Raw genomic sequence first — 55,081 nt, forward strand, 5'->3', positions numbered from 1 at the left:
CGTCGGCCCTAGGGCGCGGACTCATATCTTCGCGATCCAGAAGCGGATTGCGGCGAGTTTGAGGGCGGCGAGGTAATTGTCGGCGCGCCGGTCGTATCGGGTGGCAAGACCGCGGAACTGTTTGATGCGGTTGAAGAAGCGCTCGACGAGGTTCCGCTGGCGATAGACCCACGGACTGAAGCTGAAAGCGTCCTTTCGGATCACGCGCGGCGGGATGTTGGCCCAAACGCCGCGGGCCGCCGCGCCGTCGCGGATCGGGTTTGTGTCGTAGGCGCGGTCGGCGATCAGGGTCGCGCCGGGATCGAGATCGGTGACGAACTCGGTTCCCACCGGCGCGTCGCCCGCCTGGCCGGGCGTCAGCTTCAAGCGGATGGGGCGGCCTTCCGCATCGACCAGGGCGTGGATCTTCGTGGTCAGCCCCCCGCGGGAATGTCCCATGCAGCCATGCCCGCCGTCGTCCTCGGCGGGACCCCCCTTTTTACCGCGGCCCCGTGCTGATGCACGCGGACGCAGGAGCTGTCGATCATCACGATGTCGCCGTCATAGGCCTCTGAGATCGCTTCCAGAATGCGGTCCCAGACCCCGGCCGCACGCCACCGCGTGAAGCGGTTGTAGAGCGTGGTGCGCGGGCCATAGCGCTCGGGCACGTCGCGCCAGGGCGTGCCTGCGCGGAACCTCCAGAGGATGCCGTTGATCACACGGCGGTCGTCCACCCGCGGCACGCCCCGCGACTTCTGCGGCAGCAGCGGCTGGATGATCGCCCATTCCCGGTCGGTCAGTTCGTGACGGCGCATCGAAACCTCCTTCTTTCGGAGGTTGAATCAAAGATGCGAGGTCATGGGAATCCCGTTTATGGGGACGCGCCCTAGGGCGAGGTCACGGCGAGCGGCGCGTCGCAACGACGGGTCAACGCCCGCCCGGCGCGCATGGTGTTGAGCGCGAGGCGATTGGCGAGGGCGTCGGTTTCAGCGGCCATGGGCCTGGCGTCGAGATCGGCCGGGGTCGGCGCCGGTTCAAGGACGCGCGCGGGGCTGGGCGCGTCCTCGGCGCCGTGTCGAGTGATGCGCGGGGCCGCCGAGGTTCGCGGGGCGCGAAAGAATCGCGCCGCAGGAGCGAGGCCGCGTCTGGCCGGACGGGAATCGAAAACGGCCGCGGCGTGCGCCGCGGCCGTTTCCTGTCCGTTGCGTCGGGCCCGCCGAGACGGGCGCGCCGATCAGCGGAGCTCTTCGTCCTCTTCGTCGCCGCGGGGATCGGAGAGAAGGCCTTCGCCCTCCTCTTCGTCCTCGAACAGCTCCTGGATGTCGAATTCGGCCGCCGCGTCCTCTTCGGCGCGGGCGTCCTGGATCGACTTGCCGGAGGCCTGAAGCTCGGCTTCCTCAGCGGACCGCGCGACGTTGATCGCGATGGTCGCCGAGACTTCGGGGTGCAGCACGACGCGGATGTCGTGGATGCCCAGCTCCTTCACCGGCTTGTCCAGCGACACCTGCCGCTTGTCCACCGAGAAGCCGCCCGCCGTCGAGGCTTCGGCCACGTCCCGCGGGGTCACGGAGCCGTAGAGGGCCCCCATGTCCGACGCGGAGCGGATGATCACGAAGCTCTGGCCGTCGAGCTTGTCGGCGACGGTCTGCGCCTCCGCCTTCAGCTCGAGGTTGCGGGCTTCGAGCTGAGCGCGCTCGGCTTCGAAGCGGGAGATGTTGACCTTCGTGGCCCGCAGGGCCTTGCCCTGGGGCAGAAGGAAATTGCGCGCGAAGCCGGGCTTGACGTTGACCACGTCGCCCATCTGGCCGAGCTTCTCGACGCGTTCCAGAAGAACCACTTCCATCTGTCAGTGCTCCTCAGCTGATCGCGTAGGGGAGCAGGGCGAGGAAACGGGCGCGCTTGATGGCGCGCGCGAGTTCGCGCTGCTTCTTGGAGGAAACCGCGGTGATGCGGGAGGGGACGATCTTGCCGCGCTCGGAGATGTAGCGCTGCAGGAGCTTGACGTCCTTGTAGTCGATCTTCGGCGCGTTCTCGCCGGAGAACGGGCAGGTCTTGCGACGGCGGAAGAAGGGCTTGCGAGCCATTGTGCGGTCCTTTCCCTATCAGTCGCGCGGACGGCGTTCGCCGCGATCGCGGTCGCCGAAACGCGGGCGATCGCCACGGTCACGGCCGCCACGGCCGCCGCGGTCATCGCGGGAAGCCTTGGCCTGGAGGACGGCGGAGGGGCCTTCCTCATGAGCTTCGACCTTCACGGTCATGACGCGCAGGACGTCGTCATGCAGGCGCATCAGACGCTCCATCTCCTGGACCGCGGCAGCCGGGCTGTCGGTCTTGAGATAGGCGTAGTGCCCCTTGCGGTTCTTGTTGATCTTGTAGGCCATCGTGCGGACGCCCCAGTACTCGGAGCCCTGGACGTCGCCGCCGTTGTCCTTGAGGATCTGGCCGAAATGCTCGATGAGCCCCTCGGCCTGCGCGTTGGAAAGATCCTGACGCGCGATGAAGACGTGCTCGTAAAGAGCCATCGGTTCACCTGCCATGTTCGGTGCGCTTCACCATGCGGAGGCGATCCCTTCCGAAGCCCGCATACGAGAGGCGCCCTGGTCATCCTTTTTCGGAAGGTCGCGGGCCTATGCCGCATATGCCGGCGGAAAGCAAGGGCGGAGGGGGTTCGGCGGTCGGGGTCCGGGCCGCGCGGAACCGGCCGCTGACCTCCGGGCAGGTTGCGGGGCCGGGGCGTGAAAGGTAAAGCGGGCCGAACCGACGCAGGGAGGGACAGTTCGTGCGCGCATTCCTATTTCCGGGCCAGGGCGCCCAGTCCGTGGGCATGGGCAAGGCCTTCGCCGACGCCTATCCGGCCGCGAAAGCGGTGTTCGAGGAGGTCGACGACGCGCTGGGCGAGAAGCTGAGCGCGCTGATCTGGGATGGCCCCGCCGAGGAGCTGACCCTGACCGCCAACACCCAGCCGGCGTTGATGGCGACCTCGCTGGCCGCGTTCCGGGCGCTGGAAGCCGAGGGGGTGAGCATCTCCGACGCCTCCTATGTGGCGGGGCATTCGCTGGGCGAGTATTCGGCGCTGTGCGCGGCGGGCTCGATCGGCGTGGGCGAGGCGGCGAAGCTGCTGCGCCTGCGCGGCCAGGCCATGCAGGCCGCCTGCGCGCCGGGCGTGGGCGCCATGGCCGCGCTGCTGGGGCTGGGGCTCGCCGATGCGCAGAAGGCCGCCGCGGAGGCCGCCCAGGGCGAGATCTGCGAGGCGGCCAACGACAACGAGCCGACGCAGGTGGTGATTTCCGGCCACAAGGCCGCGGTCGAGCGCTGCGGCGAGATCGCCAAGGCCATGGGCGCCAAGCGGGCGATGATGCTGCCGGTGAGCGCGCCGTTCCACTGCGCGCTGATGCAGCCCGCAGCGGATGCGATGGCCGAGGCGCTCGCGGGGGTGGAGATCAAGGCGCCGGCGGTCCCCGTCGTCTCCAACGTGAAATGCGAGGGGGTCACCGACCCCGAGGAGATCCGCAAGCTGCTGGTCGCCCAGGTCACGGGCGCGGTGCGCTGGCGCGAAGGCGTGCTGTGGATGGCCTCGCAGGGCGTGACCGAGCTGGTCGAGATCGGCGCGGGCAAGGTGCTGTGCGGGCTTGCGCGGCGCATCGACAAGAGCCTGGGCGCCAAGGCGGTGAACGGGCCCGACGACGCGAAGGCGGTCGCGGCCGCGATGGGAGAAGCGTGATGTTCGATCTTACCGGCAAGAGGGCGCTGATCACCGGCGCCTCGGGCGGCATCGGGGGCGAGATCGCCCGCGTCCTGCATGGGCAGGGGGCGACCGTGGCGCTCTCCGGCACGCGGGTCGAGCCGCTGGCGGAACTGGCCGACAGCCTGGGCGACCGGGCGCATGTGACGCCGTGCGACCTGGGCGACGCGGCCTCGGTCGAGGCGCTGCCCAAGACGGCGGCCGAGGCTATGGGCGGGATCGATATCCTGGTCAACAACGCCGGCGTGACCCGCGACCAGCTTTTCATGCGCATGTCCGACGAGGACTGGGACACCGTGCTCCGGGTCAACCTGACGGCGGCCTTCCGGCTGTCGCGCGGGGTGATGCGCGGCATGATGAAGGCGCGCTGGGGGCGGATCGTCTCGGTGACTTCGGTGGTCGGCGTGACCGGCAATCCGGGGCAGGGCAACTACGCCGCCTCCAAGGCCGGGCTGATCGGCATGTCCAAGAGCCTCGCGGCCGAAGTCGCCAGCCGCGGGATTACCGTGAATTGCGTGGCCCCGGGCTTCATCTCCACCGCCATGACCGACAAGCTGCCGGACGCGCAGAAGGAGAAGCTGCTGGGCGCGATCCCGGCCGGGCGGATGGGCGACGCGAACGAGATCGCGGCCTCGGTCGCCTTCCTGGCCTCGCCTGAAGCGAGCTACGTCACCGGCGCGACGTTGCACGTCAACGGCGGAATGGCCATGATCTGAACAGCGGCGACGGGGGGCGGTCGCGAGGATTTCGCGGTTGCCACCCTTCGCCCCTGTGATATAGGCCGGCTTCACGCGGCGGGCCGAAACCGCGTCGCGGCCGGGACTGGCCGACGGCCCCCGAGAACAAATAACGGCAAGCGGCCAGAGCGGCCTGCGAAGAGTGAGGAGCACTCGCATGAGCGACATTTCGGATCGTGTGAAGAAGATCGTCGTCGAGCACCTGTCCGTCGAAGAGGACAAGGTGACCGAGAGCGCGAGCTTTATCGACGACCTGGGCGCGGACTCGCTGGACACCGTCGAGCTTGTCATGGCGTTCGAGGAGGAGTTCGGGATCGAGATCCCCGACGACGCCGCCGAGACGATCCAGACCGTCGGCGACGCGGTGAAGTTCATCACCGAGAATTCCGAGGGCTGAGCCCCGCCCCCCCGCGTCTGCGCCGCGCCGCCCGAATGAACGGGCGCGCGCGGGCGTGATGGCGCTCGGGTTGCAGAGTTTGGGGGGCGCGGCTAGGGTCGCGCCCGTACAGGACACAAGAAACGGAGCGAGCGCGTGAGGCGGGTCGTCGTCACCGGCATGGGATTGCTGACTCCGCTGGCTTGCGGAGTCGAGGAAACCTGGTCGAGGCTGCTGGACGGGAAGTCCGGCGCCGGAAAGATCAAGCATTTCGATGCGTCGCATCTGCCCTGTCAGATCGCCTGCGAGATTCCGCTGGGCGACGGCACGGACGGAACCTTCAACCCCGATGACTGGGTGCCGGCCAAGGACCGCCGCAAGGTGGACCGGTTCATCACCTATGCTCTGACCGCCGCCGAGCAGGCGGTGAAGGATTCGGGCTGGGTTCCGGAGACCGACGAGGACGCCGAACGAACCGGCGTGCTGATCGGCTCAGGCATCGGCGGCGTGGAATCCATCGCCGAAGCCGCGATCACCCTGAAGGAGAAGGGACCGCGCCGCGTGTCGCCGTTCTTCATTCCGGGCGCGCTGATCAACCTGTGCTCCGGCCAGGTGTCGATCAAATACGGCTTCAAGGGCCCGAACCACGCGGTCGTGACCGCCTGTTCGACCGGCGCGCACGCCATTGGCGACGCGGCCCGGCTGATCATGCTGGGCGACGCCGACGTGATGGTCGCCGGCGGGGCGGAGAGCCCGGTCTGCGAAATCGGCGTGGTGGGCTTCTGCGCGTGCAAGGCGCTGTCCACCTCCTACAACGATGCGCCCGAGAAGGGCTCGCGTCCCTATGACAAGGACCGCGACGGGTTCGTCATGGGCGAAGGCGCCGGGATCGTGGTGCTCGAGGAATACGAGCACGCCAAGGCCCGCGGCGCGAAGATCTACGCCGAAGTGCTGGGCTACGGCCTGTCGGGCGACGCCTATCACATCACCTCGCCGGCGCCGGACGGGGACGGGGGCTTCCGCTCCATGTCCGCGGCGCTGCGCAACGCCGGGCTGACCGCCGACGATATCGATTACGTCAACGCTCACGGCACCTCGACCCCGCTGGGCGACGAGATCGAGCTGGGCGCGGTGACGCGTCTGCTGGGCGACCACGCCTCCAACGTGACCATGAGCTCGACCAAGTCGGCGATCGGTCACCTGCTGGGCGCGGCCGGTGCGGTGGAGGCGATTTTCTGCGCGCTGGCGATCCGCGATCAGGTCGCGCCGCCGACGCTGAACCTCGACAACCCTTCGGTCGAATCCGAGATCGACCTCGCCCCCGGCAAGGCCGTGAAGCGGGAGATCAAGGTGGCCCTTTCCAACTCGTTCGGGTTCGGGGGGACCAACGCCTCGCTGATCCTCGGCAAGGTGGATTGAGGGCGCATTCATGCGCCATCTGGCGGCCAACGCGCTGACGATCCTGATCGTTCTGGGCATCGCGCTTGCGGGCGTGATCGCCTGGGGCGTGAACCAGTACCGGGCCGAGGGCCCGCTGACCGAGCCCACCGAAATCTCCATCCCCCGCGGCACGAGCCTGCCGCGGGCGGCGGAGATTCTGGCGGAGGCCGGTGCGATTTCGGATCCGCGCATCTTCCGGCTCGGCGCCCGCTACAGCGAGATGCAGTCGAGAATCCAGGCCGGGGAGTTCGAGATCCCGGCCGGAAGCTCCATGGAATCTGTGCTGATCTGCCTGGTGAACCAGTCCACCTGCCGGCGCGTGGTGTACCAGATCACCGTGGTGGAGGGATCGACGTCCTGGCAGGTGGTCGAGCAGCTGAAGGCCATGGAAACGCTGACCGGCGAGATCGACGAGATCCCGCCGGAGGGTTCGCTGGCTCCCGAAACCTACCAGGCCAATCGCGGCGATACCCGCGCCGAGATGATCCAGCGCATGCGCGACGCGCAGGACGCGATCCTGGCGGAGGCCTGGGAGAACCGGGTCGAGGGCCTGCCGATCTCCTCGCCCGATGAGGCGCTGATTCTGGCCTCGATCATCGAGAAGGAGACCGCGGTCGCCGAGGAGCGGCGGCGCGTGGCCTCGGTCTTCATCAACAGGCTCAACCGGGGGATGCGGCTGCAGACCGACCCGACGGTGATTTATGGGATCACCGAGGGGAAGGGCGTTCTGGGCCGCGGGCTGACCCGCAGCGAGTTGAACAAGCGCACCGACTGGAACACCTATCAGATCGATGGCCTGCCGCCGACGCCGATCGCCAATCCCGGCAAGGCGGCGATCGAGGCGGCGGTGAACCCGTTGGAAACTCGGGATCTGTATTTTGTGGCGGATGGCACGGGTGGGCATGCGTTCGCGGAAACGCTTGTGCAGCACACGCGCAACGTGCAGCGTTGGCGCCGGATTGAGGCGGAGCGCAAGCAAAGTCAGTGACTTGCGGGATATCTCCCTTGAAGTTCGCTCAACCTTGAATTTAACTGTTGACCTCTGGGGCGCTCTAAGGTAGAACTCAGGCAAGCTGGGAAAAGCAGGTCGAAACGGCTCCGGATCACACGATCCGGGGCCGTTTTCGCTTCGGGCGACCCGGGCCTCGTAACGGGAGGGCCCCTGGGGATGACGCGTAGCGACGACTGGGAGGAGCTGACGACGGGTCAGCTGCTCCAGAAGGCCCGACGCACCTGCATGTCTGTGCAGATCACGCTCATGGCGAGGGTCGAGGCCCTCGGGTGGGCCAATGCGGATGCGGTGCAGGCGGACCTGGACGAGAGCGAGGCGGCGAAGGCCTCGGAGATCGCAGACAAGGATCGGGCGGCGCGGCAGGACGGACTCAAGCTGCTGCAAGCCGAGATCACATCGCTTCAGAAATCGTTGGACTCCATCATGGACTGCGAGAGGAAACTTGAGCGGATCATCTCTGAACGAGCGGGACGCCGGTCGGGGGACGTCGATCTCGACGCCGCCCGGCGGGAAGTCCTGGGCGAGCTGGCTAGGCTCGCTGAGCGCGGCTGAGCGGAAGGCCTTCGTCGAGGGCCTCGGCGACAACGCCGTGGCGGCCTTGCCCTGGCTTTTCGAAGTCTGGGGGATGCCGGGACACCAGGTTGCGCCGCCGGGAGACTGGCGGACATGGGTGGTGCTTGGCGGCCGCGGTGCGGGAAAGACGCGGGCGGGGACCGAATGGGTCCGCGCCCGGGTCGAGGGCGGCACGCCTCTGGGGAAGGGGGCGTGCCGCCGGATCGCCCTGGTGGGCGAGACGATCGACCAGGCTCGCGAGGTCATGGTCGAGGGGCCGTCGGGGTTGCGGGCGTGCTCGCCCCCCGACCGGCGCCCGGTCTACGAGGTCACCCGCAAACGTCTGGTCTGGGAGAACGGCGCCGAGGCGCGGTTGTTCTCGGCCCATGATCCGGAGGGGCTGCGGGGGCCTCAGTTCGACGGCGCCTGGAGCGACGAGCTGGCCAAGTGGCCCAAGGGGCGGGCGGCCTGGGACATGCTGCAGTTCGCGCTGCGGCTGGGCGACCGGCCCCGGCAGCTGGTGACGACGACGCCGCGGAGAAATCCGCTGCTGAAGGAGATCCTGGCGGCGCCGGATACGGTGATGACCTCGGCGCCGACTTCGGCCAACGCGGCCAACCTGGCCAGCGAGTTCCTCGACGCGGTGAACCGCCGCTATGCGGGCAGTGCGTTGGGGCGGCAGGAGCTGGAGGGCGAACTGCTCGACGATGTCGAGGGCGCGCTGTGGAACCGGGCGCTGATCGACGGCGGCCGGGTGGCGGTTGCGCCGGAGATGTCGCGGATCGTGGTGGCGGTGGACCCGCCGGCGACCTCCGGGCCCGACGCCGACGCCTGCGGGATCGTGGTGGCGGGGCTGGGCGGAGACGGGGTGGTCTACGTGCTGGCCGACCTGACCCTGCAGGGAGCGGCGCCGTCGGCCTGGGCGGCGCGGGCGGTGAAGGCGCTGGAGGAGTTCCAGGCCGACCGCATCGTCGCCGAAGTCAACCAGGGCGGCGAGCTGGTCGAGACGCTGATCCGCCAGGTCGATCCGCGCACCCCCTACAAGGCGGTGCGGGCGACGCGGGGCAAGGTCACGCGGGCCGAGCCCGTGGCCGCGCTCTACGAACAGGGTCGCGTCCGGCATGCGGGAAGCTTTCCGCTGCTGGAGGACCAGATGTGCGCCTGGACCGGCGAGACCGGGCAGGGCAGCCCCGACCGCATGGATGCGCTGGTCTGGGCGGTGACGGAACTGAGCCTGGGCGCGGGATCCTCGCCTCGGGTGCGGCGGCTCTAGTCCGCCGACCATGCCGCGCGGCGGCTTTTGCTGAAACCGATGAAGCAAGGGAGAAAGCCGATGGCTTTCAATTGGCTGCGTGCGGCTGCGACGGCGCCGGAGAGCCGCAAGACCTCGGCCGTCGGCGCGGCCATCGCCTATTCGGGACCGGGCCGGGCGGCCTGGTCGCCGCGGGATACCGTCTCGCTGACGCGCAACGGGTTCGGGCGCAACGTCATCGGCTTCCGCTGCGTTCGGATGGTGGCGGAGGCCGCGGCCTCCTTGCCGGTGATCCTGAGCGAGGACGGGCGGCGCATGGCGACGCATCCGCTGCTCAAGCTGCTGGGCCGGCCCAATCCGGGCCAGACGCGGGGCGCGTTCCTGGAGACGGTTTACGGGCATCTGCTGCTGTCGGGCGACGCCTATGTGGAGGCGGCCGGGGTCATGGCCTCGGGCACGCCGGCGGAGCTTTATGCGCTGCGCCCCGATCGCATGAAGGTCGTTCCGGGCGCGGATGGCTGGCCGGAGGCCTACGAGTATCAGGTGGGCGGCAGGAAAGTGCGCTTCGACATGACGGCAGAGGCGCAGCCGATCCTGCATATCAAGAGCTTCCATCCGCTCGATGACCATTACGGGATGTCGCCGCTGGAGGCTGCGGGGTCGTCGGTGGATATCCACAATGCGGCCGGCGGTTGGTCGAAGGCGTTGCTGGACAATGCCGCCCGCCCCTCCGGCGCCATCGTCTATCGCGGCGCCGAGGGCGGCACGATGAGCGAGGAGCAGTATCAGCGGCTGGTCGACGAGCTGGAGGAAAACCACCAGGGGGCGCGCAACGCCGGGCGGCCGATGCTGCTGGAGGGCGGGCTCGACTGGAAGCCGATGGGGTTCAGCCCGTCGGACATGGAGTTCCTGGAGACCAAGACCGCCGCGGCCCGCGACATCGCCATCGCCTTCGGCGTGCCGCCGATGCTGCTGGGTCTGCCGGGCGACGCCACCTATGCCAATTACCAGGAGGCCAACCGCGCCTTCTACCGCCAGACGGTGGTGCCGCTGGCGCAGAAGGTGCTGACCGGCATGGCGGGGTGGCTGTCCGCGCAGGTGGGGGAGGTGGTGGACCTCTCCCCCGATCTCGACGCGGCGCCGGCCCTGGCCGCGGAGCGCGAGGCGCTGTGGCGGCGGGTGGCCGGCGCCGACTTCCTGACCGAGGACGAGAAGCGGGCGATGCTCGGTTTCGGCCCGGCGGTCCGGTGATGCGCAACAGCCTGCGCACCCAGTCGGGCGGTTCGAAGTTCCTCTACGAGCCCTTCGACAGCGCGCATGCCCGGATCGAGGCGCTGGAACGCGTGCTCGATGAGCGATGGGCGGCGCTGGAGCGGTCGCTCGACCGGATCGACCATTCGGTCGAGCGCCTGGAGAAGCGGCTCTGGCTGGCGGTCTTCGCCGTCGCCACGGCGCTGGTGAGCCAGTTCGCGGCGATCCTGCTCGATGGCCGACTAAACCCCTGAGGATCAGCACATGACGGAATTTCAGACGTCCGGCCCGAGCGCTTACGGGCTGGAGACGAAGTTCGTCGCCTTCGACCAGGTGGCGACGGTGGCCGATGACGGGCGGATCGAGGGCTACGCCTCGCTTTTCGGGGTCTCGGACCAGTCGGGCGACGTGGTCGAGCCGGGGGCCTTCGCGGCCAGCCTGGCGGCGACCCGGTCCGCGCGGCGGTCGGTCAAGCTTCTGTGGCAGCACGATCCCGCGCAGCCGATCGGCGTGTGGGACCAGGTGCGCGAGGATGATCGGGGGCTGCTCGTGCGCGGGCGGCTGCTGACCGAAGTGCGGCGGGGCGCGGAAGCGTTGTCGCTGCTCAGGGCGGGGGCGGTCGATGGGCTTTCCATCGGCTACCGCGCTCTCAAGGCGGGGCGTGCGCCGGGCGGCGGACGTCTTCTGCAGGCGGTGGAGCTTTGGGAGGTGTCGCTGGTGACCTTTCCCATGCTCCCCGAGGCGCGCGCGTCGGCGGCCAAGTCGGATGACGACGCCATCGACGCCGGCGGCGAGGACGCCGACGACGCGGCGCTGGCGACGGCCCTGGCCGACGCGATCGCCGAGGCGCGGAGCCGCTTCGGCGGCTGACTTGTCGAACCTTCACAGCTTTCGGATGGACGAAGGAAAGTCTCACATGACCAATGCCAATCAGGGCCAGGGCCTCGAAACCAAGTCGGCGGTGGCCGGCTTCCTGCGCGAGTTCGGCGTCTTCCAGGACGAGATGAAGTCCCGCATGAAGGCGCAGGACGATCGCCTGGAAGCCATCGACCGCAAGTCGGCCGGCATGGCGGGCCGCCCGGCGCTGAGCCGCTCGGCCGATCTCGACCTGCCGCATCGCAAGGCCCTGTCGGCCTATCTGCGGTCCGGCGACGACGACGCGCTGCGCGGCGTGACGGTGGAGCGCAAGGGCCTGTCGACCTCGGTCAACGCCGAGGGCGGCTATCTGGTGGACCCGCAGACCTCGGACCGCATCCAGTCGGTGCTGACCGGGGCCGGTTCGGTCCGCGCCATCGCCAATGTGGTGCAGGTGGAAGCCAACGCCTTCGACGTGCTGGTCGACCATGCGGATTTCGGCCATGGCTGGTCGTCCGAGACGGGGTCGGTGTCCGAGACCTCGACCCCGCAGATCGAGCGCGTGTCGATCTCGCTGCATGAGCTGTCGGCGCTGCCCAAGGCCTCGCAGCGGCTGCTGGACGACGCGGCCTTCGACATCGAGGGCTGGCTGGCCGACCGGATCGCGGACAAGTTCGCCCGCGCCGAAAGCGACGCTTTCATCAACGGTGACGGGTCCGATCAGCCCACCGGCTTCCTCGACTACCCGGTGGCGCATGTGAATTCGGGCGAGACCTGGGGCACGCTGAACTACGTGCCGACGGGCGTGTCGGGCGATTTTTCGTCCACCGATCCGGCGGATGCCATCGTGGACCTGGTCTACGCGCTGGGCGCCCGCTACCGCGCCAAGGCGACCTTCGTGATGAACTCGAAGACCGCCGGCGCGGTGCGCAAGATGAAGGACGCAGACGGGCGGTTCCTGTGGTCGGACGGGCTGGCCGCCGGCGAGCCGGCCCGGCTGATGGGCTACCCGGTGCTGATCTGCGAGGACATGCCCGACATCGCCGCCGGGGCCAAGGCGATCGCCTTCGGCGATTTCGGCGCGGGCTACACCATCGCCGAGCGTCCGGACCTGCGCGTCCTGCGCGACCCGTTCTCCGCGAAGCCCCATGTCCTGTTCTACGCCACCAAGCGCGTGGGCGGCGACGTGACGGACTTCTCGGCGATCAAGCTGCTGCAGTTCTCGGCCTCCTGATCGAGGCCCTGGTGATCCGCGGCGCGGCCTGAGCCGCGCCGCGGGGCTCGACCCGGGAGGGTCGGCCGGGGCGCTTCCGCGCGGGATGCTCGCATCCTGCTTCCCCATGTCGTGACCGGGCCCGTGCGGAGGCGCCCGCTTCTTGTCGAAAATTCCCCTGCGGCGCCCTGGGAACGGGGCGCCGCCGGGATATTCGGGAGGGCGTGGCGATGGGCGACTACCTGACCAAGCGTAGCGACGAAACCCGGCCGGTGGCGCTGGCCTGGCAAGGGCTCGCGCCCGGCGAGACGGTCCGTGAGGACCTCGGCTGGATGATCGTGCCGCAGGAGATGGATGCCGAGGCGCTGGTGCTGGTCTGCGCCAACTGCGCGGGCGAGGCGTCCACCGCGGTGCTGCGCGGCGGGCGCGCCGGCCATGTCTACCACGTGTCGAACCGGGTGCGCACCAGCGCGGATCGGGTGCTGAGCCAGGGCCTGATGCTGCGCGTTCTGGCCGCCTGAGGAGGATTTCCGATGATCACGGAACTTGAACCGGCCGCGGTGGCGCCGGTGGACCTGGACGCCTTCGCCGCGCATCTGCGGGTGGCGACGGGTTTCGCGGGCGCGCCGGATGAGGCCGCGTTGATCGAGCGCTGCGCCCGCGCGGCGGGGGCGGGGATCGAGGGGCTGGTGGGCAAGCGCCTGATCCGGCGGCGGTTCAAGTGGACCGTGAGCCGCTGGCGCGACCCGGCGCGGGTGGCGATCCCGCTCGCTCCGGTGGCGCAGGTCAACGCGGTGACGGTGATCGACGCCGAGGGCGTCTGGCAGTCCGTCGACTCGGATCGCTGGGTGCTGATCCCCGACGGGTTCCGGCCGGTGCTCGCCGGTCGGGGCGGGCGCTTGCTGCCCGGGATCCCCGCGGACGGCGTTGCCGAGGTCGAGGTCGTCGCGGGCCATGGCGACGCCCCCGAGGACATTCCCGAGGAACTGCGCCAGGCGGTGATGCTGCTGGGCGCCCAGTATTACGAGCAGCGCCATGCCGCGGCGGAGGGCCTGGATGAGCTGCCCTTCGGGGTGCGCGACCTGGTCGCCCGTCATCGGGAGCTGCGGCTGTGAGCGCCGCGATCCCGATGGCGCCCGTCCTGAATCGCCGGCTGGTGCTTGAAAGTCCCGAGCGCGTTCCGGACGGCGCAGGCGGCGGGGGGCTCGGCTGGTTGGAGCTGGGCGTGCTCTGGGGCGCGATCACGCCGCGCGCCGGGCGGGAACTGGAGCGCGGCGGGCGGCAGGGCAGCCGCGTTTCGCACCGTATCCTGGTTCGCGCCGCGCCGGTGGGCGCGTCGACCCGGCCGCGCGCCGACCAGCGGTTTCGCGAGAATGGCCGAACCTTTCGGATACGGGCGGTTACCGAGGCCGACGCGCGCGGCCGGTTCCTGACCTGCTGGGCGGACGAGGAGACGACGGCATGAGCTACGAGGCATCGGCCGCGTTGCAGGCCGCGATCTTCGTGACGCTGAGCGGGTCGTTGGAGCTCGCCGCGCTGACCGGCGACCGCATCTGGGACACGCCCCCGCACGAGGACGGGACGGGCCACGAGGCCGGGATCTACGTGCTGATCGGCGAGGAGCGGGTCTCGGACTGGTCGGCGCAGGGGCTGAGAGGGTCGGCGCACGAGGTCGAGATTTCCGTTCTCGCCGAGGACGCGGGCTTCGCGGCGGCCAAAGAGGCGGCCGGGCTGATCGATGCGTTGATCACGGGCGCCCTGCCGCCGCTGTCGTCGGGACGCGTGGCGAGCGTCGACTTCGTTGGCGCCAGGGCACGGCGCGAAAAGGATGGCGGGCGCAGGATCGACCTGCGGTTCCGGTTCAGGATCGAACATTAATCCACTGGAAAGGCGAGTGAAATGGCTGCTCAGATGGGTAAGGACCTTCTGTTGAAGGTCGATACGGGATCCGGCTTCGCCACGGTGGCGGGACTGCGGGCGACGCGGATCGCGTTCAATGCCGAGACCGTGGATGTGACGCATGTCGGCTCCACCGGACGTTGGCGGGAGCTTCTGGCGGGCGCAGGGCTGCGCAGCGCCTCGATCTCGGGGTCGGGCGTGTTTCTCGACGCCTCCACCGACGCGACCATGCGCCAGGCGTTCTTCGATGGCTCGGTCCCGATCTTTCAGGTGATCGTTCCGGAATTCGGCACGGTGGAAGGGGCCTTCCAGGTCACCGCTCTGGAGTATTCCGGCCAGCACGACGGCGAGGCGGTCTACGAGGTCTCTCTGGCCTCGGCCGGCGCGCTGAGCTTCGCGGCGGTCTGACATGGCGAATGCGGCGCGGGGCGAGGTGGATCTGGTGGTCGACGGTGTTCCGCGCGTGCTGCGCCTGACGCTGGGCGGGATGGCGGAGCTGGAGACCCGGCTGGGCGTGGGCGGGCTGGCGGAACTGGTGGAGCGGTTCGAGACCGATGCCTACCGGGCCGACGACCTGATCGCGCTGCTGGCGGCGGGGCTGCGGGGGGGAGGTTTCGAGGTCTCCGACGCGGAGTTCGCCGGGATGCAGGTTGCGGGCGGAGCGGCGGGGGCGACCCGGGCCGCGGCGCAGTTGCTGATCGCCAGTTTCGCGCCGCTGGAGCGCTGAGCGATGGCGGATGAGCCGAAAACGCTGATCGACTGGCCGGCCTTGATGCGGCTGGGCCTGGGCGAACTCCGTCTTCCGCCCGACGTGTTCTGGGCGATGACCCCGCGCGAGCTGCGCGCCGCGGTCGGGCCGGAGCGCGAGGCCCGGGCCGCGCGGCCGATGGGGCGGCGCGACCTGGCGGCGCTGGCCGCCCGTTATCCCGACGCCCCAAAACCGGAGAGCGAGGCATGAGCATCTATTCCGACACCGATATCGGCACGGCCCTGCGCGAGGTTTCCAGCGCCGGGGACGGGACCGAGAAGACGGCCGCCGGCGTCTCTGACGAGCTGCGCCGCATGCGCACGGAGATGCGCGACACCACCCGCGAGGCCAAGGGGCTGGCGGGTGCGATCTCGGGCTCGCTGCGCGGCGCCTTCGACCGGCTGGTGACAGGGGGCGGGGGCGCCTCGGACGTGCTGCAGCGGCTGGGCACGGACCTTGCTGGACGCACCTTCGATGCGGCGCTGGCGCCGGTGCACGGAGCGGTGACGCAGGGGCTGACAGGCGCGATCGGGACGGGGATCTCGGGGCTGTTCTCCGGGTTTTCGGCTTTCGCCAGGGGCGGATCGTTCTCGGGCGGTCGGCCGCGGGCCTTCGCAGGGGGCGGGGTGGTCGAGGGGCCGACCCTGTTCCCGATGCGGGGCGGGACGGGCCTGATGGGCGAGGCCGGGCCGGAGGCGATCCTGCCCTTGCAGCGCGGCGCGGACGGGCGTCTGGGCGTGGCGGCGGGCGGGGGCGGCAAGGCGGTCAACATCACGGTCAATATCAACACGCCGGATGTCGCCGGCTTCCAGAAATCGCAGAGCCAGGTGGCGGCGCAGCTCGCAAGGGCGGTCCGTATGGGCCAGCGCAACGGGTGAGGACGGATCATGGCATTTCATGACGTGCGCTTTCCGGACCGTCTTTCGGTCGGGTCCTCGGGCGGACCGCAGCGGCGGACCGAGATCGTCTCGCTCGCCAACGGGTTCGAGCAGCGCAACACCAACTGGGCGGAGTCGCGCCGGCGCTATGACGCGGGCGTGGGGCTGAGCTCGCTGGACGACCTTGCGGAGGTCGTCGCCTTTTTCGAGGCGCGTCGGGGGCAGTTGCACGCCTTCCGCTGGAAGGACCCGATGGATCACAAGTCCTGCCTGCCGGGCGAAGACATCGCGCCGACCGATCAGCCCATCGGAACCGGAGACGGGAGCGAGACCGCGTTTCAGCTGGTGAAGGTCTATCCGGCGGTGGTGAACGCCTGGACGCGGGTGGTGTCCAAGCCGGTCGCGAACTCGGTTCGGGTGGCGGTGGACGGCGAGGAGAAGGTCTATGCGGCCGACTTCATCGTCAACCATGCCTCGGGCCTTGTGACCTTCACCGCGGCTCCCGGCGCGGGCGCGACGATCACCGCCGGCTATGAGTTCGACGTGCCGGTGCGCTTCGACACCGACCGGATCGTGGCGACGTTGTCGGCGCTGGAGGCCGGCGACATCCCCTCGATCCCCGTGGTGGAGGTGAGGGTCTGATGCGGGAATTCGATCTGGATCTGGCCACGGAGCTCGCCTCCGAGGTCAGGACGCTCTGCCGTTGCTGGACCGTGGCGCGCAAGGATGGGGTGGTGCTTGGCTTCACCGACCATGATCTGCCGCTGAGCTTCGACGAAGTGGCGTTCGAACCCGAGACCGGGTTCGCGCGCACCGAGATGGAGCAGACGCTGGGGCTGGGCGTGGACAACGTGGAGGCGTCGGGCGCGTTGCGCTCGGAGGCGATCACGGAAACCGACATCGCGCGCGGGCTCTATGACGGCGCGGTGATCACGCAATGGGTGGTGGATTATCGTGACGTGGAGCGGCGGGCGAAGCTGAGCGTCGGCCGGGCGGGGGAGATCCGCCGCGGGGTCGGCGCGTTTGAGATGGAGGTGCTGGGCCAGGCGGAGCTTCTGAACCGTCCCTCGGGGCGGATCTACCAGCGGCTGTGCGATGCCGATCTGGGCGATGAGCGCTGCGGCGTGGACCTGAGCGGGGCGATGAACAAGACCGGGACCGTAGAGGCGGTGCAGGATGCGCGGCGTTTCGTGGTCGGCGGCAACGCTGCGGGGGAGGAGGCCGGGTTCTTTTCAGCCGGCCGGCTGGAATGGACCTCGGGCGCCAATGCAGGGGCCACGGCGACGGTGCGCTCCTTCTATGCGCAGAGCGGGCAGCGGGTGATCGATCTGTGGAACACGCCCGAGGCGGCGATCGAGCTGGGCGACGGGTTCCGCGTCTATGCCGGTTGCGACAAGACCGCGACCACCTGCAGGGCGAAGTTCGCCAATTTCGCCAACTTCCGCGGCTTCCCGATGATCCCCGGCGAGGATTGGCTGACGGCCTATCCGCGCTCGGACGAGGATCACAACGGGGGCTCGCTGTTCGATGGCTGAGCGTCGGCCGGCGATCGTGGCCGCGGCGCATGGCTGGCTGGGCACGCCCTATCGCCACCAGGCGAGCGTGCGCGGCGCGGGCGCGGATTGCCTGGGCCTGGTGCGTGGCGTCTGGCGCGAGGTGATCGGGCCGGAGCCCGAAGCGCCGCCGCCCTACAGCCCCGACTGGGCCGAGCCCAGCCGTGAAGAGCGGCTCATGGCGGCCGCGTTGCGGCACATGGGCCCGGTCGCGCCTGACGCGGCGCGGCCGGGCGACGCGCTGCTGTTTCGTATGCGCGAACGGGGGCCCGCCAAACATCTGGGCATACTCATCGAGACCGGGCCGGGGGAGGCGCGGATGATCCACGCCTATTCCGGGCGCGGGGTCGTCTCATCGTCCCTCGGGCCATCCTGGCGGCGCCGCATCGTCGCGGCCTTCAGCTTTCCGGAGTAGATCATGGCGACGCTCGTACTAGCCGCAGCCGGCACGGCTCTGGGGACCGCGGCCGGCGGGTCGATCCTCGGCATCGGCGCGGCCGCGATCGGTCAGGCCGGCGGCGCCGTGCTCGGCGCGGTCATCGACCAGAAGATCCTGGGCGGCGGCTCCGACGCGGTGTCGCGCGGGCGGGCGTCGGGGCTCAAGGTGCAGGCCGCGAACGAGGGCGCGCCGATTCCGCGGGTCTACGGGCGTATGCGCGTCGCCGGTCAGCTGATCTGGTCCACCCGGTTCCGCGAGCACGTGAGTGAGAGCGGCGGCGGCAAGGGCGGGCCGACCGCCCGGGACTACAGCTACACGATCAGTTTCGCGGTGGCGCTGTGCGAGGGGCCGATCACGCGCATCGGGCGCATGTGGTTCGACGGCAAGCAGGTCAACACCGACGCGATCCAGTGGCGTCTGCATCGGGGGACTGAAACCCAGGGCCCGGATTCGGCCATCGAGGCGGCGGAGGGCGAAGCGCCCGGTTTCCGAGGCGTGGCCTACATGGTCTTCGAGGATCTGGCGGTCGGCGACTATGGCAACCGGATCCCGCAGATCTCGGTCGAGGTGTTCCGGCGCCCACGCTCGCCCAGGAATGTGGAGGTGGGCGAAGAAGGCGAGCTGCGCATCCACAAGATCGTCAAGGCGGTGGCGATGTCGCCGGGTTCGGGCGAGTTCGTGCTGGAGACGGACCCGATCCGCGTGATCGAGGGCGAGGGGCAGGAGCGCTACGCCAACCTCAACGCCTGGTCGGATCGCACCGATGCGGTGGCGGCGCTGGATCAGCTGGTCGAGGAACTGCCGAACCTGGAGGCCGTGTCGCTGGTCGTGAGCTGGTTCGGCGACGACCTGCGCTGCGGCGAGTGTCGTCTGCGGCCGGGCGCCGAATACGCCGAGACGGTGACCGCGCCCCATGTCTGGGAAGTGGCCGGGCAGACGCGCGATGCGGCCTATCTGGTCAGCCGGGACGGAGATGATCGGCCGATCTTCGGGGGCACGCCGTCGGACGGCTCGGTGATCCGCTATATTCGCGAGCTGAAGGCGCGCGGCATCCGGGTGAACTTCTATCCCTTCATCCTCATGGATATTCCGGTCGGCAACGGAAAGCCCGATCCCTGGGGCTGGGGCGCGGAACAGGCGAAGTTTCCCTGGAGAGGCCGGATCACGACCTCGGCGGCGCCGGGGCAGCCTGGCTCTCCGGACGTCACGGCGGCCGCGATCGACGAGGTCGCCGACTTCTTCGGGACGGCGGAAGCGGACGAGTTCGCGCCCAGCGGGGACACCGTGGTCTACAACGGCGGCTCCGATTGGCGGATGCGCCGGTTCATCCTGCACTATGCCCACCTCTGCGCGCTTGCGGGCGGCGTGGATGCGTTCTGCATCGGCTCGGAGATGCGGGCCCTGACCCAGATCCGCTCGGCGCGCACCGAGTATCCGACGGTGGATGAGTTCATCCGCCTCGCCAAGGACGTGCGCGGCGTTCTGGGTGGATCGACGAAACTCGGCTACGCCGCGGACTGGTCCGAGTATTTCGGGCACCAGCCGGCGGACGGGACGGGAGATCGGCTGTTCCACCTCGACCCGCTCTGGGCTCACAAGCAGATCGATTTCATCGGCATCGACTGGTACGCGCCCTTGACCGACTGGAGGGACGGGCGGGAGCATCTGGATGCGGAGGAAACGCCGACGATCTATGACCTGGACTACCTCGCATCCCGGTTCTCGGCCGGCGAAGGCTATGATTGGTACTACGCGTCCGACGCCGATCGCCTGGCGCAGGTGCGCACGCCCATCGTCGATGGGCTGCATGGCGAGGACTGGATCTGGCGGAACAAGGACCTGAAGAACTGGTGGAGCCGGTCGCACTACCAGCGTGTCGATGGCGCGCGGGAGGAGGACCGGACTGCGTGGCGGCCTCGCTCGAAGCCCGTCTGGCTGACCGAAATCGGGTGTTCGTCGGTCGACAAGGGCACCAACCAGCCGAACGTCTTCGTGGATCCGAAGTCGTCGGAGCATGGCTACCCGCATTTCTCCTCGGGGCTGCGCGACGACCTTATCCAGCGTCGGATGTTGCAGGCGGCGCAAAAACACTGGGGAAAGGCGGCCAACAACCCGGATTCGACTCGCTACCCGGGGACCATGCTGGACCTGTCCAACAGCTATGTGTGGACCTGGGACGCGCGGCCCTGGCCGGAGTTTCCGCGTCGGTTGGACCTGTGGTCCGACGGCGAGAACCACGAATACGGGCACTGGCTGAACGGGCGTGTCACCGCCGGCTCGCTTGACCGGATCGTCGCGGAGATCTGCGACGAGGCGGGGCTTGTGGACGTCGACGTCTCCGGCCTGCATGCGCTGGTCGACGGGTTCATCCAGGACAAGGTCCAGACCCCGCGCGAGGCGCTTCAGGCATTGATGATCGCCGAGGGCTTCGACGCCTATGAGAGCCAGGGCCGGCTGCGGTTCGTCATGCGAGGACAGCAGGAGACCGTCGCGCTGGACGAGGCGGAGGTCGTTGCGGAAGGCGCGGGAGAGGGCCGGGATGTCGAGCGCGTTCGGGCGCCCGAAGGCGCGGCGCTTCGCGAAGTGCGCGTGGGCTTCCTTCGCACCGACGCCGGCTACCAGACCGGGGCTGCGGAGGTCATCAACCCCGACGGGGCCGCGCAGGGCGTGCAGGGCTCGGATCTGCCCATCGCGATGTCGCGGGGCAGGGCGGTGGCCATCGCCGAGCGCTGGGCGCGGGAAAGCGCGGTTGCGCGGGAAACGCTGAGCTTCGCTTTGCCCAACGCCCGCCTGTCGCTGGAGCCGGGAGACGTGGTGCGTTTCGGCGCCGAGGGTCAGCCTGAATTCCGCATCGACCGGATCGCGGAAGGTCAGTTCCGCCGCATCGACGCCACGAGGATCGAGCCGGCGAACTACCAGCTCGGCGCGCGGGCGTTTCCGTCGGAGCCGGAATCCGCGCTCGACGCCCGCACCAGCGCCGGCGCGCCGGGATACAGGTTGCTGGACCTGCCCTGGGCGATCTTCGACGGATCGGAGACGCGGGGCTATGTGGCGACCTGGTCCACGCCTTGGCCCGGAACAGTGGCGGTCTACGGCTCGGATCGGGACGAGAGCTATTCGGCGGTGGGGGCGGCCAACCGGCCCTCCGCGGTCGGGCAGCTGGTCGGGTCGATGGCGAAACGCGAGCCCTGGCGGTGGACGCGGGGGCTCGAGGTGCAGGTGCGGATGCTGTCCGGCGCCTTGAGTTCCGCCGACGATCTGGCGGTGTTCAACGGCGCGAACCTGGCGGCGCTGTCCTCGCCCCTGGGCGGGTGGGAGCTGATCCAGTTCCGGACCGCGGAGCTGGTCGCGACCAACACCTACAGGCTGTCCGGTTTTCTGCGCGGGCTCGGCGGGACCGAGACGTTGATTGGCGATCCGACGCCTGCCGGCTCGATGCTGGTCATGCTCGACAACCGATTGGTGGGGCTGAACCTCGGAGAGGCGGCGGTCGACGTGTCGCGTCATTACCGGATCGGGCCGCAATCGGCGGATATCGGGGACTCGAGCTTCGCCCATGCGGTGTGGACCTGGGCGGGCGCGCCGCTGAAGCCGCATGCCCCCACCATGCTGAAGGCCGAGCGGGCGGGCAACGGCGATGTCACGGTGACCTGGATCCGGCGAGGGCGGCGCGACGCCGACACCTGGCCGGCGGGCGAGACGCCGCTGTTCGAGGAGGCCGAACGCTACCGGGTGCGGGTGCGCGCGCCCGGCGGCTCGGTGGTGCGGAGCGCGGAGACCAAGTCTCCGACTTTTGTCTATACCGCGGCGCAGCAGGCCGGAGACGGCGTCGGCGTCACGGCGACATTCGAAATCGCGCAGATCTCCGCGGCCGTCGGGCCGGGACATGATGGGAAGGTGACGATCGATGGCTGACACCGCCAACCTGGAGCTCCCGTTGCTGGCCGCGGGGCAGGCTCAGAAACACGTCACGGTCAACGAGGCGCTGTCCAAGCTGGATTGGCTGGTGCAGCTCTCGCTCAAGAGCCGCACGCTTGCCACGCCCCCGGGGGGGCCTTCCGAGGGCGACCGTTATGCGGTCGCCCCGGGCGCCACCGGCGCGTGGGCCGGGCAATCGCAGAAGATCGCGATCTATCTCAATGGGGGATGGGACTTCGTGCAGCCGCTGACCGGTTGGCGCGCCTTCGTCGAGGACGAGGGCGCCGAGTCGGTCTTCGCCTCCGGGCAGTGGACGACGCTGACACTGCCGGCGGCGATGGCGGGGGCCATCCAGATCGTGGAGATCGAACATGTGATCAGCGCCGGCGGCGCGCAGACGACCTCCGGGCAGATCCCGCAACGTTCGGTCGTGCTGGGCGTCACCGCACGCGTGAAGGAAGAGATCACCGGCGTGTCGGGCTGGTCGCTGGGCATCAACGAGGCGGAGGCCCGCTATGGCTCCGGCCTGTCCACCGGCGTCGGCGCGCAGGTGCGTTCGGGGCTGACCGCGCCGATGGCCCACGCCAACAACGCTCCGCTGAAACTTTCGCCCGAGGGGGGGAGCTTCACGGGGGGGCGGGTCACATTGCATGTCTACCGGGTGGAGTTGACCGCCCCGCCCGCCTGATCGTGACCGGAATGCGGCGATCACAAGATCGCATGCGTCACAATTCATGATGGGCGCTTGGCTTGAAAACCAAACTCGGGCAACGATCTTTTTCAGACGCGCGCCGTTGCGCGACCCTAGGGAGAGATCGACATGTCCGTCGCCCCGAAGGACCAGGCTCTCGCCAAGCTCGACCCCGTATGGTCGCGCATCCGCGACGAAGCCCGGGACATGGTGGAACGGGAGCCGCTGATCGGCAGCCTCGTCCACGCCACCGTTCTGCATCATGAGAGTTTCGAAGATGCGTTGTCCTATCGCATCGCCCAGAAGCTCGCCGCGGCCGACATGTCGGCGCTGATCCTGCAGGACATCGCCCGACAGATCATGAATGAGGACACAGGCATCGGCGCCGCCGCGCGCGCCGATGCCGTCGCCGTCTACGAACGTGATCCCGCCTGTCATCTCTATGTCCAGCCGCTGCTGTTCTTCAAAGGGTTCCTCGCCGTTCAGGCCTACCGGGTCGGGAGCGCGTTGTGGAAGCAGGGACGACGGGAAGCGGCCTGGTTCATCCAGATGCGGGCTTCCGAGGTTTTCGGGGTGGATATCCATCCGGGAGCCAAGGTCGGCCGGGGCATCATGATCGACCACGCGCATTCCATCGTCATCGGCGAGACGGCGGTGGTTGGCGACAATTGCTCGATGCTTCATTCGGTGACCCTGGGCGGGACCGGCAAGACCGATGGCGACCGCCACCCGAAGGTGGGCAACGGGGTGCTGATCGGGGCCGGCGCCAAGATCCTGGGCAACATCTCCATCGGGCATTGCAGCCGGATCGCGGCAGGTTCGGTGGTGCTCGCTGATGTGCCGCCCTGCAAGACCGTGGCGGGGGTGCCTGCCAAGGTCGTGGGCGATGCGGGCTGCGACCAGCCTTCGCTGAGCATGGATCAGATCATGTGACCCTGCGGACGCGCGCCTGAAACGTGAAACGCCGGCCCCTGGGGGCCGGCGTTTCTTTCGTTTCGGGATCCGGCTCTGGTCGGGGCCGGGTTCCGGCGATCAGGCCAGCATGGCCACCGGGTTCTCCAGCGCGTCCTTGACGGCGGCGAGGAACTCCGCGCCCAGCGCGCCGTCGATCACCCGGTGATCGACCGATAGCGTGACCGACATCACCGTGGCCACCTTCAGCTCTCCGTCCGCGCCGACGACCGGCTTTTTCAGGCCGGCGCCGACCGCAAGGATCGAGGCGTGGGGCGGGTTGATCACCGCGTCGAAGTTCTCGATCCCCATCATCCCGAGATTGGAGATCGCGAAGCTGCCGCCCTGATACTCATGAGGGGCGAGCTTGCGGTCCCGGGCGCGGCCCGCGAGGTCCTTCATCTCCGCGGACAAAGCCGAGAGCGACTTGGAGTCGGCCGAGCGCAGGACCGGCGTGAACAGCCCTCCTTCGATCGCCACCGCGACCGCCACGTCGGAGGCCTTGAACTTCAGCACCCGATCGCCCGCCCAGACCGCATTGCAGTCCGGCACCTGCTGCAAGGCCAACGCGCAGGCCTTGATTATGAAGTCGTTCACCGACAGCTTCACACCGCGCGAGGCCAGCGCCCCGTTGAGTTCGGCGCGGAACGCCATCAGGGCGTCCAGCTCGATCTCCCGACGCAGGTAGAAATGCGGGATGGTCTGCTTGGCCTCCACCAGCCGCAAGGCGATGGTCCTGCGCATCCCGTCCAGCTTGACCTCCTCGAAGGCCACGTCGGCGTAGAGCTTCTTCACCGCTTCCGCGTCGGCCGGCGCCGGGGCGGCGGCCTTCGCGGCGGGGGCGGCGGCAGGCGCTTCGGCGGGGGCGGCGGCGGCGGGCTTCGCCGCCTCCACGTCCGCTTTCACGATGCGGCCCCGCGGTCCCGAGCCCTTGATCGCCGCGAGATCCAGTCCCTTGTCCGCGGCGATGCGACGGGCGAGCGGTGAAGCGAAAATGCGGTCGCCATCCGCATCCTTGGGCGCAGCGGGAGCCGGAGAAGCAGGAGCTGGAGAGGCGGGGGCCGGGGCAGGGGCCTCGGACTTCGCTTCAGGTTCGGGGGCCGGCTCTTCCTTCGGAGCGGGCGCAGCGGGGGCGCCGGCGCTGTCGGCGGCGGACGCGTCTTCGCCTTCCTCCAGCAGCACCGCGATGGGCGTGTTGACCTTCACGCCTTCGGTCCCTTCCTCGATCAGGATCTTCCCGATCACGCCCTCGTCGACGGCCTCGAACTCCATCGTGGCCTTGTCGGTCTCGATTTCCGCGATCACGTCGCCGGAGGAGACGCTGTCCCCTTCCTTGACGCACCACTTGGCCAGCGTGCCCTCCTCCATGGTCGGAGAAAGGGCCGGCATCAGGATCTGGATCGCCATGGTCCGGGCCTCCTCAGCGGTAGCAGACGGACTTGGCCGCCTCGATCACCTCTTGCGCGGTGACCAGGGCGTGCCGTTCCAGGTTGGCGGCGTAGGGCATCGGCACGTCCTTGCCGGTGCACGACAGGACCGGGGCGTCGAGATAGTCGAACGCCTCGCGCATCAGCACGGCGGAGATCTCCGACCCGATCGAGCAGACCGGCCAGCCCTCTTCCACCGTCACGCAGCGGTTGGTCTTCATCACCGAACGGACCACCGTCGCCGTGTCCATCGGGCGGATCGAGCGCAGGTCGATGACCTCCGCCGAGATCCCGTCCTCGGCCAGCTTGTCGGCGGCTTCCAGCGCGTAGGTCATGCCGATGCCGAAGCTGACCAGGGTCACGTCCGAGCCCTCCCGCCAGATCCGGGCCTTGCCGATGGGGATGGTCAGGTCCTCGATGTCCGGCACGTCGAAGGACTTGCCGTACATGATCTCGTTTTCCAGGAAGACCACCGGGTTGGGATCGCGGATCGCCGATTTCAGCAGGCCCTTGGCGTCGGCCGCCGAATAGGGCTGCACCACTTTCAGGCCGGGGATCTGGGCGTACCAGGCCGCGTAGTCCTGGCTGTGCTGGGCGCCGACGCGGGCCGCGGCGCCGTTGGGGCCGCGGAACACGATCGGGCAGCCCATCTGGCCGCCGGACATGTAGAGCGTCTTGGCCGCCGAGTTGATGATCTGGTCGATCGCCTGCATGGCGAAGTTGAAGGTCATGAACTCCACGACCGGGCGCAGACCGGCGAAGGCCGCCCCGACCGCAAGGCCGGCGAAGCCGTGCTCGGTGATCGGGGTGTCGATCACCCGCTTGCCGCCGAACTCGTCCAGCAGGCCCTGCGTGATCTTGTAGGCGCCCTCGTACTCGGCCACCTCCTCGCCCATCACGAAGACGTCGCCATCGGCGCGCATCTCCTCGGCCATGGCCGAGCGCAGAGCCTCGCGCACGGTCATCTTCTTCATCGGCGCGTCGGCCGGCCAGTCGGGGTCGAGCGTCGCGGGCTCGGGCGCCTTGGGCTCCGCCGCCGCCTTGGGGGCGGAGTTCGGCTCAGGCTCCGCTTCGGACTTCGGCTCGGCCTTCGGGGCGGCCTCTGCGGCGTTCTCCGCGTCCGAGGCGTTCTCGCCTTCCTCCAGCAGCACGGCGATGGGGGTGTTGACCTTCACCCCTTCGGTCCCTTCCTCGATCAGGATCTTCCCGATCACGCCCTCGTCGACGGCCTCGAACTCCATCGTGGCCTTGTCGGTCTCGATCTCCGCGATCACGTCGCCGGAGGAGACCTTGTCCCCCTCCTTGACGTTCCACTTGGCGAGCGTCCCTTCCTCCATGGTCGGGGACAGCGCCGGCATCAGGATCTGGATGGTCATGTCGGCCCCCCTCAGGCGTATACGTCGGTCCAGAGCTCGGAAAGATCCGGCTCGGGACTGGCCTGGGCGAACTCGGCCGACTTGTTGACCCGGTCGCGCACTTCCTTGTCGATGGCCTTCAGCTCCTCATCCGTGGCGTCGCCGCCCAGGGTCAGCAGCTCGCGGACATGCTCGATGGGGTCGCGGGTCTCGCGCATCTTCTGCACTTCCTCGCGGGTCCGGTACTTGGCCGGGTCCGACATCGAATGCCCGCGGTAGCGGTAGGTGTTCATCTCCAGGATGTACGGGCCCTTGCCTTCCCGGCAATGCGCCACCGCCTTCTTGGCCGCGTCGCGAACCGCCAGCACGTCCATGCCGTCCACCGCCTCGCCGGGGATCCCGAAGGCCTCGCCGCGGGTGTAGAGCGCCGGGGTGGACGAGCCGCGCTTGAGCGAGGTGCCCATGGCGTACTGGTTGTTCTCGATGATGAAGATCACCGGAAGCTTCCACAGCGACGCCATGTTGAAGGTCTCGTAGACCTGCCCCTGGTTGGCGGCGCCGTCGCCGAAATAGGTGCAGGCGACGTTGTCGTTGCCGCGATACTGGTTGGCGAAGGCCAGCCCCGCGCCCAGCGGCACATTGGCCCCGACGATGCCGTGGCCGCCGTAGAATTCCTTCTCCTTCGAGAACATGTGCATCGACCCGCCCTTGCCGCGGGAATAGCCGCCCTCGCGCCCGGTCAGCTCGGCCATCACCCCGTCGGGGTCCATGCCGCAGGCCAGCATGTGGCCATGGTCGCGATAGGTGGTGATGCGCTGGTCGCCTTCCTTGGCGGCGGCCTCGACGCCCACGACCACGGCTTCCTGACCGATATAGAGGTGACAGAAGCCGCCGATCAGGCCCATGCCGTAAAGCTGGCCGGCTTTCTCCTCGAAGCGTCGGATGAGCAGCATGTCCCGATAATAACCGAGCAGCTCCTCCTTTGACGCATTCGGCTTGCGTTGCCGTGTGGCGGCCATTCCAGGTCCTCCCGTCGTTTCGTCAAGGGGCGCGTCGTTCAGGCGTCTCAGCCGTCTTACCGTCAAGAAAAGCCGGGCGCACGCAATAACTCGGACCGGGAATTGCGGTTTGCGTCGAGGCGCTGGAAGTTTCGTGCGCGCACGTAATGCGTTCAGGCCCCTGGGAGAGCTCTTTCGCGCCGGTTGCGCGCCGCGGAAAAAATCGTGCGCGGCTCGACCGGGCGGCGCGGGGGGTCGCTTCGGCTCAGCGGATCACGATCTCGTCGGGGCGGGCGTAGCCCAGCACCGCGCGGGTCCGCTCGTCGAGCAGGTCGAGATCCAGGTAGCGGTCCGAGAGCCGGTGGGTGAGATTCTCCATCCGCCGCCGCTCGGCGCGGATGCCGACGAGCTGGGCTTCCAGTTCGGCCTTCTCGCGGGTCAGGCGCAGCTGTTCGACCAGCCCGGTGTCACCCTGCAGGGCGGCGTAGCCGAAATAGCAGGTCGCGCCCACAACGAAGAAGCCGAATCCCGCGGCGATGGCTCGCCGCGTCGCGCCGTTCTCGCTCATGTCGTTCATCGCCCGTATAGGAGGCCCGCGTCTTGCGCGCCGGCCGCTGCTCATCGTCGGACGGTTGACCGCCTCTAGCGCTAGTTTGTCACAATTTTGCGGGGATTTGAAGCGCGAAGCTCAGGCGATGGTGGAACGCAGGAAGACCATTATCGCCATGCACATCAGCACCAGCGCGACGTGTCGAAGCCGGTTGCTCGCGCCGGGCCCGCTCAGCCGGCGCTGGCTGCGCAGCGGCTGCGACGCGCGCTTCGGCCGGATCTCACGCGCGGCGGCGCCGGCGGCGAAGATGCGCAGGTGATCGAGAGAGGCGCGCGGATCGACGTCCCGGGCCGCGGGGGCCTGTGGGCGCAGGAGGCTCTTCTCGACCATGACGGGGGGACTCCGGGTGGATGCACGTCCCCGCTTCTAGCCCATTCAGGGTGGCGCATGCGTGAATAGGTGATTCACATCACATGCAGACTCAAGGCCTCGCTGCCCGCGGTTGAACCATCGCCGCCCGCCGCGCCCCCTCCCCGAACGCAAAGCGCCGCGCCGCCCCGAAAGGGGAGGCGCGGCGCGGTCAGGGGGGGCGCGATCAGCCGCGCAGGATGTCGCGGCCGGCGAACTCGGCGGCTTCGCCCAACTCCTCCTCGATGCGGATCAGCTGGTTGTACTTGGCCAGCCGGTCCGAGCGCGCCAGCGATCCGGTCTTGATCTGACCGCAGTTCAGCGCGACGGCGAGGTCGGCGATGGTCGCGTCCTCGGTCTCGCCCGAACGATGCGACATCACCGAGGTGTAGCGTGCGCGATGCGCCATCTCGACCGCCTCGATGGTCTCGGTCAGCGTGCCGATCTGGTTGACCTTCACCAGGATCGAGTTGGCCGCGCCCATGTCGATGCCGGTCTTCAGGCGCTGGGAGTTGGTGACGAAGAGATCGTCGCCGACCAGCTGGCACTTGTCCCCGATCAGGTCGGTCAGCGCCTTCCAGCCTTCCCAGTCGTCCTCGCCCATGCCGTCCTCGATCGAGATGATCGGGTAGTCGGCGACCAGCTTGCCCAGATACTCGGCCATCTGCTGGGAGGTCAGCACCGCGTTCTCGCCGGCGAGGTTGTACTTGCCGTTCTCGAAGAACTCGGTCGAGGCCGCATCCAGCGCGATATGCACGTCATCGCCGGGCTTGAAGCCGGCCTTCTCGATCGACGCCATGATGAAGTCGAGCGCCTCGCGGGTCGAGCCGATATTCGGCGCGAAGCCGCCCTCGTCGCCCACATTGGTGTTGTGACCGGCGGCCTTCAGCCCGGCCTTCAGGGTGTGGAACACCTCCGCGCCCATGCGCACCGCCTCGCGCAGCGAGCTCGCGCCGACGGGCATGATCATGAATTCCTGCACGTCGATCGGGTTGTCGGCATGAGCGCCGCCATTGATGATGTTCATCATCGGCACCGGCAGCACGCGGGCCGAAGTGCCGCCCACATAGCGATAGAGCGGCAGGCCCACGCATTCGGCCGCGGCCTTGGCGGCGGCGAGCGACACGCCCAGGATGGCGTTGGCGCCGAGGCGGGCCTTGTTGGCCGTGCCGTCCAGCTCGATCATCGCGCGGTCCAGCGTGATCTGCTCGGTGGCGTCGAAACCGGCGAGGGCCTCGAAGATCTCGCCATTGACCGCGTCCACCGCCTTCTGCACGCCCTTGCCCTTGTAGCGGTCGCCGCCGTCGCGCAGCTCCACCGCCTCATGGGCGCCGGTCGAGGCGCCCGAGGGCACCGCGGCCCGGCCGAAGGAGCCGTCCTCCAGGGTCACGTCCACTTCCACGGTGGGGTTGCCGCGGCTGTCCAGGATCTCGCGTCCGGCGATGTCGACGATGGCGCTCATGCTCGGTCTCCGTTGTCGGGCCCCGGGGTCTCGCGCGCCGGATGCGGCGCGCCCCGGCGGGGCCTTGGGGGGCGGGTAGGGCGGCGGGTCAGCCGCCCGGGTCGGTTTTCTTGGAAGGGGCGCGGCGCAGCGGGCGGCCGTAGAGCTCCATGCGATGCCCCTTCAGCTCGTAGCCGAGGCGTTCGGCGACCTTGCGTTGCAGGGCCTCGATCTCCTCGTCGACGAATTCGATGACCTTGCCGGTGGCCAGGTCGATGAGATGGTCATGATGCTCGCGCTCGGCGTCTTCATAGCGGGCGCGGCCGTCGCCGAAGTCGACTTTCTCGACGATCCCGGCGTCCTCGAAGAGCTTCACGGTGCGGTAGACCGTGGCGAGGCTGATGCGCGCGTCCTCGTCCGCGGCGCGGCGATGCAGCTCCTCGACGTCGGGATGGTCCGAGGCGGCCTCCAGCACGCGCGCCACGGTGCGGCGCTGGCCGGTCATGCGCAGGCCGGCGGCCTCGCAGCGCTCCAGAATGGTATCGGGCATGGGCCGTCCGTCTCGCCGATCAACGGGGCCGTGATAGACCATGCCCGGGCCAAGTCAAAGGGGAGGGGACGTCGCGGCGCGGACCTGCCCTGCGGGGAATGCGGAGGGGGCCGCGCGTCGACTGTGCGGCGGGTCGCCCCGGCGCGCCCGCGCGGCGCGGGGGCGTGGCGCGGGCGGAACCGGGGGCGGGGGGCGGCCGTTCAGCCCTTCGCGGCCTGTTCGGTCGGGTTCCCGGTCGCCATTCCGGTGGACTTCTCCCCGGCTTTGGCCGCGTCCCACAGCGCGTCCATCTCCTGCAGCGTCGCCTCGGCGGGGGCCTTGCCGGCCGCGGCCAGCCCGGCCTCCACCGCGCGGAAGCGGCGCTCGAACTTGGCGTTGGTCCGGCGCAGCGCAGCTTCAGGGTCGAGCCCCAGCTTGCGGCCCAGGTTGACCATGACGAAGGCGAGGTCGCCGAACTCGTCCTCCATCGCGTCGCGGTCCAGGCGCTCGCGGGCCTGGGCCAGCTCCTCGGCCTCCTCGCGCAGCTTGGCGAGCACGTCGCCCGCCTCCGGCCAGTCGAACCCGACCCGCGCGGCGCGTTTCTGCAGCTTCAGCGCCCGCGTCATCGCCGGCAGGCCCAGCGCCACGCCGTCGAGCGCCGAGACCGGCTCCGCCGGCTCCCCCCGCGCGGCGCGTTCGGCGGCCTTGATTTTCTCCCATTCCACGGTCTGGCCTTCGGCGTCGCGGTCGTCGGCCTGGTCGCCGAATACATGCGGATGCCGGCGCACCATCTTGTCGGCCGCCCCGCGCGCCACCGCGTCGAAATCCCAGGCGCCGGCCTCCTGCGCCATCTGGGCGTGGTAGACCACCTGCAGCAGCAGGTCGCCCAGCTCGTCGCGCAGGTCGGCCATGTCGCCGCGTGCGATGGCGTCGGCGACCTCGTGCGCCTCCTCGATCGTGTAGGGCGCGATGGAGGCGAAGTCCTGCTCCAGGTCCCAGGGGCAGCCGTCGGGCGCGCGCAGGCGGCGCATGATCTCCAGCAGGCGCGGCAGCGCGGCGGAGGCGTCGTGGACGAGCGCGTCGGAGGCGTCGCGGGGCAGGGGAGCGGACATCGGGTCCTCCGGGAAAGGGCGGGACGGAGCGGGGTGGGGCGGAGCGGGGTGGGGCGGGGCGGGAACGCTTCCGGCCTAGCGCCCCGGCGGGGTCGGGATCAATCCCCGAAGCGGGGCCGCGCGTCGAACCGGACAAGGGAGGATAAGGCGCGCCCGCGCGGGGCGGGACCCTGGCGCCGGCGGCGGCGGGCGCGGGCGGCTCCGCGAGGAGACCTGCCCACCCGCGCCCCGGTCGCAACGCCGCGCGGGCGCATCATGGCCGCCGGCGCGCGGGTGGTCGCGCGGCTCCCTCGCGTATCCGCTTCCCGCCCGGCCCGAAACCGGGTAAGCCGCGCGCATGACAGATCCCGATGACCTCCCCGCCGATGACCCTTCCGCCGACGCCCCCGAGGCGAATCCCGGCGCGCGCCCCGTCATCCGCCTGAAGCCCAAGGCCGGGCGCCGCTTCCTCGCCGGCGCCCCCTGGGTCTACCAGGACGAGATCGTCATGGACCGCCGCACCCGGAAAATCCCGGCCGGCGCCGTGGTCGAGCTTCAGGACCCCGAGCGTCAGACGCTGGGCCTCGTCGCCTTCAACGCCGAGAGCGCCATCTCCGCGCGCCTGCTCGACGTCGATCCCGGGGCCGAGATCGACGCCGCATGGCTCGAATCCCGCATCGCCCAGGCCCTCGCCCTGCGCGAGCGGCTGTTCGACAAGCCCTTCTACCGGCTGGTCCATGCCGAGGCCGATTTCCTCCCCGGCCTGGTCATCGACCGTTTCGGCGACGCCGCCGTGATCCAGCCCAACGCCGCCTGGGCCGACGCCCGCGCCGAGGAGATCGCGCAGGCCGTGATCCGCGTCGCCGGCGTCTCCACCGTCGTGCTTAACGCCGGCTCGCGCGCCCGCGCGCAGGAAGGGCTGAGCGGCGAGACCCGGCTGCTCGCCGGCGCCCTCGACGGCCCGGTGGAGACGCCGATGAACGGCGCCGTCTACCTCGCCGACCTCATGGGCGGGCAGAAAACCGGGCTCTACTACGACCAGCGCCCCAACCACGCCTTCGTCGCCCGCCTCGCCCCCGGCGCGCGGGTGATCGACGTGTTCTCGCATGTGGGCGGCTTCTCGCTGGCCGCGCTCGCCGGCGGGGCCGCGTCCGCGCTGGCCGTCGACGGCTCGGAGCCCGCCCTGAAGCTCGCCGCCGAGGGCGCCGCGCGCTCCGGCTTCGGCGACCGGTTCGAAACCCGGCGCGGCGACGCCTTCGACACCATGACCGCGCTGGCCGAGGCCGGCGAGACCTTCGACGTCGTGGTCTGCGATCCGCCGGCCTTCGCGCCCAACCGCTCCGCCTTCCAGAACGGCATGCGCGCCTATGGCCGGGTCGCGCGGCTGGCGGCGAAGATCACCGCGCCGGGGGGCTACCTGACGCTGTGCTCCTGCTCCCACGCCGTGGACCTGGAGAACTTCCGCGGCGCCTGCGCCCACGGCCTGCGCACCGCCGGTCGCGCCGCCCAGCAGATCCGCGCCGGCGGCCCCGGCCCGGATCACCCGAGCCTGCCGGCGCTGCCCGAGACCTCCTACCTGAAGGCGCTGACCTGGCGGCTTCCGTGACAGGCGGCGGGCGGGAAGACGGGCAGGGGGCGGAGGACGCCCCCCGCGCCTTCCTCGACGCCTGCGTGCTGTTCCCGCCATTGACCCGGGGGCTTCTCCTGTCCGCGGCGGCGGAGGGGCTGCTCGACCCCGCCTGGTCCCCCGGCGTGGTCGCCGAATGGGCCCATGCCACCGCCCGCGATCACGGCCCCCTCGCCGCCGAGGCGGTGCATCGCGAGGTCGGGCTCATGGCGCGCCGCTGGCCGATGGGCGAGGCCGCCCCGACCCGCGAGGCCTGCGACGCGCTCTCTCTGCCCGACGAGGACGACCGCCACGTGCTCGCCGCCGCGCTGAAGGCGGGGGCGAGCCTGCTGGTCACCGCCAATCTGCGTGATTTCCCGGCCGCCAAGCTGCGCGACCTCGGCCTCGCCCCGATTCACCCGGACGCGCTGCTCTGGGAACTGGCCGGCCGGGCGCCCGAGGCCATGGCGCGCGCGCTCGCCAACACGTTGCGGACCTTCCCCGCGCTCCAGGCCGACCGGGCAGAGTCGGTCCGCGCCCTCAAGCGCGCCGGCCTGCCGCGTTTCGCGAAACTGCTGCGCCAGGGCGCGCTCGACGCCGGCTGACCGCGATCCCGCGCCTCAGACCGCCGGCGGACGCCCGCCGCGATCCCATTCCGCCTGCAACCGCTCGATCGCCGCGACCCGGGTCTTCGCGGGCGGATGGCTCATCAGCCAGGCGAACCCGCCGGATCCGCGCGGGGTCATCTTCTCCAGCTTCCCCAGCAGGCTGGTCTGCGCGCCCGTATCCAGCCCCGCCTTGCGCATCAGCGCCGCGGCGAAGGCGTCCGCCTCGAACTCGTCGCGCCGGCTCAGCCGGGCCGAGACCAGCTGCGTCAGCATCACCGCGATCCACGGCCCGATGAAGGGGATCAGCCGTCCCAGCAACGCCCCCAACACCACCCGCGCCGCGTTCTGCCCGGTCCAGTCCACCATCCGCCGCCGCGAATGCCCCAGCGCCACATGCCCCAGCTCATGCGCGATGATCGAGGCGACCTCGTCGGCGCTGACCCGTCCCATGGCGTGCTGGTCCAGCACGCCGCGGGTCACGAAGACGCGCCCGTCCGGCGAGGCCAGCCCGTTGAACACCGGGATGTCGTAGACCAGCGCCCGCAGCTCCGGCAGGTCCACCGCACGGCCGAGCCGGCGCACCGCGGCCTCCAGCTCCGGCCGGTCCAGCGGGGCCGAGCGCGCATCGAGCTCACGCTTGGTCCGCCAGGCCGAGAAACGCCAGCTCACCAGCCCGTAGGCGATCAGCGCGAGAAGGGGGAGCAGTTTGAGCATCGCTTACAGATAGGGAGCCGGAGGGCCGCCGCCAGCCATTCCCGCTCCCGATCACGCGCGACGAACGTCCGGAGGCGCGAAAAAGAGTGGGATGGCGGGCGGGGCGTCGGCCGCAGGCCGCGCGTCCGTCCCGACATCCCGCCCGCACGATCCGCCGCGGCGGGCTGGCCTCAGCGGCTCAGCTCCTTCATCGCGGCGCCCAGACCTTCCAGCGTCATCGGGTGCATGCGGCCCCCGAAGATCTCCTGGATCATCTGGATAGAGTGGGTGTATTTCCACTGCCGCTCCGGCACCGGGTTGATCCAGGTGCAGGACGGCCACTTGTCGATGGCGCGTTTCAGCCAGACCTCGCCGGCCTCCTCGTTCCAGTGCTCCGACGCGCCGCCGGGATAGGCGATCTCGTAGGGCGACATGGAGGCGTCGCCGACGAAGATGCACTTCCAGTCCTTGGGGAACTTGTTGAGCACCTCGGCGGTCGGCAGCTGATCGGTCCAGCGCCGCTTGTTCTCCTTCCACACGCCTTCATAGAGGCAGTTGTGGAAGTAGTAGTGCTCCATGTTCTTCAGCTCGGTCTTGGCGGCGGAGAACAGCTCCTCCATCACCTTGATATGGTCGTCCATCGACCCGCCGACATCAAGGAACAGCACCACCTTAACCGCATTGCGCCGCTCGGGCCGGGTCTTCACGTCCAGATAGCCGTGCTCGGCGGTGGAGCGGATGGTGTTGTCGAGATCCAGCTCCTCGTCCGCCCCGTCCCGCGCCCAGCGGCGCAGCCGCTTCAGCGCCAGCTTGATGTTGCGGGTGCCCAGTTCGACATTGTCGTCGAAGTCGCGGAACTCGCGCCGGTCCCAGACCTTCACCGCGCGGCGGTTGCGCGATTCCTTCTGGCCGATGCGCACGCCCTCGGGGTTGTAGCCATAGGCGCCGAAGGGGGAGGTGCCCGCGGTGCCGATCCACTTGGACCCGCCCTGGTGGCGCTTCTCCTGCTCCTCCAGGCGCTTGCGCAGCGTCTCCATCAGCTTCTCGAAGCCGCCGAGCGCCTCGACCTCCTTCATCTCCTCCGGAGAGAGGTGCTTTTCGGCGAGCTTGCGCAACCATTCCTCGGGCAGGTCGACCGCCTCGGCCCCCTCCGGCGCGCCCGAGATCGCCTCGAGGCCCTTGAAGACCGTCGAGAACACCTGGTCGAACTTGTCGATGTTGCGCTCGTCCTTCACCAGCGCGGCGCGGGAGAGGTAATAGAACCCCTCCACGTCGTACTGGACCAGACGTTTGTCCATGGCTTCGAGCAGCGTGAGATACTCACGCAGGCTGACCGGCACCTTGGCCTCGCGGAGGCCCAGAAAGAGATCTACGAACATGGCCCGACACTAACGCGGAGGCGGGCGGGGCGTCGAGCCGGAAAGCGACGTCGGGACGCCTTCGGAGCGAAAATTCAGCAGGCGGATCGCGCGGCCCGGAGACGCGCCCGGTCCGCGGCGCGTCGCCCCGGCGGTCGGCTCAGAAAAAGCCCTGCCAGTCGCCCAGCGAGGCGATGGCGTAGACCGCCAGCGTCGGGGCCAGCCCATGGATGATGCCGTAGCGCAGACGGTCGACGGCGCGCCCGCCGGCGCGCTTCGCCTTGACCCAGCCATAGACGAAGCCGGCGGCGAAAATCAGGATCAGGATCATCGCTGGTACTTGATGAAGGGGGTCAGGGTCGCGATGCGGTCATAGAGGATCCGCGCCGTGTGGTTGAATTCCTGCGTCATCCAGTAGACCGAAGCGCATCCCGCCGCGTCGCCGGCGGCGTAGACCGCCTCGATCAGCGCCCGTCCGGCCCCGGTCCCGCGAATCTCGGGATCGACGTAAAGATCCTGCAGGTAGACCACGTCCTCCACCCGCCAGTTGTGGCGATGGAAGATGTAATGCACCAGCCCGACCGGCTTGCCGTCGCGCAGCGCGATCAGGCCGTGCTGGTCGGGATGCTCGGGCGACAGCATGCGCGCGAAACTGGTCGCATAGACCTCTTCGGCCACGGAGGTCTCGTAGAACTCCAGGTAGCCGGTCCACAGACGACGCCATTCGGCCTCGTCGCTCGCTTCCAGGGGGCGGATCATCAGGGTCATGGGGCGGTTCTGCCCCGCCCGCGCCGCCGCCGCAAGAGGCGGGAGCGCGCAGGGGGCCGGCCGGGACGCGGCGCGGGCGGCGGCGGGCGCTCGCGAAAAAGCCCCGGACGGCGTCCGGGGCTTTCGCAGGTCGGCGAAGGCGGGCCCCGTGCGGGACCCGCGCGCCTCAGCGTTCGCGCCGCGCCATGAAGGCCAGCCGCTCGAAAAGGTGCACGTCCTGCTCGTTCTTGAGCAGCGCGCCATGCAGGCGGGGCAGGGCGTCGGTGGGGTTGGCGCGCAGGTCGGACGCGTCCAGATCGTCCGACATCAGCAGCTTCAGCCAGTCCAGCACCTCGGAGGTCGAGGGCTTCTTCTTCAGCCCCGGCGTGTCGCGGATGTCGTAGAACTGGGTCAGCGCCGCGCGCAGCAGGTTCTGCTTCACGTCCGGGAAGTGGACCTTGACGATCTCGGTCATGGTCTCGTTGTCGGGGAACTGGATGTAGTGGAAGAAGCAGCGGCGCAGGAAGGCGTCGGGCAGCTCCTTCTCGTTGTTCGAGGTGATCAGCACGATCGGACGGATCTTGGCGCGCACCAGCTCGCCGGTCTCGTAGACATAGAATTCCATCCGGTCGAGCTCCTGCAGGAGGTCGTTGGGGAATTCGATGTCCGCCTTGTCGATCTCGTCGATCAGCAGCACGACCTTCTGTTCGGCGTCGAACGCCTCCCAGAGCTTGCCCTTCTTGATGTAGTTGCGCACGTCGCGCACCCGCTCGTCGCCGAGCTGGCTGTCCCGCAGGCGGGAGACCGCGTCGTATTCATAGAGCCCCTGCTGGGCCTTGGTGGTGGACTTCACGTTCCACTCGATGATCGGCAGATCGAGCGCCGTGGCCACCTGGCGGGCCAGCTCGGTCTTGCCGGTGCCGGGCTCGCCCTTTACCAGCAGAGGCCGCTCGAGGGTGATGGCGGCGTTCACCGCGATCTTGAGGTCATCGGTGGCGACGTAGTCGCGCGTGCCTTCGAATCTCATGGGCGTCGCCCGCTCCTTCGCGTCGTTTCCGCAACGTTTCCTCGGAGGCGCCCGGTTCACGGGCGCCGCTTGGGAGATTGGTGGCACATACGGCCGCGTATGGGCAAGGGCGACCGCGATAGCGTCGGACCATATCAGCGGGCGGGCGCCTCGGGAGCGCCGTGCCGAAACCGTGGCGCCGCGCGATTCGGCAAAACGCATGTCAGGGCGCCGCGGAAACGGGCTTTCCGCACCTCGCGCCTTCGCCCGCGCCCCTTAACGAACCTTTCGCGTGACTTAATGCGCACCTGCGGCTATATCCACCGCGGCGGCGCGACGGGAGTGCGGCGCACAGGCCCTCCGCAGCGGGACCCTGCTTGGAGGCCGCCGGCTCCCCTTGATCCCCCGTGCCGCGGGGTGGCAGACGAGCATCGAGGTGCCTGGCGATGAAGTCCGAAATCGTTATGGAAGTCGAGTACTTCCCTTCCGAAGACGAACCGTTCATGAACTCCCGTCAAAAGGAATATTTCCGCAGAAAATTGGTCGAATGGCGTGACAGCATCCTGGCCGAGAGCAAATCCACGCTCGAGGGTCTTCAGGAAAGCGGTCAGTCGGTGCCCGATATCGCCGACCGCGCGTCGGCCGAGACGGATCGTGCGCTGGAGCTGCGCACCCGCGACCGTCAGCGCAAGGTGATCTCCAAGATCGACCAGGCGCTGCGCCGGATCGAGGACGGAAGCTACGGCTATTGCGAAGTGACCGGCGACCCGATCAGCCTCAAGCGGCTGGACGCGCGCCCGATCGCGACCCTGAGCCTTGCGGCCCAGGAAATGCACGAGCGCCGCGAGAAGGTCTATCGCGACGACTGAGCCCGACCCCCGGCCCGCTCGGGCCGGGCGGCGGAGGCCGAGACCACGACGCGACAAGGGCCGGCCTCCATCGGGGCCGGCCTTTCGCATCATGGGGAGACGGTTTCGGCCGAACGCCGCCCGCCCCGGATGGCAGGCGGGTCAGAGCGGCCGTTCCATGAACACCAGGAAATCCGCCAGCGACGGCGGCGCCTCGTAATAGGGCCCCCGGACGACGAAGCCCCGCCGGGCGTAGAGCGCCTGCGCCTCCACCTGGATGCGCCCGGTGTCGAGCCGCATCACCGTCCGCCCCCGCGCCTTGGCCAGCGCGCAGAGCGCCTCGACCAGCCCCGCCGCGACCCCGGTTCCGCGGGCGAACCCGTCGACATACATGCGCTTCATCTCGCAGGCGTCGGGCTCGGGCAGGGGGGCGAACATGGCGCAGCCCGCCGGCCGCCCGTCGAGCCGCGCCAGCAGGATCGCGCCCTCGGGGGCGGCGTGCAGGCGGGGCAGGTCGTCGAGCAGCGCTTCCCAGCGATCCTCGGCGTAATAGGCCTCGATGATGTCCGGGTGATCGACATAGCGGACCATCAGCCATGTCCGGAAGGCGCGGCAGAGCGCGCGGATCGCGGCCAGGTCCTCGGGGGAGGTCGCCTCGGCGATCTCCACGCGGCCGGTAGGGCGGGGCTCGGCGGCGGAGCCTGCGCCGGGATCGGACAGGGGGGCGCGGGTCATCGGGGCCTCCGGGCATGACGCGGGTCGTCGCGTCATGCCGCGCCATTTCCGCCGCCCCGTCAAGCGAGCCGCCGATCCCCGCCCCGAAACGTGAACGGGCGGGCGCCCGAAAGCTCCCGCCCGCCGCGATCCGTCCCTTCGCCCCCCCGTTTCCGGACGGGCGGTTCTTATGCGGCCGCCGTCGGATGCGCCTTCTGGCTGCGCACCTGCAGGCGGTTGAGCGCGTGCACATAGGCCCGGGTCGAGGCCAGGATGGTGTCGGTATGCGAAGACCGGCCGGTCGCGATGCGCCCGTTCTCCTCCAGCCGCACCGAGACGGTGGCCTGGGCGTCGGTGCCCTCGGTCACCGCGCTCACCTGGTAGAGCTGCAGCACGGCGGTGTGGGGGACCAGTTTCTTGACCGCGTTGAAGCACGAATCCACCGGCCCGTCGCCCGAAGCCTCGGCCGAGATCTCGGTCCCGTCGACCTCCATCACCAGCTTGGCGGAGGGGGTGACCGACCCGCAGACCACTTCCAGCGACACGACCTTGAAGCGCTCGGGCGCGCCGTCGGCGCCGGTCTCGGCCATCAGCGCCAGGATGTCCTCGTCGTAGACCTCCTTCTTGGTGTCGGCCAGGGCCTTGAAGCGCACGAAGGTGTCGTTGAGCTGGTTGTCGCCGACCTCGTGGCCCAGATCCTTCAGCTTGGCGCGGAAGGCGGCGCGGCCCGAATGCTTGCCCATCACCAGGCTCGATTCGGTCAGGCCGACCATCTCGGGCAGCATGATCTCGTAGGTCGACTTGTCCTTCAGCATCCCGTCCTGGTGGATGCCGGATTCATGCGCGAAGGCGTTCTTGCCGACCACGGCCTTGTTGTACTGCACCGGGAAGCCGGTGATCTGGCTGACCATGCGGCTGGCGGCCATGATCTTGGTGGCGTCGATGCGGTTCGACCAGGGCATGATGTCGTGGCGCACGCGCATCGCCATGACGATCTCCTCCAGGGCGGCGTTGCCCGCCCGCTCGCCCAGGCCGTTGATGGTGCACTCCACCTGCCGCGCGCCGGCCGAAACCGCGGCCAGCGCGTTGGCCACCGCCATGCCCAGATCGTTGTGGCAATGAGTGGAGATCACCACGTCGTCGATCCCCGTCACCCGCTGCTTCAGCATCCGGATGATCGCCGCGCTTTCCTCCGGGGCGGTGTAGCCCACGGTGTCGGGGATGTTGATGGTGTTGGCGCCGCTGTCGACCGCCAGCTGCACCGCCTGCACCAGGAAATCGTGGTCGGAGCGGGTGGCGTCCTCGGGCGACCACTGCACGTCGTCGGTGAACTCGCGCGCGCGGCGCACGGCGAACTCGATCTTCTCCAGCACCTGCTCGGGCTCGAGCTGCAGCTTGCGCTCCATGTGCAGCGGCGAGGTGGCGATGAAGGTGTGGATGCGGCTCCGGCGGGCCTTCTCCAGCGCCTTGCCCGCGCGCTCCAGGTCGGCGGCGCCGGTGCGGGCCAGGCCGCAGACCACCGAATTCTCCACCACGCCGGAGATCGCCGAAACCGCCTCGAAATCGCCCTCGGAGGCGATGGGGAAGCCGGCCTCGATGATGTCCACGCCCATCTCGTCCAGGTGGCGGGCGATGCGCAGCTTCTCGTCGAGGCTCATGGTGGCGCCAGGCGATTGCTCGCCGTCGCGCAGGGTGGTGTCGAAGATCAGCACGCGGTCGGGCGCGGCCTTGATCTCGTCGGTGATGGGGCCGGCATGAGGGGCGGAAGCGGGCGCGGAGGCGCCGGTGTCATGGGTCGTCATTGGGAATGGTCCTTGGCTTTGTCCGGATGTCGCGCGGCGCGTCTCGTGTCCCCTGAGCGCGCGCGCCGACGTCCCGGCACGCTCAGGGGCGTGTAAGGAGAAGCGCGAGGCCGAGCTCGAACCGCTGTGAAGCGGCGGCAGGGGTGCAGGCGTCCGTGACCATGGCGCGCACTATACGCAGGGCAGGGCGGAAGGAAAGGGGAAAGCGCGTCGGGGTCTTCCGGGCGGATTTCGCCCGAAAGGCCCGGATTTCCCCCGAATCCGCGGCGTCGGACGGCGCGAATCGCGGCTTCGTTGACGTCTTGGAAAGGACGCCGGGCCATCTTCCCGCGATCTTCAGGCTGAAATGACCTTCCTGCGAGGATCGACGTCCATGCCCAGACTGACCATCGCGACCCGATTCCTGATCGCGGTCGGCATTCCTTCCCTGGTGCTCATGTTCTTCGCGGGTCTCGAAGTCAGGCATGCCTGGCTCCAGAGCCGCGCCGCCACGGTGGCGGAGGACGGCGTGGCGCTGGTGCGCGAAGCCTCCGCCCTGGTGCATGAGCTTCAGAAGGAACGCGGGGCCTCGGCCGGCTATCTGGGCTCGGGCGGCGACGCCGATTTCAGGGAACGCGTGCAAGGTCAGCGCCAGCAGACCGACGCCGCCGCCGAACGTTTCGCAGGGCGGCTGGCCGCCTATCGCGTCGCCGGGCTGGAGCCGGTGATCGAACAGGCGGAGGAGGCTCTGGCCATCTCGGCGGAGCTTGAGGCGAAGCGCGACGCGGTGGACGAGCTGCGCATTCCGCTCGGCGACATGGCGGGCTGGTACACGACGCAGATAGGGGAGTTGATCAACATCGCCCCCACCCTGCGCTCGGCGATGACCTTCAGCGAGGGCGACGCCCTGCTGGCCGCGATGACCGCGCTGATCAACGCGAAGGAGCGTGCGGGGCTGGAACGGGCGATGGGCGCCAACGGGTTCGGCAAGGGCGCCTTCGCGCCGGATGTCTACGCGCGGTTCGAAAGTCTCGCCGTGCGGCAGGACGTCTATCTCGACGAATTCCGGGCGGTCGCGCCGGCCGAATCCGTCGCCGCGCTTGATCGCCTGCTCGCAAGCCCCGTGGCGCTGGAGGTGCAGCGCATGCGCCAGGTGGCGTCCGACGGCGTGCGCCTGGGTTTCATGAACGGCGTGACGGGCGGGCAATGGTTCGACGCGATCACCGCCAAGATCAACCTGCTGAGGGGGCTTGAGGCCGAGCTGGCCGAACTCCTGCAGTCGGTCGCGGCCCGGTCCGGCGACAGGGCGCGAACCGGGCTGCTGGTCGTGAGCGTGGCGGTCACGCTGGCGCTGCTGATCTCGTCCGGGCTGGCCTACATGTCGGCCATCGGCCTTGTCCGGCCGCTGGCCGCGATCTCGGCGGCCTTCGCCCGGATCGCCGAGGGCCGGGATCTCGGGATCGACGACCGCACGTTCGATCGCAAGGACGAAGTCGGCGCGCTGGCCCGCAGCGCCCGGGAAATGAGCTACACCGCCGACCGCGCCCACCGGATCACGTCGGCGCTCGACGTGTCGTCGGGCCCCATCGTGGTCTGCAACAGCCGCTTCTACATCACCTACGCCAACCCGGCCTTCCAGAAGCTGGTCGACGCGTCGAGCGAGTATTTCAGGTCCCTGGGCGCCGATGTCAGCGACATCAGCGGCAAGAACATCGACATCTTCCACAAGGACAAACCCCGCATCCGCAACATGCTGGAGGCGCTGGACGGCCAGCATCGCGCGACCATCGGCTTCGATGAGCGGATTTTCGACCTGACCGCGGCGCCGATCATCGACTCCAACAACCGCCGCATCGGCTATGCCATCGTCTGGGACGATGTCACCCAGACCCGGCGGCTGGAGACGCAGCTGCGCGAAGTGCTCGCCGCCGCCGGCGACGGCGACTTCGCCAAGCGCCTGGACTCGCAGGTGGACGACCCCTTCCTGCGCGACGTCGCCACCGGCATGAACCGCATCTGCGATATCGTCGCGACCTTTTCCGAGGACGTCGACCGCGCCGTGCGCGCGCTGGCGGAGGGCGACCTCACCCGGCGGGTCGAAGGCGCCTACGGCGGCGCGCTGGGCACGCTGGCGGAGGGCGTGAACGTCACCGTCGATCGCCTCAACGGCCTGATCACCGACATCAAGTCGGCCGGCGGCCGGGTGCGGGCCGCCTCCGACGAAATCGCCTCGGGCGCCGGCGCGCTCGCCGAACGGGCGGAGAGCCAGGCCGCGGCGCTGGAGGAGACCGCCGCGCTGATGGAGGAGATGACCGGTTCGGTGAAAGCCAACGCCGACTCCGCCTCCGAGGCCCGCGCCGACGCCAATGAGGCCGACGGACGCGCCGACAGCGGCCGGGTGGTGGTGGACGAAGCGGTCTCGGCGATGAGCCGCCTCTCCGACAGTTCCCGTCGGATGACCGAGATCGTGGACGTGATCGCCTCGATCGCCACCCAGACCAACCTGCTGGCCCTGAACGCGGCGGTGGAGGCGGCGCGCGCCGGCGACGCCGGCAAGGGCTTCGCCGTGGTGGCGTCCGAGGTCGGGGCGCTGGCCCGCCGTTCGCGGGAGGCCGCCGACGACATCCGCGGCCTGATCACCGAAAGCTCGGAACGCGTGGATACCGGGGTCGGCCTGGTGGAGCGCACCGGCAACGCGCTTTCGGAAATGGCGGAGGCCATGCGCCGGATCTCGGAGCGTGTCGGGCGCATCGACATGGCGAGCCGGGAGCAGGCCTCCGGGGTCGAAGAGATCAACCAGGCCGTGACCCAGATGGACGAGAACACCCAGCGCAACGCGGCGCTGGCCGACAGCTCCGCCCGCTCCGCCCGCGCCCTGGCCTCCGAATCCGAAGAGCTCGACCGCCTCACCGCCATGTTCCGCACCCATGACGCCGCCCGCCGCGAAGACGGGTCCCGAAGCGCGGCCTGACCCAGATCAGGGGCTCGGATCATTGCAAACCGCGCCGTTGCGCCCGCCGGGGACATTCGGCGGCGGCCGTTTCGCGCGGGGAGCCTGTCACGGTGGCGGCCGCGCTCTCTACTTGATTGCGCTGCTCGGCCTTGGGGGAAGGGTCGAGATGCGCCGCAGGTTCGGTATGGCGTATTCACGGGGGCGCCGCGATGGATGCGCGCCCGGCCTCCTGCGAAGGGCGAGCCCCATCCATCCGTTCGGCTGACGCTCACCTTTCGGGCGCGTATCTCGATGGTCTCCCGGTCATGGCTCCTGCTTGCCGGGTCACAAAGCCCCGGAGGACCCGATCTGTTTCAATCGCTTCGCTGAGCGCCGCCATCGCCAAGGCGTCGGCTTGGATGGGGCCTCAAGCGCGGCGAAACAATCGCCGGGCCCGCGGGCGCCCCGTTTGGCGAGGTCTCGGACCTGTTCTGTGATCCCGCGCGATGCTGACGTTTCGCGCCCCTTCCGCTCCCGGGCGAACGTTACCCGAACGCAAGGGCCTCGGCCGGGATGTCGTGTCCGAATTGCGTGCGCAAGCGGCCAGCGGGGCGCGTTGATCCCTCGGCGACCATCGACCTGCCGCGCGTTCGGTGCCTGCGATAGCGAAGGCGGATGTTCGCCAGTCCCGGTCGCCAGGGGCGTGACGCGCGTCTGCCCTTTCGCCGCTCTGACAGCGCCTTGAGGTCGTCTCGGCCATAACCCGCCAGGCCTCGCCCGCTCGCACAGAAGCGGAACGGTCGCGAGGCGCTTGTTTCGGGATGCAGCGCAGGTGGACGCATCTCCCGCCGCCGGGGCGAAGGAGAGGCTGAAGATCATCCGCACGAGGCCCGGAGCGCGGACGCATATGTTCGCAATTCAGATGCGGATTGCAGCGATCTCGGGAGCAGCGGGATAGTTTTCCCACTACGGTCAGGAGCGTGGCGAGGCCTCGAAATCGTTCGAAACGGTTGAAAAAGCCGCTTCACGAGGCTCCGCTGGCGATTGACCCGTGGGCTGAAGCTGAAGGCGCCCTTACGGATCGTGCGGTGCGGATCGGGTTGGCGGCGCAGGCCCGATCCGCGATCAGGGTCGTGTCGCGCTGCAGGCGGGCGACAAACGCGGTTCCCATCGGCGCGTCGCCGGCCCGGTCGGGTTTCGGCTTCAGACGGAGGGCCCGCCCTTCGGGCGTCCCGCCACGGCGTTCCGGCCCGAACGCGCCGCAGGATGCCGCGGATCACCCGCCGGTCGTCCACCCGTGGCACGCCTCGCGGATTGTGAGGCGGCGGAGGCTGTGATCGCCCGTTCCCGGATCGCGAGGCCTTCGGCGGCGCCCTCTCAGCCGCCGCTCGCCGGGGCAGGGGCGGGTGCGGCAGGAGCGGGGGCGGGGGCGGCGGAGGACGGGGCGCCGTCGAGCCATTCGCCCTCGAAGATCGAGCCGTCGGCATAGGTCATCCGACCCTCGCCCTCGCGCTTGCCCTTCACGAATTCGCCCTCGTAGACGTCGCCGCTCTTGTAGCGGGCCTCGCCCACGCCATCGATCTCCCCGGCCTGCCACTCGCCCTCATAGGTCGAGCCGTCGGGGAAGGTCATCACGCCGGTTCCCTGCTGGAGGCCGGCCTCCCACTCGCCTTCGTAGGCGTAGCCGTCGGCATAGACCAGCTTGCCCCGGCCATCATACTGGCCGGCCGAGAAATGCCCCTCATAGCGCGAGCCGTCGGCGAAGACCGCCTTGCCCTCGCCGTCCAGCCGACCCGCGACCCAGGTCCCCTCGAACCGGTCGCCGTCGGCATAGGTCAGCACGCCGGGGCCCTCGGGCTTGCCGTCGACGAAAGCGCCCTCGTGCACGCGGCCGTCGGGATAGCGGGCCACGCCCTCGCCCTGCATGGCGCCGGCCTTCCATTCGCCCTCGTAGACGAAGCCGTCGGGCAGGGTCAGCTTGCCCTGGCCGTCGCGCAGCCCCTCGGCGAAGCCGCCTTCGTAGACCGAGCCGTCGGGGAAGGCCTCGCGCCCCTGGCCGTGGCGCACCCGCGCCGCCCAGTCGCCCTCGTAGACATAGCCGTCGGGATAGGTGAGCTTGCCCTTCCCGTCGTATTTGCCGGCCTTGAAGCCGCCCTCGTAGCGCACGCCGTCGGCATAGGCGGCGACGCCCTGGCCTTCCAGCCGGCCTTCGGACCAGGTTCCTTCGAAGCGGTCGCCGTTGGGATAGGTCAGCACGCCCTCGCCTTCGGGCTTGCCGGCCACGAATGTCCCTTCGTGCACGCGTCCGTCGGCATAGCGGGCGACGCCCTCGCCCTCGATCCGGCCGTCGGACCAGCCGCCCTCATAGGCGAAGCCGTCGGCGGCGGTGAACTTGCCCTGGCCGTCGCGGCGGTCGTCGTGGAATTCGCCCTCGTAGACGTCGCCATTGGCATAGGTGGCCTTGCCCTGTCCCTCGCGCTTGCCGTCGACGAAGCCGCCCTCGTAGACGTCGCCGTTGGACTGGGCCGCGGCGCCCGCGCCCTCGAACCGGCCGGCGACCCAGGTCCCCTCATAGACGTCGCCGTCGGGCAGGGTCATCTTGCCCTGGCCCTCGCGCAGGCCGGCCTTGATCTCTCCGACATAGACCGAGCCGTCGGGGTAGCGCAGCTCCGCCTCGCCCTGCGGCTCCCCGGCCACGAAGCCGCCCTCGTAGCGGTAGCCGTCCGGACGGGTGAGCACGCCGTGGCCGTCCGGCTGCGAGTTCTTGAACGTGCCCTCGTAGACCATCCCGTCCACGTAGCGCGCGACGCCCTCGCCCTCGATCCGGCCCTCGATCCAGTCGCCCTCGTAGCCGCCGCCCTCGGCATAGGTGATGCGGCCCTTGCCCTGGGGCTTCCCGCCCACGAACGTGCCTTCGTAGACCGAGCCGTTGGGGTATTTGGCCACCCCCTCACCCTCGATCCAGCCGTCCCTGAACTCGCCGACATAGGAGAAGCCGTCCGGCCGCGTCAGCGAGCCCGCGCCATGCTGCCGGCCTTCCCTGAACTGGCCTTCGTAGACCTCGCCGCTGTCATAGCGCTTGGTCTCCACGTCCGACTGGGCGGCGAGATCGATGGGGGCGACGAAGGGCGCGGCCGCGGCCAGCGCGGCGACGGCGCATATGTGACGCAGGCGCATGCCGCGAGGGTCCTCCACAATGGACGGCGCGCCGGACGCGGGGTCGGCGCGGGATCGGGCTGACGATAGGGGCGGCGCGCGGCGCTGGCAACCGGCGCGGCGCCGGGAAACTTCGTTCCGCAGGGGGAGGATAGGGCGCGTTCGCGCGGCCCCGCCGAAGGTCCGCGCCCCGGCGTCCCCCGCCTCCCGCGCCCCCGCGGCGCCCGGCGGTCTTGCGAAGCCGGCTGCGGCGCCTGTAACTGCGCCCCCGGAACGATCCCGGCGCCCACGCCGGATCGCCCCCCGCGCCGCCGCCCCGACCGCGGGGCGCGCCCGACGCGAAGCGGCCCTGCGGAGACCCGACCATGCCCGACGCCTTCCGGCTCACTCTCGCCCAGCTCGATCCCAAGGTGGGCGACGTCTCGGGCAATGCCGAGCGCGCGCTCGCCGCCTGGGCGCAGGGCAAGGCCGAGGGCGCGCATTTCGTGGCGCTGCCCGAGATGTTCCTCGCCGGCTACCAGCCGCAGGACCTGGTGCTCAAGCCCGCCTTCGTCGCCGCCTGCGCCCGCCGGCTGGAGGCGCTGGCCGAGGCGACGGCCGACGGCCCCGCGCTGGGCATCGGCGCGCCGCTGGCGGGGCTTGAGCGGATCGAGAACGCCTATTTCATCCTGTCGGGGGGGCGCATCCACGCGCATGTGTCCAAGCATCACCTGCCCACTTACGGGGTGTTCGACGAAAAGCGCCTCTATCGCTCCGCCGACCCGTCGGGTCCGGTGCAGATCGGCCCGGCCCGCGTCGGCATCCCGATCTGCGAGGACGCCTGGTTCCCCGACGTGGCCGAGACCGCGGCCGAATCCGGGGCCGAGATCCTGTTCGTGCCCAACGGCTCCCCGTGGGAGCGGGGCAAGCACGACCTGCGCATGAATCTCATGGTCTCCCGCGTGGTCGAGACCGGGCTGCCGCTGATCTATCTCAACCGCACCGGCGGGCAGGACGACCAGGTCTTCGACGGCGGCTCCTTCGCGCTGAACGTGCATGGCGGGCTCGCGGCCCAGTTGCCGATGTTCGAGGAAGCGGTGGAGACGCTGACGCTGGAGACCGGCCCCGAGGGCTGGGCCTGCGCCCCCGGCCCCATGGCCCCGGTGCCCGACACGGCGGAGCTGGAATACAAGGCCATGGTCGTCGGCACCCGCGACTACGCCCGCAAGACCGGGTTCTCCAGGGTGCTGCTGGGGCTCTCGGGCGGGATCGACAGCGCCATCGTCGCGGCCATCGCCGCCGACGCCTTCGGGCCGGAGAACGTGCGCTGCGTGATGCTGCCCTCGCGCTACACGTCCGAGGAAAGCCTGCATGACGCGGGCGAGGTGGCGCGCAATCTCGGCGCGCCCCTGATGACCATTCCCATCGGCCCCGGCGTCGACGTGATCGGCGAAACCCTCGCCCCCGCCTTCGAGGGGCGCGAACCCGACGTGACGGAGGAGAACGTGCAGTCCCGCCTGCGCGGCCTCTACCTGATGGCGATGTCCAACAAGTTCGGCGAGCTGCTGCTGACCACCGGCAACAAGTCCGAAGTCGCGGTCGGCTACGCCACGCTCTACGGCGACATGAACGGCGGCTGGAACCCGATCAAGGATCTCTACAAGACCGAGGTCTTTGACGCCTGCCGCTGGCGCAACGCCAACCATCGCCCCTGGATGAAGGCTCCGGCCGGGGAGGTCATCCCGCCGCGGGTCATCGACAAGCCGCCCAGCGCCGAGCTTCGCCCCGACCAGCGCGACGACGACAGCCTGCCGCCTTACCCGGTGCTCGACGCCATCCTGCGCATGCTGATCGAGGGCGACGCCGCCATCGCCGACATCGTGGCGGCGGGCCATGACCGCGCCACCGCCGAACGGGTCGAGCACCTGCTCTACATCGCCGAATACAAGCGCCATCAGTCCGCGCCCGGTCCCAAACTGGGCGCCAAGGCCTTCTGGCTCGACCGCCGCTATCCCATCGCGTCCTCCTGGCGCGACCGAGAGGACGCCTGAGCCCGCCATGACCGACAAGAACCCGAACGAACACGACGACCCGACCGTCACGCCGGACGATGCGCCGGCCGACGCGGCCCCGCTCCGCAAACCGACCCGCGAGGAGATGCGGGACATGTCGGATGAGGAGATCATGGCCGCCCACGGCATGGAGTTGGGCCCCCGCCTTCCGGCCGAATTCCGGCTGATGGCGGGCAAGCAGGTGCTGCTGGCCTTTCTCTGCGCGCTGGCGGTGGGGCTGGTGCTGTCGCGGATCATGGATCCCGAGGGGCCGGGAGGCGACTCGGTCTTTCTGTGGGTCGCCGGCTTGGTCTTCCTCGCCGCCGGGCTGTTCTTCTGGAAGGAAGGGCGGGATCCGCGCCCGATCCTCGTGGTCGACGCGGACGGCATCACCGACCGCGCCTTCGGCCGCATCCCCTGGGCGGACATCGCCGCGTTCCGGATGAACGGCTCGCTGTTCAATCCGGGCTTCGGCTATTCGCTGAAAAAGGGCGTGGCGCCGCAGAAAAAGGCGGTGCTCTACAAGCTGCAGGCGGGGATGAACCGGCTTTCGGCGCTGCCCGAGCGGACCTTCCGCAAGCAGATGGTGGCGGGGGGCTGCGATCCGATGCTGCTCGCCTTCCGCAAGGCGCGCCCGGACCTCGAAACCCGATGACCCTCACCCGTTTCGCGCCCTCGCCGACCGGCCGCCTGCACCTGGGCAATCTGCGCGCCGCGCTGCTCAACTGGCTGATCGCGCGCAAGGCGGGGGGGCGGTTTCTGCTGCGGCTGGACGACACCGACCCGGTGCGCTCGCGGCCCGAATACGCCGACGCGATCCGCGAGGACCTGACCTGGCTCGGCCTGACCTGGGACGAGGCGTTCCGCCAGTCCGACCGGCTCGCCCGCTACGAGGCCGCGGCCGAGCGTCTGCGCGCCGACGGGCGGCTCTACCCCTGCTGGGAGACGCCGGACGAGCTGGCCCTCAAGCGCCGGGTGCTGCTGTCGCGGGGCCTGCCGCCGATCTACGACCGCGCGGCGCTGGACCTGACGGAGACCGAGCGCAACGCCCTGGCCGAAAGCCGCCCGCCGCATTGGCGCTTCAAGCTGGATCGGGAGCGGGTGGAGTGGCGGGACATGATCCTCGGCCCGCGTTCGGTCGACGCGGCCTCGGTCTCCGACCCGGTGCTGATCCGCGAGGACGGGCAGGTGCTCTACACGCTCGCCTCCGCCGTGGATGACGCCGAAACCGGGGTCACCGACATCGTGCGGGGCGCCGACCACGTGACCAACACCGCGGCGCAGATCCAGATCATGCGCGCGCTGGGGGGCGAGCCGCCGCGCTTCGCCCACCACTCGCTGCTGACCGGGCCGGAGGGGGAGGCGTTCTCCAAGCGCGCCGACGCCCTGTCGCTGGGCGCGCTGCGGGAAGCGGGGCAGGAGCCGATGGCGCTGCTGTCGCTGCTGGCGCGCCTGGGCACATCGGACCCGGTGGTCGCCCGCGCCGCGCCCGAGGATCTGCTCGACGGCTTCGAGCTGACGCGTTTCGGGGCCGCGCCGACCCGGCTCGACCCCGCCGATCTCGACCCGCTGACCGCCCGCATCCTGCACGAGGCGCCCTTCGCCGCGGTCCGCCCCCGCCTCGCCGCGCTGGGGATCGAGGGCGAGACCGCCGAGCCCTTGTGGCTGGCGGTGCGCGGCAACCTCTCGCGTCTGGCGGAGGCCGCCGACTGGGCCGCGATCTGCGCGACCGGCGCGCCCCCGAAGGTGGACCCCGAAGACGCCGAATTCGTCGCCGAGGCCCTCGCCCTCCTGCCGCCGCGCCCCTGGGGGCCGACCGCGTGGAAGGACTGGACCGCCGCCGCCAAGGCCGCCTCGGGGCGCAAGGGCAGGGCGCTGTTCCAGCCGCTGCGCCGGGCGCTGACCGGCCGCGATCACGGGCCGGAAATGGCCGCCCTCATGCCCCTGATGCGCGGCCCTCTCCCCACGCTTCCCGGTTGACCCGGCCCCCGCGCGTCCGCCGCGAGGCTTGACGCGGCGCGCTCCATGGCGCCCCCTTCCGCCCGGCGGCGCGCAGGCCGCCGGGGGAAATGAGGGAGCGGGCCCGGCGTGAGCATGGAGGCCGAGGGTCCGGGCCATGCGCCCGGTTCGGGGATGACGCCGGGGGGCGGGGCGGGAGGCGCGGGGCAGGGCGCCGCCGCGCCGTCGCGGTTCCGTCCGCCGCCGCTGCGCCTGTTGCTGGGCCTGCTCATCGCCCTGTGCGTCGCCGCCGCCGCCATCGCGGGGTTCCGCGGCATGCAGACCCTTCGCAGCCTCGAATCCGGGCTCAACGACCGGCTGCGGGTGATCCTCTCGCCCTATTCGGAGACGCAGGACCCCCGCATCTCCATCCTCACCGTCACCGAGGACACGCTGGCGCTGTTCCCCTACCGCTCGCCGGTGGACCGGGATTTCCTCGCCGATCTCATCATCCTGCTCAACGATGCGGGGGTGGCGGCGATCGGGCTCGACATCCTCATCGATCAGCCGACCGAGCCCGCCAAGGACCAGCGCCTGATCGAGGCCATCCGCGATTTCCCCGGCACGCTGGTGCTGGCCTGGGCCGACGCGCGGGCGGGGCTGCGTCCGGCGCAGGAGGCGTTCCTCGCCGATTTCATGGAACGCTCCGGCGCCATCCCCGGCTTCGCCACCGTGCGCTACGATCCCGACGGCGTGGTGCGCCGCTTCGAAAGCACCCTGCCGGGCGCCGAGCCGATGAGCTTTTCCGCCGCGCTGCTGACCGCCACCGACCAGCCGCTGTTCCCGACCGAGGGCCTGGTGGACTGGCGGCGCGAGACCCCCGACGGCTCGCCCGCCTTCCAGAAGATCGCCAGCCAGATCCTGCTCAACCCCGCCATGCCCAGGGCGATGTTCCGCAACTGGTTCGCCGGGCGCTACGTGATGATCGGCGCGGACCTGGAGCAGACGGACCGCCACCAGACCTCGCTGTCCGTGGACCCGACCATTTCCAACCGCACCAATCCCGGCGTGCTGCTGCATGCGCATGTGCTCTCCCAGATGCTCGACGGGCGGGAGGTGCGCGACTTCGACGTGCGCGGCTGGCCCGGCGCGGCGATCGTGGCGGTCATGGCGCTGATCGGCGCCGGCATCGGCATCTGGGGCGGCGCGCTCTACTGGCGGCTGGCGGCGCTGGCGGGGGCGGGGATCGGCTACGCGGCGCTCGCGGTCTGGCTGTCCTCGCTGGCCGGGCCCTATTTCCCGGTGGCGCCCGCGCTGATCGCTTTCGTGGTCTCCTTCGCCATCGGGGGCGCGACGGAGGCGTTCCTGTCCTCACGCGAAAAGCAGTTCATCCGCATGGCCTTCTCCCACTACCTGGAGCCGGCCATGGTCGACCGGCTGGCCCGCGACCGCTCCTCCCTGCGGCTGGGGGGGGAGCGGCGCGAGATCTCCTTCATCTTCACCGACGTGGCCGGCTTCACCGACATGTCCGAGAACCTGGAGCCGGAGGCGCTGGCCGAGCTGCTCAACGGCTATTTCGACGGCATGTCGGACATCATCGCCCGGCATTCGGGGACCATCGACAAGTTCATCGGGGATGCGGTGGTGGCCCTGTTCGGGGCCATGACGCAGGAGCCGGACCACGCGCTCAACGCCATCCGCTGCGCCGCCGAGATGGACGCCTTCGCCGAGGACTACCGCAGGGCCAACGCGCATCTGGGCCTGGGCGTGACCCGGATCGGGGTGCATACGGGCGTGGCCTCGGTGGGCAATTTCGGCGGGCGCAAGCGCTTCGACTACACCGCCATGGGCGACGCCATGAACACCGCGGCGCGGCTGGAGAGCATCAACAAGCGGCTCGGCACCCGGATCACCGTCTCCGAGGCCGCGCGGCTCTCGGCGCTGCGCTACGCCGACGAGACCCGCGGCTTGGCGGAGCTGCGCCCGGTGGGCCGCGTCATGCTGAAGGGCAAGGTCGAGCCGGTGGCGGTCTGGAACCTCGACCGCGTCGCCTCGCAGGCGACGCGGGACGCCTACGGGGCGGCTTTCGCGCGGATCGCGACGGGGAACTGGGCGGAGGGCGGAGCCGACGGCGCGGCCCCGGACCCCGCCGCAGCCCTCACGGCGCTGGAGCGGCTGGCGACGGCGCCCGACGCCCCTTCCGACGCGGCGCAGGACCCGCTGGTGCGCCTGCATCTCGAACGGCTGCGGGCGGGGGAGAGCGACGACCGCATCGTCTGACCCGCGCCTTTTCGAGCCGACCCCTCGAATTGTGAACGGATCGGCCTCGAATTCCCTGCCGTCGGCTGGTAGGTTCATCCTGCGTTACAGCCGATGAGCATAACGTATACGAACTCGCGCCATGGCGTAGACGTCGCCGCCCAAGTTCAAGATTCGACATGTGCGCTTTATCGCAGCGTCCGCATTCCCGCCGCGTTTTGGTGTCAGAGGGGATGAGACCCCCGGACCATGGAGAGTTTCAGATGAACCGGCTAGTCGCAGCCCTGTTCGTCGCGGCCTTCGGGCTTTCGACGCAGGCCGCCGCCGCCTCGGATTTCGTCGTGCTGGAGAGCAATGTCGCGTCCTACGCGCCCGGCTCGGTGATTCCCGGCAATGAGAATGTGCAGCTTGCAGGCGGCGCGCGCCTTGTGATGATCGCCTCCGACGGATCGACCCGCTCGGTGGCCGGTCCCTATGCGGGCGCCATCGCGGATGCCGGCGCCGACGCGCCCGGCGCGCTGGACCGCCTGGTGGCCTCGCGGGAAGAGAAGAACCACGTGGTCGGCGCCATTCGCGCCCCGTCCTGGGATCAGTGACGGACGACGGATGACCGCGGGCGCGCCCGGCGGCGCGCGGGGCGCGACGGCGACCGTATCGCCGCCGCCCGGCCCCAGGGTCGGCGCGGCTGCGGGGACAGGCGCCGCGGCATAGCGCCGGCAGGCGCGGGCCGGTTTGCGGAACACACCCCTGCGCCACAAAAAATCTCCTTGATCTCAGATGGTTAATCGAAACGGGAACGTCATGCCCGTTTGACCGCCATCGCCTCCGGATGCTATTAACGACCTGTTAGCTTTCGTAGCGGCGGGGGGTCTTTTGTTGCAGAGCGAGGGGTGCGTTGGCCGGGGGGTGACCTCGCGGCGCATTGGGCTGCGCGCCGCCGCTGTGGCTTCGCTCTGGGGCGCCGTCACGGCGGCGGCGCGCGCTCCGTCGCCCGAGACGGCCGGCGGGCCCATCGTCCGGGGCCGGAACGCCGCTCCCGCCGATGCGTCGGAAAACGCCTGCATTGCGGTTTTCCGCGGTTTTCGGGCGTTTCCGGCCGTGTTTCTCGCCGCCCTCTGCATTCCCGCCGTCGCCGAGGCCCAGCGTCTTCCCGCCGGTCTGCCCTCGTCGCTGACCAACGCCCCGTCCGCGATCCGCGCCGCCACCGACCGCACCCGCACCGAGGCGGCGGGGCCGCTGGGGCCTGAGTCCGAGCTGCGCTTCACCTCCCAGACCCCGCCCGCCAACGCCCGCGAAATCCGATTCGTCCTGCGCGGCGTGGAGCTCTCCGGCGGCGCCCTCTACGACACGGCCGAGCTTTCCCCGCTCTGGGAGTCCGCGCTCGACCAGGAGATCGACCTGGCCGAGGTCTTCGCCCTCGCCGCCCGCCTGCAGAACCGCTACCGCGACGACGGCTACCTGTTCACCCGCGTCGTGGTTCCCGCCCAGCGCATCGACGACGGCCGGGTGCGGTTCGAGATCATCGAAGCCACCCTGACCTCGGTGACCATCGAAACGCCGGGGCTGCCGCTCGGCCCCATGCGGGAGCTGGCCGAGCGCACCATCGCGCCCTTGCAGGGGCTCTCCAACCCGACGCTCGCGCAGATCGAGCGCACGCTGCTCCTGCTCAACGACATTCCCGGCGTGACCCGCGCCGCCGCCGTGCCCAAGATGGGCGAGGGCGGGCGCGGCGGCGTCGACCTGCATATCAACATGGAGCGCGACGCGGTGGGCTTCACGCTCTTCGCCGACAACCGCCAGTCGCCGCTGATCGGGCGAGGGCTGATCGGCGGGGTTCTGGCGCTGAACTCCTGGTCCCCCGCCGGGGACAGCACCATCGTGAGCTTCTTCAACTCGGCCGATGTCGACGACCCGTTCCCCGACGACTTTCAGGAACGGCACACGATCCAGGTCGAGCATCGCCGCATCCTCGACCCCTCCGGCCTCTGGGGCTCGTTCCGCGGCCTCTACGCCGAGAGCGCGCCGGGCGACCGGGTGGCGATCTTCGACATCACCTCCGACCAGACCGAGCTGACCGCCACCATGGGCTACCCGGCGGTGCGCAGCCGGGCGCTGAAGCT

54 protein-coding genes and 2 pseudogenes (1 of these 56 cut by a window edge) are annotated in these 55,081 nt (G+C 69.9%); 35 read left to right on the forward strand and 21 right to left on the reverse strand.

The features are described 5' to 3' along the window. Positions 1–21: 21 nt before the first annotated feature. From BLV24_RS03815 to rpsF, 4 genes and pseudogenes are all read right to left on the reverse strand, one after another. Positions 22–794, reverse strand: a pseudogene (locus BLV24_RS03815) (IS5 family transposase). Positions 795–1,213: 419 nt separating this feature from the next. Further along, the gene (gene rplI / locus BLV24_RS03820; RefSeq protein ID WP_092679780.1) at positions 1,214–1,822 is read right to left on the reverse strand and encodes a 50S ribosomal protein L9; all 609 of its coding nucleotides are present in this window, start codon (positions 1,820–1,822) and stop codon (positions 1,214–1,216) included. A gap of 13 nt (positions 1,823–1,835) precedes the next feature. Further along, a complete protein-coding gene (rpsR, locus tag BLV24_RS03825) occupies positions 1,836–2,063 on the reverse strand; it encodes a 30S ribosomal protein S18 (protein WP_092679781.1) in 228 nt (75 codons plus the stop codon). A gap of 18 nt (positions 2,064–2,081) precedes the next feature. Then, positions 2,082–2,501: a 30S ribosomal protein S6 gene (gene rpsF / locus BLV24_RS03830; protein ID WP_092679782.1), complete on the reverse strand. Its 420-nt coding sequence runs from the start codon at positions 2,499–2,501 to the stop codon at positions 2,082–2,084. A 302-nt stretch (positions 2,502–2,803) separates the two neighbouring features. On the opposite strand from rpsF, the gene fabD reads away from it, so the two are divergent. From fabD to cysE, 25 genes are all read left to right on the forward strand, one after another. Continuing rightward, on the forward strand, positions 2,804–3,700 hold the full coding sequence (fabD, locus tag BLV24_RS03835) for an ACP S-malonyltransferase (protein WP_092679783.1): 897 nt from the start codon (positions 2,804–2,806) through the stop codon (positions 3,698–3,700). Continuing rightward, entirely contained in the window at positions 3,700–4,437 is a 738-nt protein-coding gene (gene fabG, locus BLV24_RS03840; protein ID WP_092679784.1) for a 3-oxoacyl-[acyl-carrier-protein] reductase, read from the forward strand. Before fabD ends, fabG begins: the two co-directional genes overlap by 1 nt. A gap of 178 nt (positions 4,438–4,615) precedes the next feature. Further along, the gene (locus BLV24_RS03845; RefSeq protein WP_092679785.1) at positions 4,616–4,855 is read left to right on the forward strand and encodes an acyl carrier protein; all 240 of its coding nucleotides are present in this window, start codon (positions 4,616–4,618) and stop codon (positions 4,853–4,855) included. A 135-nt stretch (positions 4,856–4,990) separates the two neighbouring features. Next, positions 4,991–6,253, forward strand: coding sequence for a beta-ketoacyl-ACP synthase II (fabF, locus tag BLV24_RS03850; protein WP_092679786.1), 1,263 nt, complete (start codon positions 4,991–4,993; stop codon positions 6,251–6,253). 10 nt (positions 6,254–6,263) lie between these two features. After that, a complete protein-coding gene (mltG, locus tag BLV24_RS03855) occupies positions 6,264–7,262 on the forward strand; it encodes an endolytic transglycosylase MltG (RefSeq protein WP_092679787.1) in 999 nt (332 codons plus the stop codon). A 180-nt stretch (positions 7,263–7,442) separates the two neighbouring features. Continuing rightward, a complete protein-coding gene (locus BLV24_RS22350; RefSeq protein WP_245710375.1) occupies positions 7,443–7,838 on the forward strand; it encodes a hypothetical protein in 396 nt (131 codons plus the stop codon). Positions 7,839–7,875: 37 nt separating this feature from the next. Further along, entirely contained in the window at positions 7,876–9,111 is a 1,236-nt protein-coding gene (locus BLV24_RS03860; protein WP_483860475.1) for a DNA-packaging protein, read from the forward strand. Between the two features lie 60 nt (positions 9,112–9,171). Continuing rightward, a complete protein-coding gene (locus BLV24_RS03865) occupies positions 9,172–10,341 on the forward strand; it encodes a phage portal protein (RefSeq protein WP_092679788.1) in 1,170 nt (389 codons plus the stop codon). Continuing rightward, positions 10,341–10,595, forward strand: a complete 255-nt coding sequence (locus tag BLV24_RS03870) for a GTA head formation protein, RCAP_rcc01685 family (RefSeq protein WP_092679789.1) — start codon at positions 10,341–10,343, stop codon at positions 10,593–10,595. Before BLV24_RS03865 ends, BLV24_RS03870 begins: the two co-directional genes overlap by 1 nt. A 10-nt stretch (positions 10,596–10,605) precedes the next feature. Beyond that, positions 10,606–11,211, forward strand: coding sequence for an HK97 family phage prohead protease (locus BLV24_RS03875; RefSeq protein ID WP_092679790.1), 606 nt, complete (start codon positions 10,606–10,608; stop codon positions 11,209–11,211). Positions 11,212–11,257: 46 nt separating this feature from the next. Next, positions 11,258–12,430, forward strand: coding sequence for a phage major capsid protein (locus tag BLV24_RS03880; RefSeq protein ID WP_245710377.1), 1,173 nt, complete (start codon positions 11,258–11,260; stop codon positions 12,428–12,430). Between the two features lie 209 nt (positions 12,431–12,639). After that, on the forward strand, positions 12,640–12,930 hold the full coding sequence (locus BLV24_RS03885) for a phage fiber-tail adaptor protein (protein ID WP_092679792.1): 291 nt from the start codon (positions 12,640–12,642) through the stop codon (positions 12,928–12,930). A gap of 12 nt (positions 12,931–12,942) precedes the next feature. Then, positions 12,943–13,524 carry a head-tail connector protein gene (locus tag BLV24_RS03890; RefSeq protein WP_092679793.1) on the forward strand — a complete coding sequence of 194 codons (582 nt, stop codon included), beginning with the start codon at positions 12,943–12,945 and terminating at the stop codon, positions 13,522–13,524. A 14-nt stretch (positions 13,525–13,538) separates the two neighbouring features. Beyond that, positions 13,539–13,874, forward strand: a complete 336-nt coding sequence (locus BLV24_RS03895; RefSeq protein WP_092680261.1) for a phage head closure protein — start codon at positions 13,539–13,541, stop codon at positions 13,872–13,874. After that, the gene (locus BLV24_RS03900; RefSeq protein WP_092679794.1) at positions 13,871–14,287 is read left to right on the forward strand and encodes a DUF3168 domain-containing protein; all 417 of its coding nucleotides are present in this window, start codon (positions 13,871–13,873) and stop codon (positions 14,285–14,287) included. The genes BLV24_RS03895 and BLV24_RS03900 overlap by 4 nt, the downstream gene beginning before the upstream one ends. A 21-nt stretch (positions 14,288–14,308) precedes the next feature. Then, positions 14,309–14,716, forward strand: coding sequence for a phage major tail protein, TP901-1 family (locus BLV24_RS03905; RefSeq protein ID WP_092679795.1), 408 nt, complete (start codon positions 14,309–14,311; stop codon positions 14,714–14,716). 1 nt (position 14,717) lies between these two features. Beyond that, complete coding sequence (locus BLV24_RS03910; RefSeq protein WP_092679796.1) at positions 14,718–15,035, forward strand: gene transfer agent family protein; 318 nt, start codon at positions 14,718–14,720, stop codon at positions 15,033–15,035. Between the two features lie 3 nt (positions 15,036–15,038). Then, the gene (locus tag BLV24_RS03915) at positions 15,039–15,266 is read left to right on the forward strand and encodes a rcc01693 family protein (RefSeq protein WP_092679797.1); all 228 of its coding nucleotides are present in this window, start codon (positions 15,039–15,041) and stop codon (positions 15,264–15,266) included. Then, the gene (locus BLV24_RS03920) at positions 15,263–15,934 is read left to right on the forward strand and encodes an RcGTA-type gene transfer agent tail tape measure protein (protein ID WP_092679798.1); all 672 of its coding nucleotides are present in this window, start codon (positions 15,263–15,265) and stop codon (positions 15,932–15,934) included. The genes BLV24_RS03915 and BLV24_RS03920 overlap by 4 nt, the downstream gene beginning before the upstream one ends. A 9-nt stretch (positions 15,935–15,943) precedes the next feature. Next, a complete protein-coding gene (locus tag BLV24_RS03925) occupies positions 15,944–16,576 on the forward strand; it encodes a DUF2460 domain-containing protein (protein WP_092679799.1) in 633 nt (210 codons plus the stop codon). Further along, positions 16,576–17,469 (forward strand): phage/gene transfer agent baseplate hub protein, encoded by an 894-nt coding sequence (locus tag BLV24_RS03930; RefSeq protein WP_092679800.1) that lies wholly within the window; start codon positions 16,576–16,578, stop codon positions 17,467–17,469. The genes BLV24_RS03925 and BLV24_RS03930 overlap by 1 nt, the downstream gene beginning before the upstream one ends. Then, positions 17,462–17,902 (forward strand): NlpC/P60 family protein, encoded by a 441-nt coding sequence (locus BLV24_RS03935; RefSeq protein WP_092679801.1) that lies wholly within the window; start codon positions 17,462–17,464, stop codon positions 17,900–17,902. Before BLV24_RS03930 ends, BLV24_RS03935 begins: the two co-directional genes overlap by 8 nt. 3 nt (positions 17,903–17,905) lie before the next feature. Then, a complete protein-coding gene (locus tag BLV24_RS03940; protein WP_092679802.1) occupies positions 17,906–21,841 on the forward strand; it encodes a baseplate multidomain protein megatron in 3,936 nt (1,311 codons plus the stop codon). After that, on the forward strand, positions 21,834–22,532 hold the full coding sequence (locus BLV24_RS03945) for a DUF2793 domain-containing protein (RefSeq protein WP_092679803.1): 699 nt from the start codon (positions 21,834–21,836) through the stop codon (positions 22,530–22,532). Before BLV24_RS03940 ends, BLV24_RS03945 begins: the two co-directional genes overlap by 8 nt. A gap of 132 nt (positions 22,533–22,664) precedes the next feature. After that, positions 22,665–23,468: a serine O-acetyltransferase gene (cysE, locus tag BLV24_RS03950; RefSeq protein WP_092679804.1), complete on the forward strand. Its 804-nt coding sequence runs from the start codon at positions 22,665–22,667 to the stop codon at positions 23,466–23,468. A gap of 99 nt (positions 23,469–23,567) precedes the next feature. On the opposite strand, the gene BLV24_RS03955 is transcribed toward cysE, so the two are convergent. From BLV24_RS03955 to mazG, 8 genes are all read right to left on the reverse strand, one after another. Continuing rightward, complete coding sequence (locus BLV24_RS03955; RefSeq protein WP_092679805.1) at positions 23,568–24,893, reverse strand: pyruvate dehydrogenase complex dihydrolipoamide acetyltransferase; 1,326 nt, start codon at positions 24,891–24,893, stop codon at positions 23,568–23,570. Between the two features lie 13 nt (positions 24,894–24,906). Beyond that, the gene (locus tag BLV24_RS03960) at positions 24,907–26,289 is read right to left on the reverse strand and encodes a pyruvate dehydrogenase complex E1 component subunit beta (RefSeq protein WP_092679806.1); all 1,383 of its coding nucleotides are present in this window, start codon (positions 26,287–26,289) and stop codon (positions 24,907–24,909) included. Between the two features lie 11 nt (positions 26,290–26,300). Further along, positions 26,301–27,287: a pyruvate dehydrogenase (acetyl-transferring) E1 component subunit alpha gene (pdhA, locus tag BLV24_RS03965; protein WP_092679807.1), complete on the reverse strand. Its 987-nt coding sequence runs from the start codon at positions 27,285–27,287 to the stop codon at positions 26,301–26,303. Between the two features lie 244 nt (positions 27,288–27,531). Beyond that, positions 27,532–27,834 (reverse strand): FtsB family cell division protein, encoded by a 303-nt coding sequence (locus tag BLV24_RS03970; protein ID WP_092680262.1) that lies wholly within the window; start codon positions 27,832–27,834, stop codon positions 27,532–27,534. Between the two features lie 120 nt (positions 27,835–27,954). Next, the gene (locus BLV24_RS03975) at positions 27,955–28,206 is read right to left on the reverse strand and encodes a hypothetical protein (protein ID WP_092679808.1); all 252 of its coding nucleotides are present in this window, start codon (positions 28,204–28,206) and stop codon (positions 27,955–27,957) included. A gap of 205 nt (positions 28,207–28,411) precedes the next feature. After that, the gene (gene eno, locus BLV24_RS03980) at positions 28,412–29,686 is read right to left on the reverse strand and encodes a phosphopyruvate hydratase (RefSeq protein ID WP_092679809.1); all 1,275 of its coding nucleotides are present in this window, start codon (positions 29,684–29,686) and stop codon (positions 28,412–28,414) included. An 88-nt stretch (positions 29,687–29,774) separates the two neighbouring features. Further along, positions 29,775–30,215, reverse strand: a complete 441-nt coding sequence (locus tag BLV24_RS03985; protein WP_092679810.1) for a Fur family transcriptional regulator — start codon at positions 30,213–30,215, stop codon at positions 29,775–29,777. A 200-nt stretch (positions 30,216–30,415) separates the two neighbouring features. After that, positions 30,416–31,306 carry a nucleoside triphosphate pyrophosphohydrolase gene (mazG, locus tag BLV24_RS03990; protein WP_092679811.1) on the reverse strand — a complete coding sequence of 297 codons (891 nt, stop codon included), beginning with the start codon at positions 31,304–31,306 and terminating at the stop codon, positions 30,416–30,418. A 337-nt stretch (positions 31,307–31,643) separates the two neighbouring features. On the opposite strand from mazG, the gene BLV24_RS03995 reads away from it, so the two are divergent. Continuing rightward, positions 31,644–32,891, forward strand: a complete 1,248-nt coding sequence (locus BLV24_RS03995; protein WP_092679812.1) for an RSP_2647 family RNA methyltransferase — start codon at positions 31,644–31,646, stop codon at positions 32,889–32,891. Beyond that, the gene (locus tag BLV24_RS04000) at positions 32,888–33,496 is read left to right on the forward strand and encodes an RSP_2648 family PIN domain-containing protein (RefSeq protein WP_176954607.1); all 609 of its coding nucleotides are present in this window, start codon (positions 32,888–32,890) and stop codon (positions 33,494–33,496) included. Before BLV24_RS03995 ends, BLV24_RS04000 begins: the two co-directional genes overlap by 4 nt. Positions 33,497–33,511: 15 nt before the next feature. On the opposite strand, the gene BLV24_RS04005 is transcribed toward BLV24_RS04000, so the two are convergent. From BLV24_RS04005 to BLV24_RS04020, 5 genes are all read right to left on the reverse strand, one after another. Then, positions 33,512–34,213, reverse strand: a complete 702-nt coding sequence (locus tag BLV24_RS04005; RefSeq protein WP_092679814.1) for a M48 family metalloprotease — start codon at positions 34,211–34,213, stop codon at positions 33,512–33,514. A gap of 170 nt (positions 34,214–34,383) precedes the next feature. Then, a complete protein-coding gene (locus BLV24_RS04010; protein WP_092679815.1) occupies positions 34,384–35,571 on the reverse strand; it encodes a vWA domain-containing protein in 1,188 nt (395 codons plus the stop codon). A gap of 139 nt (positions 35,572–35,710) precedes the next feature. Further along, complete coding sequence (locus BLV24_RS21875) at positions 35,711–35,881, reverse strand: hypothetical protein (protein ID WP_176954608.1); 171 nt, start codon at positions 35,879–35,881, stop codon at positions 35,711–35,713. Next, positions 35,878–36,318 (reverse strand): GNAT family N-acetyltransferase, encoded by a 441-nt coding sequence (locus BLV24_RS04015; protein WP_092679816.1) that lies wholly within the window; start codon positions 36,316–36,318, stop codon positions 35,878–35,880. The genes BLV24_RS21875 and BLV24_RS04015 overlap by 4 nt, the downstream gene beginning before the upstream one ends. A 166-nt stretch (positions 36,319–36,484) precedes the next feature. After that, on the reverse strand, positions 36,485–37,324 hold the full coding sequence (locus tag BLV24_RS04020; RefSeq protein ID WP_092679817.1) for an AAA family ATPase: 840 nt from the start codon (positions 37,322–37,324) through the stop codon (positions 36,485–36,487). 425 nt (positions 37,325–37,749) lie between these two features. Here BLV24_RS04020 and dksA point away from each other — a divergent pair, with 425 nt between their 5' ends. After that, positions 37,750–38,172: an RNA polymerase-binding protein DksA gene (gene dksA, locus BLV24_RS04025; protein ID WP_092679818.1), complete on the forward strand. Its 423-nt coding sequence runs from the start codon at positions 37,750–37,752 to the stop codon at positions 38,170–38,172. Positions 38,173–38,313: 141 nt separating this feature from the next. On the opposite strand, the gene BLV24_RS04030 is transcribed toward dksA, so the two are convergent. Further along, complete coding sequence (locus BLV24_RS04030) at positions 38,314–38,886, reverse strand: GNAT family N-acetyltransferase (protein WP_092679819.1); 573 nt, start codon at positions 38,884–38,886, stop codon at positions 38,314–38,316. Between the two features lie 167 nt (positions 38,887–39,053). Next, positions 39,054–40,610: a 2-isopropylmalate synthase gene (locus BLV24_RS04035; protein WP_425426080.1), complete on the reverse strand. Its 1,557-nt coding sequence runs from the start codon at positions 40,608–40,610 to the stop codon at positions 39,054–39,056. A gap of 430 nt (positions 40,611–41,040) precedes the next feature. On the opposite strand from BLV24_RS04035, the gene BLV24_RS04040 reads away from it, so the two are divergent. Next, entirely contained in the window at positions 41,041–43,617 is a 2,577-nt protein-coding gene (locus BLV24_RS04040) for a methyl-accepting chemotaxis protein (protein WP_176954609.1), read from the forward strand. A gap of 1,187 nt (positions 43,618–44,804) precedes the next feature. Here BLV24_RS04040 and BLV24_RS04045 read toward each other — a convergent pair. After that, positions 44,805–44,900, reverse strand: a pseudogene (locus BLV24_RS04045) (IS5/IS1182 family transposase); the annotation flags it as partial. Positions 44,901–44,955: 55 nt separating this feature from the next. Next, positions 44,956–46,755 (reverse strand): hypothetical protein, encoded by a 1,800-nt coding sequence (locus BLV24_RS04050; RefSeq protein WP_092679822.1) that lies wholly within the window; start codon positions 46,753–46,755, stop codon positions 44,956–44,958. Between the two features lie 344 nt (positions 46,756–47,099). Here BLV24_RS04050 and BLV24_RS04055 point away from each other — a divergent pair, with 344 nt between their 5' ends. From BLV24_RS04055 to BLV24_RS04080, 6 genes are all read left to right on the forward strand, one after another. After that, positions 47,100–48,764: an NAD+ synthase gene (locus BLV24_RS04055; RefSeq protein WP_092679823.1), complete on the forward strand. Its 1,665-nt coding sequence runs from the start codon at positions 47,100–47,102 to the stop codon at positions 48,762–48,764. 7 nt (positions 48,765–48,771) lie between these two features. Further along, positions 48,772–49,419 (forward strand): hypothetical protein, encoded by a 648-nt coding sequence (locus tag BLV24_RS04060; protein ID WP_092679824.1) that lies wholly within the window; start codon positions 48,772–48,774, stop codon positions 49,417–49,419. Continuing rightward, on the forward strand, positions 49,416–50,744 hold the full coding sequence (locus tag BLV24_RS04065; RefSeq protein WP_092679825.1) for a glutamate--tRNA ligase: 1,329 nt from the start codon (positions 49,416–49,418) through the stop codon (positions 50,742–50,744). Before BLV24_RS04060 ends, BLV24_RS04065 begins: the two co-directional genes overlap by 4 nt. A 114-nt stretch (positions 50,745–50,858) precedes the next feature. Further along, positions 50,859–52,982, forward strand: coding sequence for an adenylate/guanylate cyclase domain-containing protein (locus tag BLV24_RS04070; protein WP_092679826.1), 2,124 nt, complete (start codon positions 50,859–50,861; stop codon positions 52,980–52,982). Positions 52,983–53,224: 242 nt separating this feature from the next. Further along, the gene (locus BLV24_RS04075) at positions 53,225–53,557 is read left to right on the forward strand and encodes a hypothetical protein (protein ID WP_092679827.1); all 333 of its coding nucleotides are present in this window, start codon (positions 53,225–53,227) and stop codon (positions 53,555–53,557) included. 502 nt (positions 53,558–54,059) lie between these two features. After that, positions 54,060–55,081: the 5' portion of a ShlB/FhaC/HecB family hemolysin secretion/activation protein gene (locus tag BLV24_RS04080; protein ID WP_176954610.1), read on the forward strand. Its footprint extends 703 nt past the window's final position; only the first 1,022 of its 1,725 coding nucleotides appear in the window; the start codon lies at positions 54,060–54,062; its stop codon lies off the right edge, out of view.

Origin of the sequence: Albimonas donghaensis (assembly GCF_900106695.1) — a bacterium.
GTDB lineage: Bacteria > Pseudomonadota > Alphaproteobacteria > Rhodobacterales > Rhodobacteraceae > Albimonas > Albimonas donghaensis.

What these genes read in the sequence shown, in the direction of transcription:
- rplI (WP_092679780.1), bottom strand. Translation starts at nt 1,822, where the DNA reads ATGGAAGTGGTTCTTCTGGAACGCGTCGAGAAGCTCGGCCAGATGGGC.
- rpsR (WP_092679781.1), bottom strand. Translation starts at nt 2,063, where the DNA reads ATGGCTCGCAAGCCCTTCTTCCGCCGTCGCAAGACCTGCCCGTTCTCC.
- rpsF (WP_092679782.1), bottom strand. Translation starts at nt 2,501, where the DNA reads ATGGCTCTTTACGAGCACGTCTTCATCGCGCGTCAGGATCTTTCCAAC.
- fabD (WP_092679783.1), top strand. Translation starts at nt 2,804, where the DNA reads ATGGGCAAGGCCTTCGCCGACGCCTATCCGGCCGCGAAAGCGGTGTTC.
- fabG (WP_092679784.1), top strand. Translation starts at nt 3,700, where the DNA reads ATGTTCGATCTTACCGGCAAGAGGGCGCTGATCACCGGCGCCTCGGGC.
- BLV24_RS03845 (WP_092679785.1), top strand. Translation starts at nt 4,616, where the DNA reads ATGAGCGACATTTCGGATCGTGTGAAGAAGATCGTCGTCGAGCACCTG.
- mltG (WP_092679787.1), top strand. Translation starts at nt 6,264, where the DNA reads ATGCGCCATCTGGCGGCCAACGCGCTGACGATCCTGATCGTTCTGGGC.
- BLV24_RS22350 (WP_245710375.1), top strand. Translation starts at nt 7,443, where the DNA reads ATGACGCGTAGCGACGACTGGGAGGAGCTGACGACGGGTCAGCTGCTC.
- BLV24_RS03865 (WP_092679788.1), top strand. Translation starts at nt 9,172, where the DNA reads ATGGCTTTCAATTGGCTGCGTGCGGCTGCGACGGCGCCGGAGAGCCGC.
- BLV24_RS03870 (WP_092679789.1), top strand. Translation starts at nt 10,341, where the DNA reads ATGCGCAACAGCCTGCGCACCCAGTCGGGCGGTTCGAAGTTCCTCTAC.
- BLV24_RS03875 (WP_092679790.1), top strand. Translation starts at nt 10,606, where the DNA reads ATGACGGAATTTCAGACGTCCGGCCCGAGCGCTTACGGGCTGGAGACG.
- BLV24_RS03880 (WP_245710377.1), top strand. Translation starts at nt 11,258, where the DNA reads ATGACCAATGCCAATCAGGGCCAGGGCCTCGAAACCAAGTCGGCGGTG.
- BLV24_RS03885 (WP_092679792.1), top strand. Translation starts at nt 12,640, where the DNA reads ATGGGCGACTACCTGACCAAGCGTAGCGACGAAACCCGGCCGGTGGCG.
- BLV24_RS03890 (WP_092679793.1), top strand. Translation starts at nt 12,943, where the DNA reads ATGATCACGGAACTTGAACCGGCCGCGGTGGCGCCGGTGGACCTGGAC.
- BLV24_RS03895 (WP_092680261.1), top strand. Translation starts at nt 13,539, where the DNA reads ATGGCGCCCGTCCTGAATCGCCGGCTGGTGCTTGAAAGTCCCGAGCGC.
- BLV24_RS03900 (WP_092679794.1), top strand. Translation starts at nt 13,871, where the DNA reads ATGAGCTACGAGGCATCGGCCGCGTTGCAGGCCGCGATCTTCGTGACG.
- BLV24_RS03905 (WP_092679795.1), top strand. Translation starts at nt 14,309, where the DNA reads ATGGCTGCTCAGATGGGTAAGGACCTTCTGTTGAAGGTCGATACGGGA.
- BLV24_RS03910 (WP_092679796.1), top strand. Translation starts at nt 14,718, where the DNA reads ATGGCGAATGCGGCGCGGGGCGAGGTGGATCTGGTGGTCGACGGTGTT.
- BLV24_RS03915 (WP_092679797.1), top strand. Translation starts at nt 15,039, where the DNA reads ATGGCGGATGAGCCGAAAACGCTGATCGACTGGCCGGCCTTGATGCGG.
- BLV24_RS03920 (WP_092679798.1), top strand. Translation starts at nt 15,263, where the DNA reads ATGAGCATCTATTCCGACACCGATATCGGCACGGCCCTGCGCGAGGTT.
- BLV24_RS03925 (WP_092679799.1), top strand. Translation starts at nt 15,944, where the DNA reads ATGGCATTTCATGACGTGCGCTTTCCGGACCGTCTTTCGGTCGGGTCC.
- BLV24_RS03930 (WP_092679800.1), top strand. Translation starts at nt 16,576, where the DNA reads ATGCGGGAATTCGATCTGGATCTGGCCACGGAGCTCGCCTCCGAGGTC.
- BLV24_RS03935 (WP_092679801.1), top strand. Translation starts at nt 17,462, where the DNA reads ATGGCTGAGCGTCGGCCGGCGATCGTGGCCGCGGCGCATGGCTGGCTG.
- BLV24_RS03940 (WP_092679802.1), top strand. Translation starts at nt 17,906, where the DNA reads ATGGCGACGCTCGTACTAGCCGCAGCCGGCACGGCTCTGGGGACCGCG.
- BLV24_RS03945 (WP_092679803.1), top strand. Translation starts at nt 21,834, where the DNA reads ATGGCTGACACCGCCAACCTGGAGCTCCCGTTGCTGGCCGCGGGGCAG.
- cysE (WP_092679804.1), top strand. Translation starts at nt 22,665, where the DNA reads ATGTCCGTCGCCCCGAAGGACCAGGCTCTCGCCAAGCTCGACCCCGTA.
- BLV24_RS03955 (WP_092679805.1), bottom strand. Translation starts at nt 24,893, where the DNA reads ATGGCGATCCAGATCCTGATGCCGGCCCTTTCTCCGACCATGGAGGAG.
- BLV24_RS03960 (WP_092679806.1), bottom strand. Translation starts at nt 26,289, where the DNA reads ATGACCATCCAGATCCTGATGCCGGCGCTGTCCCCGACCATGGAGGAA.
- pdhA (WP_092679807.1), bottom strand. Translation starts at nt 27,287, where the DNA reads ATGGCCGCCACACGGCAACGCAAGCCGAATGCGTCAAAGGAGGAGCTG.
- BLV24_RS03970 (WP_092680262.1), bottom strand. Translation starts at nt 27,834, where the DNA reads ATGAGCGAGAACGGCGCGACGCGGCGAGCCATCGCCGCGGGATTCGGC.
- BLV24_RS03975 (WP_092679808.1), bottom strand. Translation starts at nt 28,206, where the DNA reads ATGGTCGAGAAGAGCCTCCTGCGCCCACAGGCCCCCGCGGCCCGGGAC.
- eno (WP_092679809.1), bottom strand. Translation starts at nt 29,686, where the DNA reads ATGAGCGCCATCGTCGACATCGCCGGACGCGAGATCCTGGACAGCCGC.
- BLV24_RS03985 (WP_092679810.1), bottom strand. Translation starts at nt 30,215, where the DNA reads ATGCCCGATACCATTCTGGAGCGCTGCGAGGCCGCCGGCCTGCGCATG.
- mazG (WP_092679811.1), bottom strand. Translation starts at nt 31,306, where the DNA reads ATGTCCGCTCCCCTGCCCCGCGACGCCTCCGACGCGCTCGTCCACGAC.
- BLV24_RS03995 (WP_092679812.1), top strand. Translation starts at nt 31,644, where the DNA reads ATGACAGATCCCGATGACCTCCCCGCCGATGACCCTTCCGCCGACGCC.
- BLV24_RS04005 (WP_092679814.1), bottom strand. Translation starts at nt 34,213, where the DNA reads ATGCTCAAACTGCTCCCCCTTCTCGCGCTGATCGCCTACGGGCTGGTG.
- BLV24_RS04010 (WP_092679815.1), bottom strand. Translation starts at nt 35,571, where the DNA reads ATGTTCGTAGATCTCTTTCTGGGCCTCCGCGAGGCCAAGGTGCCGGTC.
- BLV24_RS21875 (WP_176954608.1), bottom strand. Translation starts at nt 35,881, where the DNA reads ATGATCCTGATCCTGATTTTCGCCGCCGGCTTCGTCTATGGCTGGGTC.
- BLV24_RS04015 (WP_092679816.1), bottom strand. Translation starts at nt 36,318, where the DNA reads ATGACCCTGATGATCCGCCCCCTGGAAGCGAGCGACGAGGCCGAATGG.
- BLV24_RS04020 (WP_092679817.1), bottom strand. Translation starts at nt 37,324, where the DNA reads ATGAGATTCGAAGGCACGCGCGACTACGTCGCCACCGATGACCTCAAG.
- dksA (WP_092679818.1), top strand. Translation starts at nt 37,750, where the DNA reads ATGAAGTCCGAAATCGTTATGGAAGTCGAGTACTTCCCTTCCGAAGAC.
- BLV24_RS04030 (WP_092679819.1), bottom strand. Translation starts at nt 38,886, where the DNA reads ATGACCCGCGCCCCCCTGTCCGATCCCGGCGCAGGCTCCGCCGCCGAG.
- BLV24_RS04040 (WP_176954609.1), top strand. Translation starts at nt 41,041, where the DNA reads ATGCCCAGACTGACCATCGCGACCCGATTCCTGATCGCGGTCGGCATT.
- BLV24_RS04050 (WP_092679822.1), bottom strand. Translation starts at nt 46,755, where the DNA reads ATGCGCCTGCGTCACATATGCGCCGTCGCCGCGCTGGCCGCGGCCGCG.
- BLV24_RS04055 (WP_092679823.1), top strand. Translation starts at nt 47,100, where the DNA reads ATGCCCGACGCCTTCCGGCTCACTCTCGCCCAGCTCGATCCCAAGGTG.
- BLV24_RS04060 (WP_092679824.1), top strand. Translation starts at nt 48,772, where the DNA reads ATGACCGACAAGAACCCGAACGAACACGACGACCCGACCGTCACGCCG.
- BLV24_RS04065 (WP_092679825.1), top strand. Translation starts at nt 49,416, where the DNA reads ATGACCCTCACCCGTTTCGCGCCCTCGCCGACCGGCCGCCTGCACCTG.
- BLV24_RS04070 (WP_092679826.1), top strand. Translation starts at nt 50,859, where the DNA reads ATGGAGGCCGAGGGTCCGGGCCATGCGCCCGGTTCGGGGATGACGCCG.
- BLV24_RS04075 (WP_092679827.1), top strand. Translation starts at nt 53,225, where the DNA reads ATGAACCGGCTAGTCGCAGCCCTGTTCGTCGCGGCCTTCGGGCTTTCG.